This window comes from Neorhizobium sp. CSC1952 (assembly GCF_030378245.1).
GTDB lineage: Bacteria > Pseudomonadota > Alphaproteobacteria > Rhizobiales > Rhizobiaceae > Neorhizobium > Neorhizobium oryzae_A.
In genome coordinates this window covers 4,807,654-4,862,991 of record NZ_CP128416.1, presented here as the reverse complement: position 1 = coordinate 4,862,991, position 55,338 = coordinate 4,807,654, and the positions used below count along the sequence as shown (strand labels likewise).

Genomic DNA, 55,338 nt, shown 5'->3' with positions numbered 1-55,338 from the left:
TGGCCAAGAAAGCAGAAGCCGCCAAGAAGACGATCACGATCGAGCAGATCGGTTCGCCCATCCGCCGCCCGGAAGTCCAGCGCAAGACGCTGATCGGCCTGGGCCTCAACAAGATGCACCGGACCCGTACGCTGGAAGACACTCCTTCCGTTCGTGGCATGATCCGGGCTGTCCAGCATCTCGTTCGCGTCGTCGACGAGAAGTGAGACGGAGGAATTGACCATGAAATTGAATGAGATCAAGGACAACGAAGGCGCCACCAAGGAGCGCATCCGCGTCGGTCGCGGCATCGGCTCCGGCAAGGGCAAGACCGGTGGCCGCGGCGTGAAGGGTCAGAAGGCCCGTTCCGGCGTTGCCATCAAGGGCTTCGAAGGCGGCCAGATGCCGATCTATCGTCGCCTGCCGAAGCGCGGCTTCACCAACATCTTCGCGTCCGACTACGTCACCGTTTCGCTCGGCCGTATCCAGACCGCGATCGATGCCAAGAAGCTCGACCCGAAGGCCACGATCGATGCTGCCGCCCTCAAGGCTGCCGGCGTCATCCGTCGCCCGAAGGATGGCGTGCGCATCCTCGCCGACGGCGAGCTGAAGGCCAAGGTTTCGGTCGAAGTCGCCGGTGCCTCCAAGGCTGCCGTCGAGAAGATCGAGAAGGCCGGCGGTTCGGTGAAGCTGCTCGTCGTAGCCGAAGCCGCCGCGGAATAAATCGTTTGAGAATCGCCCGGTTTGAGCTTCACACCGGGCGATTTTATCTCCATATGTGAGCCTCACGATCCCGAAGCGATCTGCCGGTCGCCTGGCCGGGATCACACGGAAAACAGGGTGAGGCATCCGATTGCGCCCGCAATCTCCCCGCCCGGTTTTTTGAACCAGAATTTGAGACTGCTTTCCGGATCCGGCACTTGTCCCGCCGCCGGAGAATTGGTCAGGCGGAGAATTGCATGGCTTCTGCAGCGGAACAACTTGCCTCCAATCTGAATTTTTCCACCTTCGCCAAGGCGGAGGACCTCAAGAAGCGGCTGTGGTTCACCCTTGCAGCGCTTCTCGTTTATCGCCTCGGCACCCATATTCCGCTTCCGGGCCTCAACCCCGAAGCCTATGCCCAGGCGTTCCGCGGCCAGGCCGGCGGCATCCTCGGCCTCTTCAACATGTTCTCGGGCGGTGCAGTGGAGCGCATGGCGATCTTCGCGCTCGGCATCATGCCCTATATCTCCGCGTCGATCATCGTGCAGCTCATGACCTCGGTCGTGCCGTCGCTCGAAGCCTTGAAGAAGGAAGGCGAGCAGGGCCGCAAGATCATCAACCAGTATACGCGCTACGGCACGGTGCTGCTCGGCACGCTGCAGGCCTACGGCATCGCCGCCGGCCTCGAAAGCGGCCAGGGCCTGGTGCTCGATCCGGGCTGGTTCTTCCGCCTTTCCACCGTCGTGACGCTGCTCGGCGGCACCATGTTCCTGATGTGGCTCGGCGAGCAGATAACCTCGCGCGGCATCGGCAACGGCATCTCGCTGATCATCTTCGCGGGCATCGCGGCCGGCCTTCCGACCGCGCTCGCCGGCACGCTGGAACTCGGCCGTACCGGTGCGCTTCCGACCGCATTGATCCTGACCGTCATCGTCGTCGCGATCGGGGTCATCACGCTGATCGTCTTCGTCGAGCGCGCCCAGCGCCGCCTCCTGATCCAGTATCCGAAGCGCCAGGTCGGCAACCGCATGTTCCAGGGCGATACGTCGCACCTGCCGCTGAAGCTCAACACGTCGGGCGTCATCCCGGCGATCTTCGCCTCGTCGCTCCTGCTTCTGCCGGCGACGGCCGCGGGCTTTGCCGGTAATTCGGAGCTGCCGAACTGGGCGACCATGATCATCTCGTCGCTCGGCCACGGCCAGCCGCTGTTCATGCTGCTCTACGGCCTGCTGATCGCCTTCTTCGCCTTCTTCTATACGGCGATCGTCTTTAACCCGAAGGACACTGCCGACAATCTGAAGAAGCACGGCGGCTTCATTCCGGGCATCCGTCCGGGCGAACGCACCGCCGAGTACATCGATTATGTGCTGACTCGCATCACGGTCGTCGGCGCGATCTACCTCGTCTTCGTCTGCATCCTGCCGGAATTTCTGGTGGCCCGCACGGGCGTGCCATTAGCCCTTGGTGGTACTTCGCTTTTGATCGTTGTGAGTGTTACCCTTGATACGGTAGCACAGATCCAGGGACACCTCATCGCGCAGCAGTATGAGGGTCTGATCAAGAAGTCGAAACTGCGCGGAGGAAAGAGGGGACGATGAGATTGATTCTTTTGGGACCGCCGGGCGCGGGCAAGGGGACCCAGGCCCAGCGGATCGTGGAGAAGCACGGGATCCCGCAGCTCTCCACCGGTGACATGCTGCGCGCGGCGGTGGCCGCCGAGACGGAAGTTGGCAAGCGCGCCAAGGCCGTCATGGATGCGGGCAAGCTCGTCTCCGACGAAATCGTCAACGCGATCGTCTCCGAACGGATCGACCAGCCGGATGCGGCAAACGGTTTTATTCTCGATGGTTTTCCCCGCACGCTGGTGCAGGCGGATGCGACCGGGGAAATGCTGAAGTCGAAGGGGCTGGAGCTTTCGGTCGTCATCGAACTGAGGGTCGACGACAAGGAACTCATCCGGCGCGTGTCCGGCCGTTATTCCTGTGCCCAGTGCGGTACGGTCTATCACGACACGGACAAGAAGCCGGCGAGCGAGGGCGTCTGCGACAAGTGCGGCTCGACCCACTTCAAGCGCCGCCCGGACGACAATGCCGAGACGATGACCAAGCGTCTCGAGGTCTACTACAAGGAAACCTCGCCGCTGATCGGCTATTACCATGCCAAGGGCAAGCTGAAGGTGGTCGACGGCATGGCCGAGATGGACAAGGTCACGGCCGATATCGAAAAGATCCTGGCGGAACTCTGACGCATGTCTCCCAAAAGCGGGAACTGGTTTTGGGGTAAAGACATGCGCAAAGCAGGGTCGTCATCGATCTGTTAAAGAATCTTGGGCGGAACGGTTGCATTTCCGCGCTGATTCCGTTAAACACCGCGCCAACTCGCGACAGCTTTGAGCGATCGGCGCGGATTTCCCGATAAGGACATCCGGGACCGGTCGTTTTGGTCTGTTCCGTATGACGATTTGAACTGGCGGCCGATGCGCCGCTCTCATGGAAGAAGTACCACTTGCCGGTCGGCAACTGGAACGCAAGGAGAATAGGCGTGGCTCGTATCGCTGGCGTCAACATCCCGACTGCAAAGCGCGTCGTTATCGCGCTGACCTACATTCACGGGATCGGCCCGAAATTCGCTCAGGAGATCGTTGAGAAGGTCGGTCTTCCGGCCGACAAGCGCGTCCATCAGCTGACGGACTCGGAAATCTTGCAGATCCGCGAAACCATCGACCGTGACTATCAGGTCGAGGGCGATCTTCGTCGCGAGACCGCGATGAACATCAAGCGTCTGATGGACCTCGGCTGCTACCGCGGCCTGCGTCATCGTCGTGGCCTGCCGGTCCGCGGCCAGCGCACGCACACCAATGCCCGCACCCGCAAGGGTCCGGCCAAGGCGATCGCCGGCAAGAAGAAGTAATCTGAGGCATTAGCCAATAGGCAGTGGGCAATAGACTAATGCCTACTGCCTAAGTTCTATTGCCTCACAAGGTGGAGCCGCTGGAATTACGGCGGTGCAGAGATCAACGAAAGGGTAAATATGGCCAAGGAAGCCACCCGCGTTCGCCGCCGCGAACGCAAGAACATCACGTCGGGCGTTGCCCACGTCAATTCGACCTTCAACAACACGATGATCACCATCACGGATGCGCAGGGCAATGCGATTGCCTGGTCGTCCGCCGGTGCCAAGGGCTTCAAGGGCTCGCGCAAGTCGACCCCGTTCGCCGCTCAGATCGCTGCCGAAGACTGCGCCAAGAAGGCTCAGGAGCATGGCATGAAGTCGCTGGAAGTCGAAGTCTGCGGCCCGGGTTCCGGCCGTGAATCGGCTCTGCGCGCCCTGCAGGCTGCGGGTTTCATGATCACCTCGATCCGTGACGTGACCCCGATCCCGCACAACGGCTGCCGCCCGCGCAAGAAGCGCCGCGTCTGATCGCAGGAATTCGAGGGGCTGCCGGACTTGTTCGAAGAGTTGGGCGGCCTCTTTCAGTGAACTCGGGCACAGCCGCCTGACCCTCTTCATCGAGGATCGGCGGCTTTGCCCATATCGCCGATGAACACGTATCGACGAGGAAATGTGTTCCGCTCGGTGCTCCTCATGCTCGGTTGCCACGATTGGATGGTGGCAACGAACGGAAGGTATAAATCATGATCCAGAAGAACTGGCAGGAACTGATCAAGCCGAACAAGGTGGAATTCACCTCTTCCGGCCGTACCAAGGCAACGCTGGTTGCCGAACCCCTGGAGCGCGGCTTCGGCCTGACGCTCGGCAACGCGCTGCGTCGCGTGCTCCTGTCGTCGCTTCGTGGTGCTGCCGTTACGGCAGTCCAGATCGACGGCGTATTGCATGAATTCTCGTCCATCCCGGGCGTCCGGGAAGACGTGACCGATATCGTGCTCAACATCAAGGAAATCGCCATCAAGATGGATGGCGATGATGCCAAGCGCATGGTCGTGCGCAAGCAGGGTCCGGGCTCCGTCACCGCCGGCGACATTCAGACGGTCGGCGACATCGAGATCCTGAACCCCGACCACGTGATCTGCACCCTCGACGAGGGCGCCGAGATCCGCATGGAATTCACGGTCAACAACGGCAAGGGCTATGTGCCTGCCGAGCGTAACCGTGCCGAAGACGCGCCGATCGGCTTGATTCCGGTCGACAGCCTCTATTCGCCGGTCAAGAAAGTGTCCTACAAGGTGGAAAACACCCGCGAAGGCCAGGTTCTCGACTACGACAAGCTGACCATGACCATCGAGACCGATGGCTCGGTCACGGGTGAAGACGCCGTTGCGTTTGCAGCCCGCATCCTTCAGGACCAGCTCTCGGTCTTCGTCAACTTCGACGAGCCGCAGAAGGAAGCCGAAGAGGAAGCCGTCACCGAACTCGCGTTCAACCCGGCGCTCCTCAAGAAGGTGGACGAGCTGGAACTGTCCGTTCGCTCGGCCAACTGCCTGAAGAACGACAACATCGTCTATATCGGCGACCTCATCCAGAAGACCGAGGCGGAAATGCTGCGCACTCCGAATTTCGGTCGCAAGTCGCTGAACGAGATCAAGGAAGTTCTGGCATCCATGGGCCTCCATCTTGGCATGGAAGTTCCCGCCTGGCCGCCGGAAAACATCGAAGACCTCGCAAAGCGCTACGAAGACCAATACTAACACGTCATACTGCAGGCGAATGCCTGCAAGTGAAGGAGACCAGACATGCGCCACGGAAAAGCCGGCCGCAAGCTCAACCGCACCGCAAGCCATCGCAAGGCGATGTTCGCCAACATGGCTGCCTCGCTCATCACCCATGAGCAGATCGTAACCACCCTGCCGAAGGCGAAGGAAATCCGCCCGATCGTCGAGAAGCTCGTCACGCTCGGCAAGCGCGGCGACCTGCACGCCCGCCGTCAGGCGATCTCGCAGATCCAGGATCAGGACGCCGTCCGCAAGCTGTTCGACGCCATCGCTTCGCGTTACGCAAACCGCAACGGCGGCTACCTGCGTATCATGAAGGCCGGTTTCCGCCAGGGCGACAACGCCGCCATGGCCGTCATCGAGTTCGTCGAGCGCGATGTCGATGCGAAGGGCGCAGCCGACAAGGCCCGCGTCGCCGCTGAAGCCGAAGCTGCCGAAGCCGCTTGATCCATTCCGCATCGTCGGATTTTTGAAGCCGGGTGGAAACACCCGGCTTTTCGCGTTTCAGCGCGTCGCCTGAGCCATCTTCGGCTTGCCGCGCTTCCAGTTGAGAAAGGGGCGGCGCAACGGACGATAGGCAAGGAGCAGCACGATCAGCGCGACATGCACGAACGGCACCAGTGTGACCGATTTCACCGCCAGCACATAGTGAAAGGCCCCGCCGATGGCGATGAGGTAGATCAGCTTGTGGAGCTTGTTCCATCCCTGCTGGAGCTTGCGGATCGACCAGTTGTTGGAGGTGAGCGCAAGCGGGATGAGGAGCAGCAGGCAGGCGAAGCCGATGGTGATATAGGGCCGCTTGGCGATGTCGCCGCCGACGGCGCCGAGATCGAGCCTGAGGTCGAGCAGCGCATAGACCGAAAAATGCATCAGCACGTAATAGAAGGCGAGGAGCCCGAGCGCCCGCCGGTAGCGGATCCAGTTGATGCCGGCAAGGTCGCGCAGCGGCGTGACGGCAAGCGTCGCGATGATGAAGCGTAGCGCCCAGATGCCGAGAAGATGCTCGAATTCCTTGACCGGATTGAAGCCCAGCCCACCGGTGGCTGCGAGATAGAAATACCAGACGGCGGGCATGAGGCCGATCGCGTAGAGCGCCCAGACGCTGGCCTTGTGATAGCGGCGGGGCAGGGTGGGAATGCTTGCCATCAATAGTTCGCTCTCAGGTCCAGGCCCTCATAGAGGCTCGCCACCTGGTCCGCATAGCCGTTGAAGGGCAGGGTCGGCCGGCGGTTGGCTCCGAAGAGCCCGCCTTCGCCGATCCGCTGTTCCGTCGCCTGGCTCCAGCGCGGATGGTCGACCGCCGGATTGACGTTGGAATAGAAGCCGTATTCGCGCGCATTGGCGTTCTTCCAGGTCGTCTCCGGCTGTTTCTCGACGAGCGAGATCTTCACGATCGATTTGATGCTCTTGAAGCCGTATTTCCACGGCACGACGAGCCGGATCGGTGCGCCGTTCGGGTTCGGCAGCGTTTCTCCGTAAAGCCCGACGGCGAGGATCGTCAGCGGATGGCGCGCCTCGTCGAGCCGAAGCCCCTCGATATAGGGCCAGGGGAGCGGCTGGAAGAAGCCGCGCTGGCCGGGCATTTCCTCCGGCCGCACGACGGTCTCGAAGGAGACGTATTTGGCGCTGCCGAGCGGTTCCACCCGGTCGAGAAGCGCCGACAGCGGGAAGCCGATCCAGGGGATCACCATCGACCAGCCCTCGACGCAGCGCATCCGGTAGGTGCGGTCCTCCAGCGGCATCTTGAGGAGTTCCTCGAGACCGAATTCCTTCGGCTTGCCCACCATGCCCTCGACTTTCACCGACCACGGTGCCGGCTTGAAGTCGCCGGAATTGGCGGCGGGGTCTTCCTTGTTGACGCCGAATTCGTAGAAATTGTTGTAGGTGGTCACCGCCTCCTTCGGGGTCAGCTTCTCATCCAGCTTGTAGGCGCTGGGCGTGGTCGCCAGCGGGGCTGCGAACGCTTCGCCGGCGCCCGCAAACGCAACGCCGGCCGCCGCCGCGGCACCCATGAAGCTGCGGCGCGACATGTAGATGTCCCGCGGCGTGATTTCCGAGGCGGGGATATGCGGCGGACGATAGGCAGGCATGGCGAGATCTCCTTGTCGGCAGCAGGTGCCTTTCTTCCCTATACGTAATCCCAAACGAAAAGGTTTCACAGCGGCGCGAAGATTGCCGCGGACCACGTTTGCGTGAGAAACCGCCTGGTTTGCAGGTGGAAAATGCAGCCGGGGAACCCCATCTGTTGTTATTCAGTTTCTCGCACGGGTGCTTGCCCCTGCAGGAGGAGATTGCGGATGGCGACGCGGACCTGGGATGCCGGAATGAATGGCCGATTTTCGGATCGGGCGGAGCATCTGCGCCGCTTGCGGCGTCTCGGCACGATCGCGCGGCTGATGGATACGGCCATCAGAATTCCGGGCACCGGCATCCGCTTCGGTGCGGATTCCGTTTTCGGCCTCGTCCCGGTCGTCGGCGATGCGGGCGGCGCGCTGGTCGGCCTCTATATCGTCAACGAAGCAAGGCGCCTCGGCCTGCCGCCGGCCAAGCTCGTCCAGATGCTCGGCAATATCGCCGCCGACACGGTGCTCGGCAGCGTTCCGGTGGCGGGCGACGTGTTCGACCTCTTCTTCAAATCGCACCGCCGCAATCTGCAGCTCATCCTCGACCATTTCGGCATCCACCCGGACGAGCTTCGGCAGCGGTGAGAGGGGGTGCCGACCGTACCGCTTTGGCCTGTCGTGATAGTGACACCCTTTGCCGTTTGGGGTAGGAAGGCCGCAAAACCAGGGTTTTTTGCGCGTGCACCCGGAAAGGGTTAGACTGCGCAGGCCCGAACAAGAGATCGAGGACAACACCATGCCAGCTTACCGCTCCAGAACCACGACCCATGGCCGCAACATGGCGGGCGCGCGCGGGCTCTGGCGCGCAACCGGCATGAAGGACAGCGATTTCGGCAAGCCGATCATCGCGGTCGTCAATTCCTTCACGCAATTCGTGCCGGGCCACGTGCACCTGAAGGATCTGGGCCAGCTCGTCGCCCGCGAGATCGAGGCGGCCGGCGGCGTCGCCAAGGAATTCAACACGATCGCGGTGGATGACGGCATCGCCATGGGCCATGACGGCATGCTCTATTCGCTGCCCTCGCGCGAGATCATTGCCGACTCGGTCGAGTACATGGTCAACGCGCACTGCGCCGACGCCATGGTCTGCATCTCCAATTGCGACAAGATCACCCCCGGTATGCTGAATGCCGCCATGCGTTTGAACATCCCGGCCGTCTTCGTCTCCGGCGGCCCGATGGAAGCCGGCAAGGTGGTCCTGAAGGGCAAGACCCATGCGCTCGACCTGATCGACGCCATGGTCGCGGCCGCCGACGACAAGGTTTCCGACGAGGAAGTCAAGGTGATCGAACGTTCCGCCTGTCCGACCTGCGGCTCGTGCTCGGGCATGTTCACCGCCAATTCCATGAACTGCCTCACCGAGGCGCTTGGCCTGTCGCTGCCCGGCAACGGCTCGACGCTCGCCACGCATGCCGACCGCAAGCGTCTCTTCGTCGAGGCCGGCCATCTGATCGTCGATCTCGCCCGCCGCTATTACGAGCAGGAGGACGAAAGCGTGCTGCCGCGTTCGGTCGCCAACAAGGAAGCGTTCGAAAACGCCATGTCGCTCGATATCGCCATGGGCGGCTCCACCAATACCGTGCTCCACATCCTGGCTGCCGCCTATGAGGGCGGCGTCGATTTCACCATGGACGATATCGACCGCCTGTCGCGCAAGGTGCCGTGCCTGTCGAAGGTAGCGCCGGCCAAGAACGACGTTCACATGGAGGATGTCCACCGCGCCGGCGGCATCATGTCGATCCTCGGCGAGCTGGATAAGGGCGGGCTCTTGAACCGCGACTGCGTGACGGTTCATGCCGAAACGATCGGCGACGCGATCGACCGCTGGGACATCACCCGCACCAACAGCGAAACGGTCCGCAACTTTTACCGTGCGGCACCGGGCGGCATCCCGACCCAGGTCGCTTTCAGCCAGGAAGCCCGCTGGGACGATCTCGACACGGACCGTGTCGGCGGCGTTATCCGTTCGGTCGAACACCCCTTCTCGAAGGATGGCGGCCTTGCCGTACTGAAGGGCAATATCGCGCTCGACGGCTGCATCGTGAAGACGGCCGGCGTCGATGAATCGATCCTGAAGTTCACCGGTCCGGCCCGCGTCTTCGAAAGCCAGGACGCGGCGGTCAAGGCGATCCTCGGCAACGAGATCGTCGCGGGCGACGTCGTGGTCATCATCTACGAAGGCCCGAAGGGTGGCCCCGGCATGCAGGAAATGCTCTATCCGACGAGCTATCTGAAATCCAAGGGCCTCGGCAAGGCCTGCGCGCTCATCACCGACGGCCGCTTCTCCGGCGGCACGTCCGGCCTCTCGATCGGCCATGCCTCGCCGGAAGCGGCCAACGGCGGCACGATCGGCCTGGTGCGGGAAGGGGATACGATCGAGATCGACATCCCCAACCGCACGATCAACCTCAAGGTCTCCGATGCCGAACTCGCCGAGCGCCGCAAGGAGCAGGACGCCTTCGGCTGGAAGCCGTCGAAGCCCCGCAAGCGCAACGTCACGACGGCGCTGAAGGCCTACGCCGCCTTCGCCGCCAGCGCCGACAAGGGCGCGGTGCGGATCTTGCCGGAATAAGCCGGCGGTCTTTCGATGCCAGACGCCGTCAGGTTCTTCTGCCGGCGTTTTGTGCTATGCTGACATTTCTGTCGCCCAAGGGATGAGAAATGTCTGAGCTTCATCGCATCACTTTTGATCCGCAGATTTGTTCGGGGCGTCCGATAATTCGCGGCCTGCGTATCCGGGTGAAGGATATTCTGGAGCTCTTGGCTTCGGGTGCAAGCCAGGACGAGATCCTTGAAGATTATCCGATGCTGGAAGCCGAGGATATTGTCGCAGCATTGGAATACGCTGCGCGTCAAAGCGATCATATCGTATTGCGCGTTGCCTGATGCGTTTCCTGGTCGATGCACAATTGCCGCCTGCGCTGGCGCGGTGGCTTTCCGGGCAGGGGCATCAGGCCGAGCATGTCATGGATTGCGGCCTGCAATCGGCGTCGGACCGGGAGATATGGGATTTCGCCACGGCCTCCGTTGCGGTCATCGTCACCAAGGATGAAGACTTCGCTCAACGCAGAGCGCTGACCGATGCCGGGCCGTCCATCATCTGGATTCGTCTGCCGAATTCGCGCCGCCGCGATCTTTTGGATTGGTTCGAAAAGGCATTGCCCGACATCCTGAACGCTCTGGAGCACGGCGAGACGCTCGTCGAAGTCATCTGACCGAGCCTGCGCCCGTCTCACAGCGGCCGGTTCAGGCTCTCGTAAGCCTCGTCGAGCTGTTTCAGCCGCTCGTCGTAGGCCGCGCGGATGCAGTCGACATCCTCGCCGCAGGCCTGCCGCCTCTTCAGCCAGGCGCTCTGGTCTTCATGCATCTTGTCGCGATTGCCCATCGCCATGAGCCCTGCGAGCAGATCGAAGGTGGTGACCATCTTCACGTCGGCATCGTTGAGCGTCCGCGTATCGCAGATGACCTTTTCATCCGCGGCGAGGTCCGCCCGGTCGCAATCGAAGCTCGCCGCCGCGGCGGCGCGAGGCAAAGCCGGGATCGCCAGGCCGATCAGAAGCCCGGTCAAGATGATTGCTGTCGGATTATGCCTCATGCCTGCACTCCTTTTGTATCTGAACTGGCCCCGGATCAGGTCAATTCCCGAAGGCCCCATAGGACCAAGATGAGGCAGAGAAGCCAGACGGCAAGGATGAAGGCGAGGCCGGCGCGGCTGACGGGGCGTTCCGCCCGCCGGACCGCCTCGGCGCGGAACTCGGCCATCAGAGGTTCCGGCACGAGACGGATCGCGAGCAGGATGCCGAGCGGCACGATGACGAGATCGTCGAGATAACCGAGCACCGGAATGAAGTCGGGGATGAGATCGATCGGCGAAAGGGCATAGGCGGCCACGGCGCCGGCGACGAGCTTGGCGTGAAGCGGCACACGCCTGTCGCGGGCCGCGAGCCACAGCGCCACGACGTCGCGCTTCAGCCTCTTCGCCCAGCCTTTTGCCTTTGCCACGATGCCCATGGTCCGCTCCCGATTCCGCTCCTATATAGCACGGAGGTTTTGACGGTTTGCGCTATGGTTTCCGCGGTTCCGCCACCTTTCCTTTCTAGCGTTCCGCGCTACAAATCGTTCCGGATTTAGCAAAGAGGAATCATATGCTGAGCGTGCTGAAACGCGTGTCGACCGGTCTTCTGGCCCTTGCCCTTCTGATGCCCGCGGCGGCTGTGGCGCAGGAGAACAAGGCGGTGCCGCAGAGCCGGCAGGAGATGCAGCTCTCGTTTGCGCCGCTGGTGAAGCAGACGACCGGCGCCGTGGTGAACGTCTATGCCGAGCGCGTCGTGCAAAGGCTCAATCCCTTCGCGGGCGATCCGTTCTTCGAGCAGTTCTTCGGTCAGCGCATGCCGAACCGCACGGAGAAGCAATCATCGCTGGGCTCCGGCGTCATCCTCTCCGATGACGGCCTCGTGGTCACCAACAACCACGTCATTCAGGGAGCCGACGACATCAAGATCGCGCTGGCCGATGGGCGCGAATTCCCCTGCGACGTCGTGCTGAAGGACGAGAGGGTCGATCTCGCGGTGCTGCGCATCAAGGCCAAGGAACACTTTCCGGTCCTGCCGGTGGGCGATTCCGACCGCATCGAGGTGGGGGATCTCGTGCTGGCGATCGGCAACCCGTTCGGCGTCGGCCAGACGGTGACGAGCGGCATCGTCTCGGCGCTTGCCCGCAACCAGGTGACGTCCGGCGATTTCGGCTTCTTCATCCAGACGGACGCGTCCATCAACCCCGGCAATTCCGGCGGCGCGCTGATGAACATGAACGGCGAGCTGATCGGCATCAACACGGCGATCTTCTCGCGCGGCGGCGGCTCGAACGGCATCGGTTTTGCGATCCCCTCCAATCTCGTGAAGGTCTTCCTGGCGGCCGCCTCCGAAGGCAAGACGACATTCGAACGGCCCTATGTCGGCGCGACCTTCGATGCCGTGACCTCTGACGTGGCCGAGGCGCTGGGCCTGAAGACCGCCCGCGGCGCGCTCGTCGTGCGCGTCGTCGAGGGCGGGCCTGCCGATCGGGCGGGACTGAAGCCGGGCGAGGTGGTGACGGCGGTCAACGGCATCGCGGTGGAACACCCGGACGCATTGGGCTACCGGCTGACGACGGCCGGCCTCGGCAAGCAGGCGGCGCTGACGGTGCAGACGAACGACGGCGAACGGCAGGTCACGATCGCGCTCGACACCGCGCCGGAGACGACGCCGCGGGACGAACGCATGCTCGAGGGGCGCAATCCCTTCGCGGGCCTGCATGTCGCCAACCTTTCGCCGAAGCTCGCCACCGAGCTGCGCATGCCCGCCGAGAAGGCCGGCGTCGTGGTCACCGACGTGGCGCGCGGTTCGCCCGCTGCCCGTTACGGTTTCGAGCCGCGGGATATCGTCATCTCGCTGAACGGCACGACGGTCACCACGACCAAGGCGCTGGAAGCCATGCTGGACGACGATCCGGGCTTCTGGAGGGTCGAGATCGAACGCGACGGCCAGCGCATCAGGCAGTTCTTTCGATGAGCGATGATCTCTTTGCCCCGCAGGTCCCGGAAGAGGTCGCCAACAGGCGGCCGCTGGCCGACCGGCTGCGCCCGAAGACGCTCGCCGAAGTCACCGGCCAGGAGCATCTGACCGGCGAGGACGGGGCATTGAGACGAATGATCGCTTCGGGCTCGCTGGGCTCGATGATCTTCTGGGGACCGCCCGGGACCGGCAAGACGACGGTGGCGCGGCTCCTGTCCGGCGAGGCGGGCCTTGCCTTCGAGCAGATTTCGGCGATCTTCTCCGGCGTCGCGGACCTGAAGAAGGTCTTCGAGGCGGCCCGCCTGCGCCGTATGGACGGCCGCCAGACGCTGCTCTTCGTCGACGAGATCCACCGCTTCAACCGCGCCCAGCAGGACAGTTTCCTTCCGGTCATGGAGGACGGCACGGTCATCCTCGTCGGCGCTACGACGGAAAACCCGAGCTTCGAGCTCAATGCCGCTCTTCTGTCGCGTGCCCGGGTGCTGACCTTCCGGCCGCATGACGAACGGAGCCTGGAGGAACTGCTGCAGCGGGCCGAACAGGCCGAAGGCAAGCCGCTGCCGCTCGATGCCGATGCGCGTGCGAACCTCGTCCGCATGGCGGACGGCGACGGCCGCGCGGTGCTGACCTTGGCGGAAGAGGTCTGGCGTGCGGCGCGCGAAGGCGAGGTCTTCGATACGGCGGGCCTCACCCAGATCGTCCAGCGCCGCGCGCCTGTCTATGACAAAGCGCAGGACGGTCATTACAATCTGATCTCGGCGCTCCACAAGTCGGTGCGCGGTTCCGATCCCGATGCCGCGCTTTATTATCTCGCCCGCATGTTCGATGCCGGCGAGGACCCGCTTTATCTCGGCCGCCGGCTGGTGCGCATGGCGGTGGAGGATATCGGCCTTGCCGATCCGCAGGCGCTGGTCATCTGCAACGCCGCCAAGGACGCCTACGACTATCTCGGCTCGCCGGAGGGCGAGCTGGCGCTGGCCGAGGCCTGCGTCTATCTGGCGACCGCTCCGAAATCCAATGCGGTCTACACCGCCTTCAAGGCGGCGACGCGGGCGGCAAAGGAAAACGGCTCGCTTCTTCCGCCCAAGCACATCCTCAATGCCCCCACCAAGCTGATGAAGGGCGAGGGATATGGCGAGGGCTATCGCTACGACCACGACGAGCCGGACGCGTTTTCAGGCCAGGATTACTTTCCCGAAAAGATGGGCCGGCAGACCTTCTACGACCCGCCGGAGCGCGGTTTCGAGCGCGAAATCAGGAAACGGCTCGACTGGTGGGCCAAGCTTCGCAAGGAGCGGCATGGGCAGTGACGCCGGCCGCGGGGGCAGGGCGCTCAGGAGGCCCGCTTCTGGTCCGATATGCCGGCCGGTGCGCCGATCAGCTTGACGGAGGATTCCGCAAGCCCGTGATGGCCTTCCATGTCAACGATGAGATGCCAGTGGCCGTTTTCCGGGATCACCAGCCGGACCGGCGACCGTTTGGCGACGCCGCCGACATATTTGAAATCGAGCAGTTCGGTGAAGCGCTGGAAGTTGACGGCCGTCATCAGCCGTACGTTGTTGACCGCGTTCAACGTCACCTCGATCGTCGTCCCCGCGCGCTGCGGTTTCAGATCGTAGTGGGTAAAACGAAAATTCGGGGCGGCCATTCCTGCCTCATTGCTGCCTGCTTGAAAGTCCATCAATCTAACCACGCGTCCTTAACGAATGGTGGAACCTTGCGGTTACCCAAGTGTTAGTTCCGTGAACTTCGTATTCGGCGCCGGCACACAAACCGTGCCGCGCCCGGGTTCAACCTGGCGGCTTTCGTCCCCTGCAGCCGCCGCACAATAATAATATTTGACCTCCTAACTCGATGTCCCGCCGGCTCCTCGCGGCGGGACTTTTCTTTTGCGGCAGGAAATTTCGGGGTGCCTGTCGGTTCCGCCTGGGATCCGTCGTCCTTGGAGCATCACCAACCGATCCACCGAGGAGGAAGTCATGTCCGTCAAGATGTTCGCCGCCGCGATCGCCGCCGTTGCCGCATCGATCGTTTCTGCTGTCGCCGAAGCACAGGAGCCCAAGGCCGCAGCGCCGCAGGCCATCGCCGCCGAGCCGTCGAAGAAAGGCCGCGTCGAGGCAGGCGGCATCAGCTATTATTACGAGATCCGCGGCGAGGGCGAGCCGCTCCTGCTGCTGCACGGCGGTCTCGGCTCGATCGACATGTTTGCGCCGATCCTGCCGGCGCTGACCGAACACCGCCAGGTGATCGGCGTCGATCTCCAGGGCCATGGCCGCACGCCGCTCGGCTCGCGCCCGATCACGCTGGAGGCGATGGGCGCCGACATGGGCAAGGTCGTCTCCGAACTCGGCTATGACGAGGTCGACGTGCTGGGCTATTCCATGGGCGGCGGCGTTGCGCTGCAGATGGCCGCCCAGGCGCCGGAAAAGGTGCGGCGGCTCGTCATCGCCTCGGCGCCCTTTGCCAGAAGCGGGTTCTATCCCGAGATGATCCCGCAGCAGGAGGCGGTAAACGCCGGCCTCGCGGAGATGATGAAGGATACCCCGATGTTCCTCTCCTACAAGGCGGTGGCGCCGGATGTCTCCGAGTTCCCGCGGCTGCTCGACGCGATGGGCGACCTGATGCGCCGCGACTACGATTTTTCGGGCGCGGTCGCCAAGCTGACCATGCCGGTCATGCTGGTCTTCGGCGACAGCGACATGGTCCGCCCGGAGCATATCGTCGAATTCTACCAGAAGCTCGGCGGCGGCCTGAAGGATGCCGGCTGGATGCGCGAGAACATGCCGAAGAACCGGCTGGCGATCCTGCCCGATCTCACCCATTACGAAGCCTTTGCCTCTCCGGCTCTGGTCGCCGCGGCGCTGCCGTTCCTGGACGGCAAGAGCAATGCCCCGAGCTGGGCGGAGCAGGTGAAGAAGTGACGATCTGCCTGGAACGATGCCGGCCGAGCCGGCATCGTTCTATTTCAGTGGCTTGAGAGAATTTCCTGATTCTAAATCAGAGAAGTTTGCCTGAGAAGATCGCCACCTTGGTCTCGAAACGGCAGGTTAGTCGTCCAACCCTTTTCCGTCCAAGATGCGTGGCATGCATTTCTCGATGCGGGCTTCCCGCGTCCTGGACTGCTTGGCCGAGGAAAAATGGAGGAGGTAGGCTCTTTGCCGCCCGGGCGTCAGAGCCTCGAAGGCCGTTTTCAAGGCGGGGATTTCATTGAGCTTCGCTTGAAATTCCTCGGGCATCGCAAATTCCGAGGTCTTTCTGAACTCCATTTTCAGGCCGGCTTTTTCCACCTCGACGGCTTCCCGGATATAGGCTTTCAGGATGGGTTCCATCTGGGCAATTTCATGGGCGCCGGCAAACCGGATCTGCCGCCCTGCCTGCACATTCTCGGTCTGCTGGACGAGGATGCCGTTCGTGTCCTTCATCAGCGCGCCCTTGAAAAACAGAAGTGCGCAATACTCCTTGAATCCGTGCATCAGCACGATGTTGGCCTTGTCCAGCGTGTAGCAGGGCCAGCCCCATTTCAGCTCTTCCGTAAGCCCGCAGTCGAGAATGATCGCTCTCAATCTCTCGAATTCTTCCCGCCACTTCTCGACTTTGCTCAAGCAGTCGTCGACTTTGGGATTCATGTGAGTTGCCGTCATGCCGCACCTTTAGCGATCCCTGAGATTTTCCCGATCGAGCTGGGTGGCGAGCGCGAGCACCGTTTCGCAGGTGGGCGTCGGGACGCCCTTCAGCTTGCCGAGCGCCACCACCATGCCGGTGAGCGGAACGATCTCCAGCGGCTTGCCGGCGATGAGGTCCTGCAGCATCGAAGTCCTGACGGGGCCGAAACCGGCGGACCGGTTGAGTTCCTCTTCAACACCGCTGCCGAAGACGGCGCCGAGCGCCTCGCCGACCGCCTTGGTTTCCGCCATCACCTTGCCCACCTGCTCGGCCAGGAGGCGGTTCTCCATGATGGAGTTCATGCGGCCGCGGGTCAGCGCGCTGATGGGATTGTAGGCGGCGTTGCCCATCAGCTTGAGCCAGATCGCGTCGCGGATGCGCTGGGTGGGGATGACGTTGAGGCCGGTGCGGCCGAGAAGGTCGGCGATCGAGACGAGGTCCCGCGAGAGTTCGCCGGACGGTTCACCGAGGAAGAAGCGGCCGTCGCCGCTGAGGCGCACCGTGCCGGGCTCGATCACTTCGCCGCCCTGATAGGCGACGCAGCCGATCACCCGTTCGGGGCCGACGAGCTGCCACAGCTTGCCTTCGGGATCGAGCTCGGGGACCTGGCGTTCCGCATGGCCGCTTTCGTGATCCCGGTGGAAATACCACCACGGGATACCGTTCAGGATCATCAACACGCGGGTGCCGTCCTTCAGGAGGCTGGCGAGCCCTTCGGCCGCATCGGCGAGCTGATGGCCCTTGAGGCCGGTGATCACCAGATCCTGCTTCGGCAGTTCGGACGGGTCGCCGGTCGCGGAAAGCCGCACGTTGAGCGGCGCCTCCTCGCCTTGCCTGACGACCGTCAGCCCCTTGTCGCGGATCGCCGCCAGATGCGCGCCGCGCGCCACGGCGGACACGTTCACCTCTTCGCCAAGCCTGCTCGCGATCTTTGCGGCAAACGTGCCGCCGAGCGCGCCAGCACCATAGATGCAGATATTCCTGATCGTCATGATGTCCTCGTCTCCGCTTCTTGTGCGACGCGGTAGACTTAGGGCATCTTGGACGGTGAGGCGAACGAGTTTTTGTGATGGATCAATGCGTCCGGCGACCGGGCAGCAGCTCCGCGCGGCGCAGTTCGTCGATCGCGGCCACGGCGTCTTCGACGGACCAGCCGGCTCTCACGGCGGCGGCGATCATCTTCACTTCGGCTTCTTCTTCGAGCGCCAGGAAAAGCGGCTCAAGCGCCTCCTGCACGGTGAGTATATGTTCGTCCGGCGAAGCCACGGACGTGCGTGCGGCAGACGTGGGCATGATACGCAGTGCTCCTCTCTCTTTTGTGATCAACTTCATCCAATAGCTGTGTCCGAAAAAGGTTCCCTGCGACCTGTGGAAAATTTCCTCGCCGGATCACACCCCGTGCCGGGTCTTGTTCTTTCGCCAAGCCTCTGCCTTCTTGCCCAGCTAAAATAACGACTGATTCGGGCGGCCGGTGGGGCGGCCCGCCGGCGGGAGCCGATGCCAAGGAGATTGCGATGACGGACGGCAAGAAATTCCAGATCACCGAAATGCGGCCGAAGATCACCGTGATCGGGGTCGGCGGCGGCGGCGGCAACGCCATCAACAACATGATCTCCGAAAATCTCGAAGGCGTCGATTTCATCGCCGCGAACACGGACGCGCAGGTGCTTGCGACGTCCAAGGCATCCCGCCGCATCCAGCTCGGCGCCCATGTGACCGAAGGCCTCGGCGCCGGCTCGCTTCCCGATGTCGGGCGCGCGGCGGCGGAGGAATCGATCGACGAGATCATGGATCATCTCTCCGGCTCGCATATGTGTTTCGTCACCGCCGGCATGGGCGGCGGCACGGGGACGGGGGCGGCTCCGGTGATCGCGCAGGCCGCCCGCAATGCCGGCATCCTGACGGTCGGCGTCGTGACCAAACCCTTCACCTTCGAAGGCAACCGGCGCATGAAGACGGCCGAGGCCGGCATCGAGGAACTGCGCCGCGCCGCCGATACCGTCATCGTCATCCCGAACCAGAATCTCTTCCGTATCGCCGATGCCAAGACCACTTTCGCCGACGCCTTCATGACCGCCGACCGGGTGCTCTTTTCCGGCGTCGGCTGCATCACCGACCTGATCGTCAAGGAAGGCCTGATCAACCTCGACTTCGCCGACGTGAAATCGGTGATGAAGGGTATGGGACGGGCGATGATGGGGACCGGCGAGGCCTCCGGCGACCACCGGGCGCTGACCGCGGCGGAAGCTGCGATCGCCAATCCGCTGCTCGACGAGATTTCCATGAAGGGCGCCAAGGGCGTGCTGATCTCGATCTCCGGTGGCTCCGACATGACGCTGTTCGAGGTGGACGAAGCGGCAAGCCGTATCCGCGACGAGGTCATGGACGATGCCGACATCGTCGTCGGCGCGATCTTCGACCGCAATCTCGACGGCAAGTTCCGCGTCTCGGTCGTCGCGACCGGGCTCGACGGCGACCAGCTCGCCGCCGCCCCCGGCGCCCCGGCCGACATGCAGACCGCCTACCGCACGCTGCAATAGACGCCGGCCGGCTGCTTCGGATCGCGCGGAGGATAGACGGCCGCGATCTCCTCGATATAGCCGCCTATTCACCGCAACCGCTTCCCGGGCTTCCTGGCCCGCCTGCCGGTTCCGTTCCGCGCCCTCCGGACATTCCGCCTCCGGAGGGCGTTTCCGTCTTCCCATTGTCATCGACCGCGGATATAGCTCGCCGCCCGTTTCACCAGTGCGAGGAGCATGAGCATGGACGCGAAAAATGTCGCCGCCCATTGGGAAGGCAATGCCGAGACCTGGACGATCTATTCGCGGGCCGGCTACGACAAGTACCGGGACGCGCTGAACACGCCGGCCTTTTTGGAGATGCTGCCGCCGGTCGCGGGGCTTGACGGCCTCGACCTCGGCTGCGGGGAGGGGACGAATACCCGCGCCGTCGCAAGGCTCGGCGCCAGGATGACCGGCCTCGACATCGCGCCGACCTTCATCCGCTACGCCCGCGAGACGGAGGAGAGCGATCCGCTCGGCATTTCCTATGTGCTCGGCGACGGGCAGGGGATCGATTTTCCGGACGCAAGCTTCGATTTCGTCACCGCCTTCATGTCGATGATGGACATGGCCGACCAGCGCGAGGTGCTGAAGGGCGTCCACCGCGTGCTGAAGCCCGGCGGCTTCCTGCAGTTCTCGATCCTGCATCCCTGTTTCGTGCCGCCGACGCGGCGGAACATCCGCGACGAGCGGGGCGAGGCGGTCGCCGTCCAGGTCGCCGATTATTTCGACGAGAGCGACGGCCGCATCGAGCGCTGGGTCTTTTCGTCCATCCCGGAAGAGGAGCGGGCGAAGCTCACGCCGTTCTCGATCCCGCGCTTCCACCGCACGCTGTCGACCTGGGTGTCGATGATCGTCGAGGCGGGGCTCGTCATCGAGGACTTCGGCGAGCCGATGGCCTCGCAAGAGGTTGCTGCTGCCGAGCCGGTGGTCGCCGATACCCGCGTCGCGCCGATCTTCCTGCATATCCGCGCGGTGAAACGCTAGGTCGGAGTTCCCTGACTGCCGGACGCCGCCTCTCGTCCGCCCTGCGCGGCAACGTCTCGCCGCAAGCGGCGAAGGAGATTGGCGGCACACTGGCTCTCCTGGTGCCGCATGCGGGGAGGGGGCTGGAGCGCGGGGGCGGAGGGCATAGGTCATCGTTCACGCGATCCTTCTGATCCGTGGTTTGTCATGGTTTCGGACGGGGCGCTGAAAGCTGCCTCTTATGTTAGTTTAACAGGTGACACCTCTCAGCGCCCCGTTCGGCGGTTTTTATCCGCGACTTCGGTCCCTCTGCCTTGGCCTTCCCGGACGGTGTTCTCCTCGGGTTAAACCCGAGAATGCCGCATGGACCCCGGGCGAACCGAGTTATCGCCAACGATCCATGACGCCGCCGCCGGACTCTCCGCTTTACGCGGACGGACAGAAAAGTCCGGCGAAACCATCCGTTCGGCCACCCTGTGTGCCGCACAGGCACGCCCGGCGCGCTCTTTCGGGCATCAAGAGACGATGGGCCGGTCCGCTGCCCGTCACCTCTCCCCGTGTCGCCGGAGGGAGACCATTTTCCGCGAACCCGGAGGTTGAGGCTTTGCGTCTTCCCCTCAACACCCGCGCCGGCCCCGCCTCGCCGGAACGCCTTCCGGTGTATCCGATGCGGGACGGGGGGATTGTAGGCATGAGGCGGGAGGGCGGGGATGAGAAAGAGGTCAAGTGATTGATAGAGCTGAGGCGGGTTTGCGTTTTATCCATCAGTGCCGGGGATGTCGCCGCACCCCCCCTGCCCTGCCGGGCATCTCCCCCACAAGGGGGAGATCGGATGGGGCGGCGGTTTCCTCAGAAGAACAAGCGCGCTATTCGGCATGCCGCATATGGAAGAACCGAGCGGGATCGGCTTTCTCCCTCTTCTCCCCAGCGGGGAGAAGTGCCGAGCAAAGCGAGGCGATGAGGGGGGTGCACACGCGGCAGGCGCGGCATCGACCGATGGTGGCTTCGCCCCCCTAATCCGGTCCTGCGGGCACCTTCTCCCCGCTGGGGAGAAGGGAAGAGCGCGCTGCTTGGGATCTCCTTCACGGGCGGGGGCAATCGCATATGGAGGAACCGAGCCAGTTCGGCTTGCGCCCACTTCTCCCCAGCGGGGAGAAGTGCCGAGCAAAGCGAGGCGATGAGGGGGTGCACATGCGGCAAACGCATCGCCGGAGTTTGGCTTCGCCCCCCTCATCCGCCCTGCGGGCACCTTCTCCCCGCTGGGTAGAAGGGGAGAGCGCGCTGCTGCCTCGTCAGTTCACAGAAGCCTCAGCGATTTTGCTCATAGGCAATTGCCCTTCCCCTGGGAGGAAGAGGGCTGGCGGGCCGGAGGGGCTGACACGGCGCAGCGGTTGCCCACCGGATTTCCCGGCACCTGCTCGCGCGATCGTGACCGGCGTCGTCTGCGACCTCTTGTCCGCCGGCGGGCGGGTTAAGGAAGTGTTTATGGATTCGTGAAAGTTAGAGGAAACCCGCCTGTGGTGCGGGATCGCTGTGCGGGAAGTCCGAGGGATGGGCGGGACCAACGCCGAACCGAGTAACCTGAGTAATTGCCTGCGCTCACGCGAGACGCAGGCGCTGTACGGAGTAAAGCATGACCATGAACGTGAAGCCTTTCGCCCTGGCGGTAATCGCCGCCTTCTCGACCACGCCCGTCTGGGCAGCCGATCTGACGTCATACTCCGAACCGCCTTCCTATAACGAGCCTTCCACGCCCTCGTCCGGCTGGGGCGGCGCCTATGTGGGCGGCGATCTCGGCATGTCCTCCCGCAAGCTGAACCCCTTCGACGGCGACAAGGGCCTCGTGCTCGGCGTTCACGGCGGCTACAACATGGACCTCGATTCCGGCGTCATCGGCGCGGAAATCGAAGCTTCGCATCTGGGCAACGTGAAAAGCCGCGTGCCGGGCGGCAATATCAGGGAGCAGGGCCGCGTCGCAGCGAAAGCCAAGGCCGGCGTCGGCATCAACGACACGCTCGTCTACGGCACGGCCGGTGTCGCACTCACCGATTTCGGCGACCACCGGGGCACCAACGGCCCGGATGGCTGGAAGCCGGGCTGGGTCGTGGGCGCCGGCGTGGAGCAGAAACTCTCCGACAACCTTTCGGCCCGGTTCGAATACAACTACACCATGACCAACAACGTCCGCAGCACCTCCGGCGGCGTTTCCTCGCGGACCGACGTGCGCGACCAGACGCTCAAGGCCGGCGTGAACTATCGGTTCTGAACCGGGTTCCGGCTCCTCCAAGGACCGGCAACAGAGCCTTTCAGCTTGGGGAATTACCAGCGCCGCGTGCCCGGAAGGGTGTGCGGCGCCGTCGGTTTCGGCGGCGAATGAAAGAAATGTGCCGGGGCGCACCGCCTACCTTTCCCTTACGGCAGAGGAAGAAAAATCAGCATCTTGGCCGCAAGGCTGAATGCCGGATTTCTCAGGAGAGGGGTACGAGAGGCAAAACAAAAGGCTCGGGGAACCACCCCCGAGCCTTTTGCCGTTTCAGAAGATGCTGGCCGATGCCCCAGATCAAGAGCATCCGCTCGTCGCACCGCATGTGTCGCACTTCTCGCAGGTGCCGTTCCTCACCATCGTGAAGTTCTGGCATTCGGAGCACATGTTGCCCGTATACCCTTGCGCGATCGAGCGCATGCGGCGTTCGTTCTCCACCTTCTTGGCTTCCGCCTTGGCCGAAGCGGCGTCGGCGGCGGCCTTGTCGGAGAAGAGGGCGGTGGCGGCCTGCTGCTCTTCGGATACGACCTCTTCCGGGATCTCTTCGGCGATCTCCTCGGCCAGTTCCTTCGCCCGTTCCTCATAGTCGCGCTTGAAGGAGACGACTTCGGAGGTGGAGATGGCCGTCGTCGGCTCCAGCTTGCGGGCCGCGGAGCCCGTGAACGAGGTGACCGTGGCGGATGCGCGGGCAGGGGCGGCGGTGGCGGCGCCCTTGGCTTCCGAACCGCCGGCGGCCTGGCCGCCCGCTTGGCCGCCCTGGATCAGGGTCGGCTTGTAGCCGCGGGTCCAGCCGGTGGAGACGAGGTTGGTCTTGCCTTCCTTGATGCCCTTGCCGAGCGCCGTGTTGGAGAAGTCCGACGTGTCGACATGGGCGAGGTCGTGGCGGCCGAGATAGGAGACGGCGAGTTCGCGGAACACGTAGTCGAGGATCGACGTGGCGTTCTTGATCGCGTCGTTGCCGGTGACGATGCCGGCCGGCTCGAACTTGGTGAAGGTGAAGGCCTCCACATATTCCTCCAGCGGCACGCCGTATTGCAGGCCGAGCGAGATGGCGATGGCGAAGTTGTTCATCATCGCACGGAAGGCGGCACCTTCCTTGTGCATGTCGATGAAGATCTCGCCGAGCCGGCCGTCGCCGAACTCGCCGGTGCGCAGATAGACCTTGTGTCCGCCGACATTGGCCTTCTGGGTATAGCCCTGGCGGCGGTTCGGCAGCTTTTCGCGCTCGCGCACGACGCGCTCGACGATGCGCTCGACGATCTTTTCGGTGATCTGCACGGCCTGGGCGGCGGTCGGAGCCTGCACCAGTTCCTCGATCGCGTCGTCCGCATCGTCCTCGTCGTCGATCAGCGAGGCGTTGAGCGGCTGCGACAGCTTGGAACCGTCACGATAGAGCGCGTTCGCCTTCAGCGCGAGCTTCCAGGAGAGCATGTAGGCGGCGCCGCAATCTTCCACGGTCGCCTCGTTCGGCATGTTGATCGTCTTGGAGATCGCACCCGAGATGAAGGGCTGGGCGGCCGCCATCATGCGGATATGGCTCTCGACCGAGAGATAGCGTTTGCCGATCTTGCCGCAGGGATTGGCGCAATCGAAGACCGGCAGGTGCTCGGCCTTGAGGAAGGGGGCGCCTTCCAGCGTCATCGCGCCGCAGACATGGATGTTGGCGGCCTCGATGTCCTTCTTGGCGAAGCCGAGGTGCTCGAGCAGGTTGAAGCTCATGTCGGAAAGCTGTTCGTCGGTGACCTTCAGCGTATCCTTCAGGAAGTCGGCGCCGAGCGTCCACTGGTTGAAGACGAACTTGATGTCGAAGGCCGACTTCAGCGCGGCGTTGACCGCCGCGATCTTCTCGTCGGTGAAGCCCTTGGCCTTCAGCGTCGACGGGTTGATGCCGGGCGCCTGGTTCAGGTTGCCGTGGCCGACCGCATAGGCTTCGATCTCGGCGATCTGCGATTCGGAATAGCCGAGCGAGCGCAGCGCGTCCGGTACGGCGCGATTGATGATCTTGAAATAGCCGCCGCCGGCGAGCTTCTTGAACTTCACGAGCGCGAAATCGGGCTCGATGCCGGTCGTGTCGCAATCCATCACGAGGCCGATCGTGCCGGTCGGCGCGATGACCGAGACCTGCGCGTTGCGATAGCCGTGCTTCTCGCCGAGTTCGAGCGCCTTGTCCCAGGCGGCCTTGGCGTGTGCTGCAAGGTCCTGGTCGGGGTTGTCGGAATGGACGAGCGCGACCGGGTTGACCGAGAGCTGCTCATAACCGGTGGACTCGCCGTAAGCGGCGCGGCGATGGTTGCGGATGACGCGCAGCATGTTGTCGCGGTTCGGCGCGAAGTTCGGGAACGGCCCGAGCTCCGAGGCGATCTCCGCCGAGGTGGCGTAGGAAATGCCGGTCATGATCGCGGTGAGCGAGCCGGCGATGGCGCGGCCTTCGGCCGAATCGTAGGGGATGCCGGAGGACATCAGCAGGCCGCCGATATTGGCATAGCCGAGGCCGAGCGTGCGGTATTCGTAGGAGAGTTCGGCGATGCGGCGCGACGGGAACTGCGCCATCATGACCGAGATTTCGAGAACGACTGTCCACAGCCGCGTCGCATGCTCGTAGTCGCCGATATTGATGCGCTTGGTGGCGGCATCCTTGAAGGCGAGCAGGTTCATGGAGGCGAGGTTGCAGGCCGTATCGTCGAGGAACATGTATTCCGAGCACGGGTTCGAGCCGCGGATCGGGCCGCCGGCCGGCGACGTGTGCCAGTCGTTCATCGTCGTGTTGAAGTGGATGCCGGGATCGGCGGACGCCCAGGCGGCGTAGGAGATCTGCTCCCAGAGGTCGCGAGCCTTCAGCGTCTTCATGACGCGGCCGTCCTTGCGGGCGGTGAGGTTCCACTCGCCGTCGTTTTCCACGGCGCGCAGGAAATCGTCCTTCAGCGAGACGGAGTTGTTGGAGTTCTGGCCGGAGACGGTGAGATAGGCTTCCGAATCCCAATCCGTGTCATAGGTCTTGAACTCCATGTCCTTGTAGCCCTGGCGGGCGAACTGGATGACGCGGCCGACATAGTTTTCCGGAACCTGGTCCTTCTTGGCGGCGCGGATTTCGCGCTTCAGGGCCGGGTTCTTGGCTGGATCGAAGCAGTCTTCGCCGTCCGCCTCGCAATTGACGCAGGCCTTCATGATCGCCTTTAGGTGCCTGGCGACGATCTTCGAGCCGGTGACGAGGGCCGCGACCTTCTGCTCTTCCTTGACCTTCCAGTTGATGTATTCCTCGATATCCGGATGGTCGATGTCGACGACGACCATCTTGGCGGCGCGGCGCGTCGTGCCGCCCGACTTGATGGCGCCGGCGGCGCGGTCGCCGATCTTCAGGAAGCTCATCAGGCCCGACGAACGGCCGCCGCCGGAAAGCTTCTCGCCTTCGCCGCGCAGCATGGAGAAGTTGGAGCCGGTGCCGGAACCGTATTTGAAGAGGCGCGCCTCGCGGACCCAGAGATCCATGATGCCGCCCTCGTTGACGAGGTCGTCCTCGACCGACTGGATGAAGCAGGCATGCGGCTGCGGATGCTCATAGGCCGACTTCGACTGCGTCAGCTTTCCGGTGAACGGATCGATGTAGAAATGACCCTGGCCGGGGCCGTCGATGCCATAGGCCCAATGAAGCCCGGTGTTGAACCACTGCGGGGAATTCGGGGCGACGCGCTGGGTGGCGAGCATATAGGCCAGCTCGTCCATGAAGGCGGCGGCGTCTTCTTCCGAAGAGAAATAGCCGCCCTTCCAGCCCCAGTAGGTCCAGGTGCCGGCGAGACGGGTGAAGACCTGGCGGGCATCGGTTTCCGAGCCGTACTGCTCTTCCTTCGGCAGCGCCTTCATCGCTTCCTTGTCTGCCACGGAGCGCCACAGGAAGGAGGGGACGTTGTTTTCCTCGACCTTCTTCAGGATCTTCGGGACGCCGGCCTTGCGGAAATATTTCTGCGCGAGAACGTCGGTCGCGACCTGGGAGAACTGCGCCGGCACGTCGATGTCGGCCAGCCGGAAGACGATGGAGCCGTCCGGGTTGCGGATCTCGCTGACCGCCTTGCGGAATTCGATCCCGCCATAGGCGCCCGTGTCAGGCTTGGTGAAACGACGTTCGATGCGCATTGCCTTAGTCCCTCGTCAGTTTGGCGCCCTGTTAAGCGAGCGCAAGGTGTGCCGCTCCAGCCCACACGAGTCGACGCGCGCAGCCGGTTGAGTGTTCCGATCCCAGGTGAAGCATCCGGAGATGTCTACCCGTATGTTGTGGTGAGTGCGGCTGCAACACTACTACATATAGTATTAACAGAATCTTTCCGCCAGTCCCAGCCGCAGTTTCGGGGCGAAAATCGAGCGCGCACGGAGACCCTCATGCAGGCGGCCCTCAAGAGGCCGGACTGCAGGTCCGCTATCCGTTTCACTCGAAAAAGAACCGGCCTCGTAATCTCCGGTCCAGTCGCCGCCGCAACATAAGGAACACTGTCGGACGGCCGGAGAGATTCGTCAAGGCGTAGATTGCGACGCTTTTATAACCACAAGATATTGTGCTTTCGCCTTGTGGATAACGGGGATGAAAAATAGCGCTGGAATCTCAGTCGCTTGCAAGGACGGCTTGAAGCCCGCGCGGGGAGGCCGCCGCGATATTTTTTGCAAGTGCCGGCATCCGGACGCCTTGCTGAGCGGGATTTTGAAGATTCCGCCGTACCATATTGAGGCGTTTCAGGATTCGAAGCCTACCAGTAATGGACGAGCCCGCGCCGGTGCCGGACCGGGCGGGCTCTGGACGGCGGCGGACGGTCGCGACGAACCTCGAGAATCAGCCCTTGGTGCCCTTGGCGATCGGCTCCTGGTAGGTGAAGCCCATGTCCCAGGGGAAGTAGATCCAGGTGTCCTGGCTGACCTCGGTGACGAATGTGTCGACCGTCGGCACGCCCTTCGGCTTGGCGTAGACGCAGGCGAAATGCGCTTTCGGCAGCATGACGCGCACTTCCGACGCCGTCTTGCCGGTGTCGGTGAGGTCGTCGACGACGAGGACGCCCGCACCTTCGTCCTTGGCAAGCTCGGGCGCTATCCCCTTGAGCAGCGCCATGTCCCCCTGGTTGACGTAGTCGTGGTAGGAGGCGATGCAGACCGTCTCGATCAGGCGGATGTTGAGTTCGCGCGAGATGATCGCCGCCGGCACGAGGCCGCCGCGGGTGATGCAGACGATGGCGCGGAATTCCTGATCGAGGCCGGCAAGCCGCCAGGCAAGCGCGCGGGCATCGCGGTGGAACTGATCCCAGGAGACGGGAAAGGCTTTTTCGGGAAGGGACATGTTTTTTGCCAGTAGCGAGAGCTTCGTTGGCTCTCGCTAATAGCGGCAATTCAGTCGCAAGCGCAAGGCTGTTTCGACTCAGGCGAGCTTGTTCTCAGCGAGCGTGTCACCGTCTTCCTCGCGTCCTGAAAACCAGTTTGCGAGAAGTGCGCCCGAGATATTGTGCCAGACGCTGAAGATGGCGCTGGGTACTGCGGCCAGCGGCGAGAAGTACGCGGTCGCCAGGGCCGCGCCGAGGCCGGAATTCTGCATTCCCACCTCGATGGCGATTGCCTTGCGCTTGGAGAGCGAGAGGCCGGTCGCCTTGGCGGCGAAGAAGCCGAGCAGATAGCCGAGGCCATTGTGGAGGAGGACGACGGCGAAGATCATCAAGCCCGACTGAACGATCGAAGCCTTCGACGCGCCGACGACGGCCGCGACGATCAGCACGATGCCGATAACGCTGACCAGCGGCAGGGCCGGCACCGCGGCCTTGACGACACCGGGCAGCAGCTTCTGAAGCGCCGCACCCAGGGCAAGCGGTACGAGGACGACCTTGACGATGCTGATGAACATCGCCCAGCCGTCGACCGGCAGATACTGGCTGGCGAACAACCAGACGAGAAATGGCGTTACGATCGGCGCGACCAGCGTCGTGACGGAGGTGCAGGCGACCGAGAGCGCAACGTCGCCCTTGGACAGGTAGGTCATGACGTTGGACGACGTGCCTCCGGGGCAGCACCCGACGAGGATGACGCCGGCCGCGACTTCCGGCGGCATCGGAATGATGCGCGTGAGCAGCACGGCCAGCAGCGGCATGATGATGAACTGGCCGAGCACGCCGATCATGACGTCGAAAGGACGCCGCACCACTTCACGGAAATCATCGACGGACAGCGTCAGGCCCATGCCGAACATGATGATCGACAGCAGCGTGACGATCCAGGGACCGATCTGCTTGAACGTGTCGGGAAAGAAGAACCCGAGAACCGCAAACAGGATGACCCACGCGGCAAAGGTTTTGCCGACAAAAGACGAGATGGATGCCAGTGACTTCACGGCTTCACTCCAGAGAGAAAACGACTGGCCGGGAGGTCTAATCGGCAAGGCCGCCCTGTCAAGCCGTGAAGCTTCGTTTCCGGTTCGCCCTGGAAGGCCGGACGTTCAAAGCCGCGGGGATTCTCATGAGGGCAGAGTGCGCGATGCGCGCTCCTTGCCGGGCGGCGCGTACGGAAGCGCTCGGCACGTATTCTGTGGAGCAAGCCGGCAATGCGGCCCTCGGCAGAGCCCGGCTCACTCTCTGCCGGGGCCAGGCGAGGCCCGCTAGCGGGACAGCAGCGTCAGCGCCGTCATCGAATCGAGCAGGTTGCGGGTGACGCCGCCGAACAGCATCTCCCACCAGCGCGAATGGCCGTAGCCGCCCATGACCAGAAGATCGACGCTGTTTTCCGCAAGCCGGTTCTCGATCGCGGCCGCAGCCGACGTACCGGCGGTTTCCCGGGTGGTCAGCGTCACGTTGATCCCATGCCGGGCAAGCGTGGCGGCGATCTCGGCGCCCGCCACTTCCGGCGTCTGGCCGCCGCGATCGCCCGGATCGACGCAGAACACCTCGACGCTGTCGGCCGCCTTGAGGAAGGGCATCGAATCGAATGTGGCGCGGGCGGCCTCCCGCGAGGCGTTCCAGGCGATCAGCACGCGCTTGATCGGCTGCGGCGTCTTCATCGTATAGGGGATAAGCAGCATCGGCCGGCCGCTGTCGAAGAGAAAGGTCTCGAGATCGGCGCGATGGTCGGCATGCGCCGGATCGCTCTGGCTGGCGAGAATGAGATCGACGGCGCGGGCGGTCTCCATCACCGAGACGGAGCCGTAGCCCGCCGACGACATGAAGCTCCGGCATTCGGTCGACAGGCCTTCGCGGGCGGTCTGCTCCTTGAAGATCCGTTCGACCTCGACCGTTTCCTTCTGCGCCACTTCCTGCAGGACCTGCACGGCGGCGGGATCGGGTATTTCCATCGGCGCAATCAGCGGCACGGCGGCGAGCGTCTCGGCATGCACGCCGATCAGATGTGCGGAGAACTGTTCGGCAAGCGCGATCCCGAAATCGGTGATCTGCCTGGCATTCTGAGGCGTATCGAGAACGGCAAGAATGGTCTTGTAAGCCATGGCGATGTCTCCTCACGGGCACGGAAACCGGTTTTCCAGAACCGGTCTCCCATAATTACGTGGGTCGCATCCTGACCATGGTCAAGGAGCGTACCGGAGGCGCGCCGCCGATCGCGATCGTCAGGCGTCGGCGGCCGGGTTCGTCGCGATCTTTTCCCGGTCGATGCCGGCGATCATTGCGGCGACGGCTTCCGCCGCCGCATCGAGGATCTGCGGATCGCGGGCGCGCACGACGATTTCCGTCGAAAAACGCCGGCCGTCGTATTTCGGATAGGAGCCGATGCTGGTTTCGGGATGCGCCTTCTGGACGGCGGCAAGCAGCGTTCCGATATCGCCTTCGCCATAGGGGCAGGGGAGCGCCCGCGACAGCATCTTCGCGCCCGAGCGCAGCGTCGGCAGCACGTTGTCGACCATGGCCTGGAAGACCTGCGGCACGCCGGCCATGACATGAACATTGCCGATGATGAAGCCCGGCGCCGTCGAGACCGGGTTCGGGATGTGCCTCGCGCCCTCGGGCATGCGGGCCATGCGCTGGCGCGCTTCGGTGAACTCCATCTCACGGCGCCTGTACATGTCGCCGAGCAGCTTCATCGCGTCCGGATCGTGGATGCACGGCACGCCGAAAGCCCTGGAAACGGCATCCGCCGTAATGTCGTCATGGGTCGGGCCGATGCCGCCCGACGTGAAGACGTAGTCGTAGCGGCCGCGCAGCGCATTCAGCGCCTCGACGATCGCATCCTCCTCGTCGGCCACGATCCTGACCTCCTTGAGGTCGATGCCGGAGAGTGTCAGGAGATCGGCGAGATGGCCGATATTCTTGTCCTTGGTCCGGCCGGACAGGAGTTCGTCGCCGATGGCGAGCATGGCGGCGGTGACGATTGATGATTCCGACGATGATTCTGGCATGGGGGGCATTCCTCTGTAGGAACCACACTCCTAAGCCCAAATTTTTCGGCGCAGAAGCGATTTCATGCGGCGCCGGCCGCAAAGGGCGGCCTGTTACGGGATTTGTGACCGGCAAGCGAAATATCGTCTCCCGATGATGAACACTGCGTCGACCGGGCGAGGGCTGTCGCCGGCGGCTGAAACAGTTACATCTGGGCCCGGTTCGGCCGGAGACGGCCTCGTTCAGGTTGAAACAGGCAATTGGAGAAGATCATGGCGAAGGTTCTCGTCCTTTATTATTCCGCTTACGGCCATATCGAGAAAATGGCTTATGCCGTCGCGGAAGGGGCAAAGTCGGCGGGGGCCGAGGTGACGGTCAAGCGCGTGCCCGAACTGGTTCCGGAAGAGGTCGCCAAGGCCTCCTACTACAAGGTGGACCAGGAGGCGCCGATCGCCACCGTCGACGAACTCGCCGATTACGATGCGATCATCATCGGCGCCGGCACGCGCTTCGGCACGGTCGCCTCGCAGATGCGCAATTTCTGGGACCAGACCGGCGGCCTCTGGGCGCAGGGCAAGCTGGTCGGCAAGATCGGCTCGGTCTTCACCTCTTCCGCCACACAGCACGGCGGCCAGGAATCCACCATTCTCGGCTTCATCCCGACGCTCCTGCACCACGGCATGGCGGTCGTCGGCCTTCCCTATGCTTTCGCAGGCCAGATGGGCGTCGAAGCCATCAAGGGCGGCTCGCCTTACGGCGCGAGCACCATCACCGACGGCGACGGTTCCCGCCAGCCCTCCGAAGTGGAGCTGGAAGGCGCGAAATATCAGGGCGCCCATGTCGCGAAGCTCGCGGCCAAGCTTGCGGCCTGATCCGGTCGGGAGTGTTCACGAAAACGGCGCGGCGCGAGATCGCCGCGCCGTTTTTCTATGCGAGATAGCCGCCGTCGATGGTCAGCGCCGAGCCGGTGATGAAACTCGATTCCGGACCGGCGAGATAGGCGACGAGGCTCGCAACCTCGTGGTCTTCGCCGACGCGGCCGATCGCCATCAGCGGTCTGGTAAGCGCGCGGCCTTCCTCGCTTGAATTCATGTCGGTAGCGGTCGGACCGGGCTGGACCGCATTGACGGTGATGCCGCGCGGCCCGAGATCGCGCGCCAGCCCGCGGGTCATGGACGCGACCGCGCCCTTGGTCATGCTGTAGACGGAAGCGCCGGGAAAACCGCTGCGGTCAGCCGTGACGCTGCCGGTCGTTATGATCCTGCCGCCGGACCGCATATGCGGCAGAGCGGCCTGGATCGCGATGAACGGCGCGCGGACATTGACCGCGAACATCCGGTCGAAATCGGCGGGGTCGTAATCATCCACCAGGTTGCGGATCAGGATGCCCGCATTGTTGACCAGGATGTCGATGCGGCTGAAGGCCTTGGCAGCTTCCGCGACGGCAGCTTTCACGGCGTCCACATCAGCGCTGTCGGCCCTGATGGCGCGGGCCTTGCCGCCTTCGGTTTCGATCTCCGCGACAAGTGCAGCCGCACGCTCGCTCGAAGCCGAATAGGTGAAGGCGACGGCTGCGCCATCCTGCGCAAGGCGGCGGACAATGGCGGCGCCGATGCCGCGAGAACCGCCGGTGACGAGAGCGGCCTTGCCGGCGAGAGGCGGGATAAGGGAAGAGGGCATGCGATTTCCTTTCTTATTGGATCGATCAGTCTATAATTGAATGAGAAAAATGACGCCGGAACCTCGTTTGTCAGCGAAGGCTTCTGAGCGCCGTCCGGGCTATGCCGTGGAGGACTTCGGATGAAGCGCCGCTACGTGCGGCAACCTTGATGCCGGTGAGCGTCGCAAGAATGAAATGCGCCGCTTCCGCGGGATCGAGGTCGGCAGAGGCTTCGCCGGTCCCGATCGCCTCGGCGATCCGTTTCTCCAGAGCGGTGCGCAGGGTGCGGCCGGAGACCTCCGTCACCAGCGTCACCTCGCGTTCGGAATGGCCAAACTCGCAGACGGCGCTGATGCCCAGGCACGCCGGCGCCGGATCGGCGAGCGCGGTGCGGACCATCGTTTGAAGCAATGCCTCCACACCTTTGATGGGAGAAGGTTTTCCATTGAGAATGGCAACCTGGGCGGCAATGCTTTCTGTTACGTAACGCTGCAGGGCTTCGAGATAAAGTTTCCACTTGTCGCCGAACGTGTCGTACATGCTCTGGCGGCTGATGCCCATCGTCTTCAGGAGCACATCCGTGGACGTGCCTTCGAAGCCGTGATCGGAGAAAACCCCGATCGCCCGCTTCAACACCGTTTCCCGGTCGAATTCCTTCCGTCTTGCCATGAACTGCAAGTAGGAATTTCGGACTGATCTGTCAAGATTCCCGTCCGCAGCTTCTCGGCGGACAGCGGCCTCGCCCTTTCGTGTGACTTGGGGGGGGCATTGGTGCGGACGACGGGGATCGAACCCGTATGACCGAAGTCGAGGGATTTTAAGTCCCATTATATTACCACTATGCATTTGATAAATAACGATAAATTTCCACAGTTTCTGTGTATGTGTACGACATTGTGTACGCTTCTAGGTCAAATGAAAGCCATTCTGTTCAACACTTGCTGTCCGCGAACCGCAAATATGCCACGCTTTTTTGTGCGCAGTAGCCGCTGATCCAGGTGTAGATGCGCCCGGATGTCTCCCACTCAAATAGGAGCAGGTGCGATGATTCTCGGCTTGAGAGTCATATAACCCAAGGTCGCAATTGATACTTTACACACCTCCCAAATGGGTGTGTCATGCCCCAGACGGGGCGGAATCATGTATCTTGCAAGACTGGAAATAACGAACTTCAGGAAACTGGCGAAAGTCACGCTGGAATTCGAAGCCGGGCTCAACATCATTGTCGGAGCGAACAATGTCGGAAAATCTGCCGTTGTTGACGCCTTGCGAGCGCTCCTTGCGGGCGCGGACGATCCCTATCCACGCTTTACAACCGACGACATCCATTGTCCGAAGGGCGAAGAACGAAAAGGCGCGATCTCGTTTATATACACATTCAAGGATATGACGCCCGATGACGAGGCCGATTTTCTTCCTGCACTGAAGCTCGGAGCGGATAAGAAAATAGAGGCTTCAATCACGGTACAGTACGGAGATCCCGATAAATCGGGACGGCTGAAAACCAGAAGATGGTGCGGGGATCACGAGGAAAACGCTCTTACGGCAGATGTCCTTGAAAATCTTCGGAGCGTTTATCTTCAGCCTCTGCGGGACGCAGGTCAGGCGTTGAAGCCTGGGCGGTCAAGCCAGCTTGCCCGGTTGTTTCAATTGCTGTCGGACGACGACGGACGCAAGCAGATCAACGACGCGCTGGTCCAGCTCGATGTTGATCTCAAAAAGCATAGCCCGTTGGTGAATACCCACAAGGCGATCACGACCCGGCACGAAGAAATGATCGGGGCGCAATTGAAACAGGTGCTGGACCTTGGTCTTTCCGGAACGGATTTTCAGAAACTCGCTGCAAGGCTGTCCTTGCTTGTGGATACGTTCGAAATCGAACAGAACGGACTAGGTTTCAACAACCTTATCTTCATGGCCGTGGTCCTGAGCGAGATGGCGATGAATCCCGACGCGGCATTCCGCGGACTCATTGTTGAAGAGCCCGAGGCACATCTTCACCCTCAACTGCAATCAGTCCTCCTCAAATACCTGTCCGGCGTGAAAGCGGAAGTAGGCGAGAAGCCCGTTCAGGTATTTGTCACCAGCCACTCTCCGAACTTTGCCAGCATCGCGTCGCTGGACACGATCATGTGCCTTGTCGATACCGGCGGCACGGTGGAGGCCTTTGCGCCGCGCGCGATCAAGTTCGAGAAAGGTAAGAAGGAAAAGCTTGAGCGATATCTTGACGTGACAAGGGCCGAGCTTTTCTTCGCGAGGCGGATCATCTTTGTGGAAGGTGCCGCCGAACTGCTGATGGTCAATACGCTCGCGCAGAAGGCCGGGTATGATCTGCGGCAGCATGGCGTGAGTGTCATTAGCGTTGAGGGCCTCAATTTCGATTCATTCCTGCCCCTGTTCGGCGAGACGGCACTCAAAATCCGCGTGGCTGTCGTCACGGATGCCGACCCTGAAAAAATCGTTGTGGCGGACGGCGAACCCGTCGCCCACTACCCCGCGTTGGGCGAAGCCATCACCATTTCCGACAACACCGCTAAAATGAAAAAGCAGGAAGACAGCCTGGTGAAGGTTTTCCACGGTGTGAAAACCTTCGAGTATGATCTCGCGCTGCATGAAGAAAATCGTCCAACAATGATCGCTGCCCTGAAGGAAATTCATCCAAAAATCGGGGCTGCGCTTGAAGCTGATTTGGCCCTAAAAGCCAACGATCAGGAGAAGGCAGAAGCTTTGTTCCGGGGAATGTTCGAGCGGAGCGAGAACAACGTCCAGAAAGGAAAGTTCGGGCAGTCCCTTTCTGCCATGATTGATGACGAGAATTTGGCGATCAAGGTTCCCGATTACATACTCGATGCCATAAAGCATGTTTGCGGCGATGGAGACGCCGCGTGAGCGATTTATCGGCGCAGCAGCGTACGATTGTCGATAGGCCTCTCGGGCGGCTCTGTGTGACCGCCTGCGCCGGTAGCGGTAAGACGCGCACCGTGGTGCACCGGGTGGCGAAGATTTGCGAACTGGTGGGGGAAGTACGCGGTCGCGTCGCGCTCCTATCGTTCTCGAACGTTGCTGTTGACACGTTCCAGAAGGATTACCGCTCGCTTGCGCAGCGCAGCCTCTTGGGCAAAAGGGCGAAGCTGGTTGATATCGCCACGTTCGACAGTTTCTTCACCATAAATGTCGTGAAGCCGCACGGGCATCACGTCATGGGCTCCAAATGTCTGCCATACCTTGTCCAAGGAGGTGAGCCGTTTCTTGCAGGCTTCACGTTCAAGACAGGTAAGTTCCCGCAGAGAATGGACGCTATGTCGGCTACGGTCGAGGCGGGTAAGTGGGCTTTCTACAGCTCGTTCATGGGGAACAAAACCAAGATCGACGCAGCAGTAGCGGTTGCGCTCGTAACGAGACTTGGGAAAACGGGCGCTTACACCCATGAACTAGGTCGATACTGGGCCTATAGAGTATTGCAGGAGCAGGAACACGTTCTCCGGGCGCTGGTTCGTCGATATCCGCAGATTATCATTGATGAAGCGCAGGATATCGGCCCCGCGCACCAGGCTCTGCTTGAAATGCTGCAGACCGCAGGCTGCACAATTTCGCTGGTAGGAGACGCAAACCAGGGCATCTTCGAATTTAACGGCGCGGATGGAAAGTTCCTTACCGGCTATCACGGTGCCGCTGGCGTCGATGCTCAGGAACTGACAATCAACTACCGTTCCGTCCCTGCAATTCTGAAGGTCGCCAACTCGCTAACGGGCCGGGATGACGAGCCTGACCGGGATGTCCCTGCATCGTTGAACGGTGCGTATTTCACACCCCTGAAAAACGGCGGCGAAGCCGATCTGCGCAAGCTTTTCAACGATATGCTTGCCAAGGCCGAGGTGCCTCAGGAGAAGGCTGTAATTCTCTGTCGCGGAAATGAATGGGTGAATCAATGGCGGGGTGCCGAGCCGGATCAGGGACGCGGCCCCACAAAACATTTTGCGCAGGCGGCAATCCTTCGTGACAAGGATGGCAACTTCGACCGCGCCTTCACGGCGCTGATCCGCGGATTGCTCGACCTTCTTAAGGCCCCGCCTCCGGACCTTGCAGCCCGGCTACGTCGCCCCGGCACCGATACCAAAGCGAAAGCGCTCCGGCAGCTGCTGTGGAAATTCCTGCGCGATGACGCGACCGGTCTGCCTTCGGCTTCTCTTAATGCCGCAACGCAATGGCAGCCGTCGCTTGTAAAGCGTTCCAAGGAACTCCTTGAGAAGATCGAGGAGACCGTCGGTCTCGCTCCTGCAGACAATCTGGGCAAACGGCTGACCAAGGCATTTTTGCAAGAGGCTCCCTTGGTCACCCATGCGCCGGACGACCAAATCGCAATACCGCAGATGAGGGTCGAAACGGTCCATGGTGTTAAGGGGGAAAGCATTGATGCGGTGATGTACGTGGCGAGCAAAGAACACGTCAAAGAACTGATTGCCGGTCCGGCCACCGAAGTCGGTCGCATCGGCTATGTGGCGGTGACGCGCGCCCGCAATCTCTTTTTACTCGCCATCCCGGAAAAGGATTTAGACGATTTCCGGCCGTCGCTGATTGCTCATGGGTTTGTCGAACATCCGGCTCAACAGCCCTGATCTTGGCTGGAGAAGTCTAAACGTACGGGAAATTCATGGTTAAATTAATCGACCAATACAAGATCATCGTCTCGGAGCTTGTGCGCTTGAGCAAGCTCGAAGATCCATGGAATGATCCTGAGGCCAAAATCCACTTCCCCCGCACCATTAGCATCGGAGATGGATTGCAGATTTCGGTTAGCGAAAAGATCGATAAGGCCATCGGTGCAATAGCGCGTCTCAAGCGTTCGGAAGCCTCACAGATTAAGGCTAAATATACCGAAAATGATTGGGCGAAGGCTTTGCGTAGCGCCTTTGGAGAGCCTTTGTCTTCTCTCGATTTAGACGCGCCCATTGATGAAAATGCCAAAGCGCTGAAGGATGCCATAAATCACCATATCGGACAGTTGTCCGCACGCCAATTTCAACCGATCACCTACATTTTTGCAGGCTCATGGCTCCGTGTTCATGTAGATGAATTCGTGATCGGACCTGTGAAAATTGAGACGCGCGATGCTTGGCTAGAGCGTGAGCTTCAAGCGGGGAAGATCCCCAAGACCACCTACCGGCGCATTCTCCAAAAATGGAGTGGCGCACGTGTCAATAAGCGCAAGCCGAGCAGGCAATCCATGGAAGAAGACGACATTATCAATGCGATCGAGCGTTGGCCCCATGTGATTTCGGTTACAATGTCTGGCATGTCGAACGAGCTGATGCAGGATCGCGCAGCACGGGCAGCACGATTGTCGCTGACGGCTACCGCACTTATGTGGAATAGGCCGACGAAGGCTCTTCAAGGCTTGAATCTTGCCTCCGATGACCTTCCAGCAAGAAGTGTTGTCCTTCGATATTCCCCAAAGCTGGCAATGAGCGCTTCGTACTCCAGCAAATTGTTTCGATTCGGATATACCGTCGAGCCGGAACACTGGGCGGATATATCAAAACAGTTCACACCACTGATCCGGCAGATTTCGGAGGTTGCGACTTACATTGCGGAGGGCACATCCGCTTCCGGCCGAGCGGAAATGTTGAGGCAGCTCGACGTTGCGCTTCGCTGGTTTTATGAGGCGTGCCGAGCCAACGAGGATTTGATCGCGGTCACCCATTTTGCATCGTGTCTGGATACGCTTGCAGGAGGCAAGGGCGACAACGGCATTCTGCGTCTCTTCGAAACAATATGCGGAATGAACCGGGAGGCGCCGATCCACACGGACGGTCATAAACTCAGCACGCTAGTCCGAAAAATATACGGCGACGCACGAAGCCAGTTCCTTCATGGCAGTACCACGGGACATCTCGATGATTGGTCGGATCTGAGAATGTCGGCGGAGACTCTAACCCGGTGGGCTTTGGTCGCATGCCTGTTCAAAGCCGATGAAGACCCTACACTCCTTGACTTCCAATAATGGCGGCATCCTGAGCTTGTTGGCCAGAATCAGCTTTCGTACCAGCGATATCTCGCTAGAAAATGTTACCCTTTTTGCCTGCGGCGAAGGCTGTCATCAGATTCGCGTTCGCTAAACTTCCGCCCCCACCGAAGACAAGCGTGTAACCTTGCTTGGCCAAGCCGGTTAGCTCTTGCAGGCGTTCATCGGCATGAATAACGATATGCCCTGCACCTGAGCCTATGAAGCGGATATTCTCGAGAAGGCTATCAAATGCCATTCCCTCAACGAACTGGGCGATTTCCGCTGACACAAAGCCCAAGTCGGCGAGAAAACCGGAGGACGCCAAGCTGACTTTGAGCCTTGCAGCACCGACGATCGGCCCATTCTTGGAATTCACACTGACGAACGCATGTAGATAATCATCCGGAGCCCTAAGGGTTAAATGGCTCATCCCCAAGTGCGGATGGACCTCTTCAGTAAGCTGGTAGTGCCGGAGAGCCTGCGTAATTTTACCGTTCGCATTGCAGATAAAATCGAATTCGCTGTCGAAGATATGTTTGGCATCTTCCTTTAAAAAGGCACTCAGCGTGAAAGGCTCATCAAGCGGAATTTGGCCGCTTTTCTGCATTTGCAGAAAAGTACGCGCGTGAAAAACAAGCTCGACCAGATAGCGGGTGAGCGTGATGGCGTTTACCTCCCTCACTTCTTCGAAGCCATAAATTCGCAGCAACGGAAAATCGGCTTGTCGACATATGGCGTCTTTTAGATGGTCACTCTGGGTGTCGTGGCCGTGGCCGTCAAACTCGATAGCCACGACGGCCCGTTGAGTTTCATCGACCAGGACGAAGTCAAAGTGAGCCTGAAGTGCGTAAGTTCCCATCTTACGAGTATCAAGCTTCTCTATTTCGATAATGTCGGCGATCCGCACCTTTTCATGTAATTCGGCACTATGACGGCCTACAACAGCCCGGATTTGTCGCTGCACGCGGTCTTCACTGTTGTTACGAAATTTTCGAAGCATGGTCGATTTTAGCCTGTCCCTAGAGCGTATGCTACAGGTTGTTCCACTTTTAAGCCGCCAAATATGCCTCGTTACATCGATGTTACATAAGAAAAAGGGTCGCCGGTTTTGTCCGCGCAACCCTTTGAAACTATGGTGCTGCTAGACAGAATTGAACTGTCGACCTCGTCATTACCAACCGGAAACGGCAGTATTTCTGACTTTTCGAAATTTATCTAGTCATTTGTTATTACGTCATTTTTCTTAGTTTTATCCCCATCATTACTTGGTTTTCCATGTAACATTTGGTATAAATTCGTTACATGGAAGTTACATGAAATGCCCAATTTATTTTTAACTGACGACTTTGTTTTTGTCGCAACCTGTCCGGCTGGAAAAGACCAAGAAATCTACTGGGACCATCCTATCGGAGCCGATGGGCGTGCACGCAGCAATTCCGTTTCAGGGTTGGGGCTCCGGGTAACCGCGCTAGGGCGCAAAGCTTTCGTTCATGCCTACGTGTTGAACGGACACCGCTATCGTAAGGTCATCGGCTCTACCGTTCTTCACAACGTGGCGTCGGCACGGATAGAGGTCAATAATCGCAGACAGAAGCTCGAAAGTGGAGCGGATCCTGAAGCTGGCCGGATCAATCCGCGCCGCAAGCACTTCCTGACGGTGGACGACGTAATCGGTCAATATTGGGAAAGCCACGTCAGCGGGCTATCGAAAGTGTCGCGAGACGCCTTCGCAAGGTTTGTGGCCGAGCGTCTGCGACACCAGCCCGTTACCGTTTCCCGGCGGGGCCACAACAAGCGAAAGACCTCCTCCGATTTCGGCAAAATGTTCGGTGATCGAGCTTTTGCATCCATCAAGCCTTCGGATATTGAACAATTCCAGCGGCAGTTTGCTTCCTCTCCTTCCAGCCATAACAGCGCCCTTTCTCGCGTGTCGTCTTTATTTAACTGGGCCATCCGCATGCAACTGGTGGACATGCGCAACCCCTGCACACCTATCCGCATGCAAAAGGTCATCCGCCGCCGCCGCGATTACTCCACGGAGCAGATACGCAAGATTGCCACTTACATCTTTTATCCGGTGATGGAGGTCCCACCCGAGACGGATCACCTCAACGGATTCGCCAAGCGCAACATGGCCCTTGTTAAGGGTCGGGTGCTGACCGCCAATGACCAGATGCGGGAACTCTGCAACTACATGGGCATCCTGTTCCTGACGATGGCCCGTCCCAGCGAGCTCAACAACGCGGAATTCAGCCACTTCGATCTGGAAAAGCTCGTCTGGCACAAGCACAACACCAAGGGCATCAAGCTCTCCCGTTCGCTCTACGAATACTCCTACCGTTCGGTGCCCATCCATCCCAAGGTGGCCGAGATGGTGCAGGCCCAGCGTGCCCGCTGGCCGAAAAGCAAGCTGCTGTTTCCCTCGCATACCGATCCGACGCAACCCCGCGACAACTTCCGCAAGGGGCTGGACCGATTCAAGACTCTGCCAGGCGTGCCGGACTACTTCCAACTCTACGACCTAAAGCGGATCGCGATTTCGCTCATGCTGACCGGGCAAGGCGTCTCGCATGAGGCTATTTCCCACTATGTGGACCATAAGGGCAACCTCGAAACCACGGCTATCTACGATCTCGGCCTTGTCGATCCGATGCGTCCGGTCACGGAAAAGCTAGGCAATCTGCTTGGCCTGTGACGCTTGACGTCATTTGCTGGCTATGCGGCAATGGTGGCGCGGCGATCTCCAGCCGCAAAATCCCACCAACGAAAGCCATCCCTATGGAAGCGATACAGGCGCTTGTGCTGACCAATGCGCAGTTGCGCGACATGCTGACCGAAGCCGCCCGCCAAGGTGCTGCGCTGGCCGTCGCAGACCTGCGTACAGAACTCCACCAGACGCCAGATAACACCACCTTGCAGAAACTCCGCGCCTACATTGCGGACCCGGCCACTGCTCCTAATCCGCGCGACGAGTGGGCACATAGCGGCTTTATTCGGCAAATCGAGCCGACTCCGCGGGGCAAGCCGAAATCGTCGGCTTGGTTCATGAAGTTCCAGCGGGAAACCGGCCTGGCCGAATGTTTCAATCGCCCGAGTCCCGGCTATGGCCGTCGCCGGGAGTGGTCGTTCTACGACATCAAGCTGGCATGGGACACGTATTACCGGAGACGGTAGGTCGGGGTTGACACCATGCGGGGCGACCCAGACTTGTTTAGGTCAGGTCAACATGGCCTGACCGTGCCCGCAGGGCAAACCAGTCGCCCTGCATGGTGTCACTGACGCGCGGGGCCACATGTCGATGCGGGAGGTCCGGTTGCGCAGCAAGAAACCGAGACACGCGGCTCGGTTTCAGGGCCGGAGCATCGACATGGGGAAGCGGAGGGAAACACTGACCGGTTGGTTACCCACGCCCATCAGTCCCCCATATGCACGACTTCATCTTCCGCGAGGTAGGAGCATTCCAACCGCCCGCCCGTGAAATAGCAATCCCGCGTGTTGGCGGGGAGCGGGACGGTCTTGGGTACCTGCCCGGCCTCGGCCGGGATGCAGGTCGCAAAGACCGGGAACGGAGTTTCAAGGACGCCATCGTAGTGCCGCACGCTGCCCGTCACGCGGGGCTGGAGCGTGTGGGCGTCGGGAGCATCCCCGGCCTTGAGGATGACATCCCGCACGCGGAACCCGCACACGTCGGCTTGCTCTCCCTTCCCATCCGGACCGCCGGTGGCCACGGCCTGCGGTTCCTCCAGCGTGTCGAGCATGCGTTGCATGGCCGCGTCCGCGCGGGCCGCCTCCTCGGCGCTGGCCGGTGGCGAGGTGGTGCCGCAGATTACCACCTTGGCCGGGGTGCCGATCCGCATGGCAGGCGTGTACATGATGCTGTAGTCCCGGGTGGCGGGGAGCGGCCCGAACCATGACAGGCCGCCCGGTGCCCTGAACTCGGGGGCATCCATAACCGGAATGCGCTCCGGGTCGTCCATCGTCACGCTGACATACGCGCCGCGCCTGAGCCTGCCGACAAACTCGGCCGCAGTTCCGCTGTAACGAAAGCAGCCGGTTGCGGGGTCGAGCCTGAACGCCTGCCGTGTCGGCATCGGGTGCGCCAGTTCGGTGTCGGCCACGGCCGGGGACGCCAACAGGCAGGCTCCCATGGCGATGATCAGGATTTGGGTTTGCATGCCGTTTCCTTGGGATCGTTTGCGGAAAAGAGCGAAATCCCGTGCTCGATTACCCATCCTTGGAAACCTGGACTGTCAGTCTGTATCCGAAGTATTCCCTTCCGACCTCTCCCCATATACCGACCGAGTATTTCTCAAATTTAGAGAGGAGGCGGCAATTTCCCTGATTCGTTTGGATTTCGCTATTCTTGACGCATTCATTGACAACCGATGTCAGCGTTGGCGTTACATCACCAAAGCGCTTTCCCCAATCATCGATGAGCGCAATGCTGTTGTTGTAGATGTCCTGAAATGTTCCCGGATTCATTGTGGCCGCGAACTGGTCAGCCGCGAAGATGGTTAGCGTATAGACGACTTGACCGTTCCTAAGGGAGACTTCCACACGAGCGGATGGTGCGTAACCTGATCGCTGCCCGGCGGCCAGGCATGTCGTTCGCTTGTCGGTAGCGCTCTTGTCCCGAACCTCACATCCTGTGAAGTTTTCCTTCAAATGTACGGAAAGAGCGTCGTAGTTGAGTTTTGAGCCGTCAGCCAATGCAGAGGACGGCAGAATGGCGGCGATCGCCGCCGCGAGAAGCTTGGTTTTCATGGCAATGTTCCGTGAAGTGAGACGTCAGAGGCGCGTGAGCGTCATGGCAAGATGGCAATTCGTGAGGCGCAGACCGTTCGCCAGAACGGAATAGCCGCACACGGCGGATTTTGTGCCGGGAAGGCCGGAACCGGGGTCGAGCTTGAGGCAGTCGCCGTCGAGTTTGGCCCACTTCCAGACACCTTGTTGGCCGCCGCTGATGAAAATCAGCGTTCCGTCACTCATGAATTCGGCGGTTGAGCCGGCACCGTCATCGGCGCGGTACTTGCCTTCAATGGTGGAGCTGCCGGAGCAGGCGGTGAGGAAAAGGGCGAAAGCGGTGGTAGAAACGGCCCGGAATCGGGATGGATTTAATCTCTGCGTGATCTGCATCGGAAGAGTGAACCCTGTGCTGTAACGGGGGCGGAATCCGTGCCGTGGCAGAACGGCAGGAACCGCCGTCCGGTCATATGCCTTTGGCCTCTTCTGGGTATCAAAAATCACGACTTTTGACGGTCGCCTGCCCACTCAAGCGCGTGAGAAAAACAAAAGTAAATTCAGATGTTATAAAATATAGATTCATTTAAAAATCGTGAATCTGTCCCACTTGCAAAAGTCGTGACTTTTGACCATCTGTAAAACGGCGCAGAAGCTTCCGACTATAATTAACAATATTTATGGAATTCAAGGCTTTCCGCTATTTACGGAGGCTTTGAGCATGACTACACACGTTTCCAATCGGATTCTCGGCTATGCCCGCGTCAGCACAAAAGGGCAGGACTTGGCCTATCAACTCGCTAAACTGAAGGCAGCCGGATGCGCGCAGATATTTCATGAGAGGCGTAGCGGCAAGAGCCGGGACGGTCGCCCGGAACTTGCCAGACTTCTCCAGTCCCTCCGCTCCGGCGATATCGTGCTTGCCACCGTCACCGATAGAATTGCCAGGAACCCGCTCGATCTGCTGAACATCGTGGATACCGTGAAGAAGGCGGGTGCGGGCTTGCGCCTGATCGATGAACCGTTCATCGACACGACCTCGGAATTCTCTGACCTGATCCTGTTCATTGTCGGTTGGGCGGCCCGTTGGCAACGGCTGCGCATTCTGGAAAATACCGCCCACGGCCGTGCGGACGCGCGGCGGCGCGGGGTGAAGTTCGGGCGGAAGCCGAAGCTTGGCCCACAAGAGCGCGAGAAAATTTTCGAGTGGCGCGCCAAGGGCGAATCCTGCGCACGGATCGCCAGCGCTTTCGGGGTCAGCGAGAGCACGATTTCCCGTATGCGGCCATAAATTAAGTTCCGGCGGCGCGAGAATGGTGACGATTCCAAACACGATTTGCTGAAGAGAGGGGGCGCTCATCACGCTTTTAGTAATCGGAAACATACAGCGCTTCACGTGAGTATTTTGTGAACCAACCTCCATATTGATTGACAGAGATTGTATTGTAATTTCAAATCAATGCTAAATTGAGGGAGGGGTTTTATGAAGCTGATAAGTGCAAAAGTTCAAAATTTTCGCTCTGCGGAAGATACGGGGCAGTTTACGATTGAAAATGTGACCTGCCTTGTAGGTAAGAATGAAGCAGGAAAGAGTGCGGTACTCCAGGCACTTGCTGCGCTGAATCCCCATCCAGCTACGCCGATAGCCCTTGATAAAGAACGCGATTACCCTCGCAGATATTTGACCAGCTACGATGCACGTCATCCATCTGAGGATGCAGTCGTTATTTCAACGACATGGGAATTAGCGGCGGAGGAGATAGCTGCCGTAGAAGCGGAGTTCGGACAAGGATGTTTGGCAGAAACCAAGGTTGAGATCATCCGACGCTACGGTCGCGATCCTGAGTGGTCGATCGATATCAATTTCTCTGTCGCTCTGGAGCATTTGTACACTAGGCATAAGTTGGATGCGAGTGAGCGTGCTCAAGTAAAGAAAGCTGATACTTCCTCTGCACTTATCACGCTTCTTAAAGAACTTGGCACGTTGACTGAAAAACAGAAGGCTCTTCTCCAAGAACTTGAGAAGGCAGGAAGTGTCACGGCTGCTATTAGAAAAATTCTAGACCGATATCTTCCAAAGTTCATGTATTTTTCAAATTATGATCGCATGGATGGTGCAATTCAGATCGAGGCCGTGTCTGCGATGGTGGCGGATGGCTCCATCCAGCGCGATGACAATCGTGGCAAGAAGCTCTTTTATGAATTTTTGAATTATGCGCATGTTCCTATTGAGGAAATCACCAAAGTTACGACGTTTGAAACGTTCAACGCGAAGCTACAATCAGCGTCAAATACCATCACAGATCAGATTCTGGAGTATTGGACGCAAAATCCTGATTTAGCGGTGAACGTGGAAATTGATCCTGCTCGCCCAGGAGACCCTGCTCCATACAATACAGGCACCATTGCGCGGGCAAGAATCTATAATCAGCTTCATCGTGTAGATACTCCATTCTCGGAGAGAAGCACAGGATTCGTATGGTTCTTCTCGTTCTTGGTGAAGTTTGCTCAGGTTAAGGACGAAGCGCGACCGGTAATATTGCTCCTAGATGAACCGGGGCTAACTTTGCATGGGAAGGCTCAAGCCGACCTGCTGCGCTTTTTTGATGAAAAACTCGCACCTCATCACCAGATCATTTATTCCACCCATTCGCCGTTCATGGTGGCGCCAGATCGGCTGATGTCTACGCGTATTGTAGAAGATCAGGTGAACATTGATCCCAGGTCAGGCCGACGATCTCCAATTGGAACAAAAGTTCGAGAAGATGTGCTCGAAAGAGACCCTGATACACTATTTCCTCTTCAGGGAGCACTAGGATATGAAATTACGCAGACGCTATTCGTCGGTAAAAACACGCTTCTCGTAGAAGGCCCCAGCGATATTCTGTACCTCCAAGCTCTTTCCGAAGAGTTGAGACGGCGCAAACGTACGCATCTCGATTCGCGTTGGACGCTTTGCCCATCAGGAGGCATTGGGAACATTCGACCATTCATGTCCTTGTTTGGAGGAAATTCCGTCAATGTGGCAGTGCTGTCTGATCATGGAGCAAATGAGAAGCGTAAGATTGAGGAATTGAAACGGGCCGAGATTTTGAAAGCTGGTCATTTCTACAGCATCACGGAGTTCGTCGACCAGCCGGAAGGTGATATCGAAGATATTTTCCATCCGGAAATTTTTGTTGGAATTCTTAATGGTGCTTACGACGTGCCAAAGGGCAATTTAATAACTGTAGAATCGCTAGAAGCCGCTGACACTACGACGCCCCGATTGGTGAAGAAGGCAGAGGCTATCTTTAGAACAATGCCATCATCGGTCACGGAGTTTGATCATTTTGCGCCGGCAGCTTGGCTTATTGAAAATAGAGAGATTCTAAAGGGCGATACCGCGCCGGTTGAAGAAACCCTCGCTCGCGCTGAGAAGATATTCACCACTTACAATAAGCTTCTCTAACGGGGTGCTGAGAGTGCTGATCCGTGCCAAAGAGATGCTCAAACGGGTTACCGGTATCTCAACGCCATTATTTGGGGTTTCGTGGAATCCGCCTGCTTCCGATCGGGATGCCGTTCGCAAATTCCTGGCGTTCTTGGAAGACCGCCGCGCGCTATTCAATCCTCTTCCGGCCGAGGTCGAGGATCATGTGATTTCCTCCATTCACATGATCCGAGCCGAATGCACGACAACGGTGGGTACGCTCAGTGACAAGGCGGCTGGTGCGGTGCATATACGAGCCATTGGCGCTGCCTGCCGCCGGTTCCTCGATGAACCGTATCCGACGTTGATGACATCATGGAGCAGCGTCGTGATCCGTATTTTGAGCGGGATGAGCATCATGGCCGGTTGCGGCATGGGACGCATCCGGCGGCGTTCTTCACCGCCTTGGGAGAATTCCGGGGTTTTGTGGGGACACAAATCGCCTTGCTGTCAGCCATCTATACGATTGATATCCATGGTGACTTGGTACGTATCTTGCCCCCAGTGATGGATGAGGAGTGTTGAGCATGGATTCTTATGAAGATTTGATGGCCTTAATAAATGCCGGAAAAAAGAAAGAGGCGCTTGAACTGCTTGAGCGATTGAAGGCCGCTAATAAATTTGCGCCAACGATGATAAAGGCCAGCAAGACGGGCGCTGTATTTTATAAAGGGAACCGCCGTGTTGTGCAAAATGCGGCGGGCGAATGGGAATTGGCTCTTAAGAAACAGTAGGAAACATCAGGCAGCGTTTCCCCGTTCTCACTGCATGGAGGCTAGTTTGCCGCCGTTATCGCGGCAAATCCTTCATCAAATAAATGTTCACGATCTCCATCAGGGAATAGAAATCCTTTCGGAACATACCTCTCCGCTGATTGAAATTGAGCTGGCGGTCATCCAACACCATCTCAACGTATGTACGGATTTTATAAGGTTTAATAAGCTTAAGACCATCTAGGTTGACCGAGTAGTAGTTTTGGCCGCGATACACGCGAGACAACTCAACACTCAGGACCGAAATACCAAATGTAAGTGCGGTTAATTCGTTGCAATAGTCCCGTGCAAAGCGTCGGTCGTATCGAACGACATTCCCGGTTCGCACCGTGCGGCCATAGGTCGTAATCGGGAAAGCGGCAGCTGCCCGAATAAGTAACGCCGTTGCGATCTTAAGGGCCTTCATTGGCTTGAGCTTGCTAACCTGAAACCTGCCAAAATCTTGGACGAACTTCCCCCAGGCTTTCCGAATCTCGGTATCGGATATTTCCGGCTCATAGCCGTAAAAAGAGGCGGCTACGTTTGCCGCCTCTTTGTAAAGTCCTTTAAAGACTTCGGGATCGCCCAACGAGGATAGCTCGTGGTACAAGTCGAATAGTTGCACCATGATAGGGAATTATTTCGACAGCAAGTTTTTCGCGGAAGTCAGGTAAATATCCTCAACTTCCTTGGCCGACAGTTGAGGCCTGTATCCATATAGATCACTCGATATGGACTTCATGCCGGATACAGCAAGAGCAATCTCATCCGGTGTCGGATCGTCTTGCGATGTTAGATAGGTATCAGACAGAGGCTTTTTGCTGCGTTGTCTAGCAGTCATATCGTTCTCCAAGCGGAATGCCCAACCTGGGCAACCGCCCGTGTAAATGGGCAGGTTACTTTACGACTGAATCGTATAAAAATTCCTTGATTCCGCAAACAGGTTTGCGGACTTCATAAAGCCAAGTCGATGGCCGCTCAGCATTTTGTTGCTTAAATCCCACAATTTCGGTGGAAGTGAGACCGCTAAAGCGCAGCGAGATATGAAATGCATTTTCAGCCTCATAACCTGAGACGTCTTCGTGCTTTTGCGGCATGTTCGCATTCAAGTTCGATGCCGACATAATTCCGTCCACAGGACTGCGCCGCGACAAGCGTGGAGCCTGACCCGCAAAATGGGTCAAGCACCAAGCCACCTGCCGGACAATACGTGCGGATAAGCGGCTCCAGCACTTCGACAGGCTTTTGGGTAGGATGCAGCTTGTTGCCGGTGTAAACCCAGCCCGCGACATCGGACAACGGTCGTACCGGCATTTCCGGGCGTCCCTTCGCCAGCACGTAGGCGGATTCGTGCATGGCGCGGAATAGCCCGATTCGCGACGCATAATTCTTGCAAAAGACCATGTGCCCGACCAGACGGAAACCTGCCGCGCGCCACGCCGCCAGGAAAGCGTCGGCGGCCGTCCAGCCGTAGAAGCTGATGCACAAGCTATCCGGCTTCATCAGACGGTAGATTTCGCGGAACGCGGGCTCCAGCCAGTCCGAACGGGTGTCGTTGGCGATCGTGCGACCCAGCCGGTCGCGGTAGCCGCAGATGTACGGCGGATCGGTGAGCACGAAGTCCACGGATTCACCGGGCATACCGGCCATGACCTGCACGCAGTCGCCATGGATGACGGTATTCTCCGGCAAGGCCACCTCCGGGAAATGGAGGTGGCCGTCGCGGACGCGATAGGATGTGGACTTCATTGCCCGCGTCCTTTGCGGCTGGTGGCTTCAGTCGCCTTGGCGGTGCGGATAACCACGCGGCCATCGAGAGGCAGCAGGCTCAAGGTGATGTTGAGGCCGTTGCCATCGGCGTGCTGCCAGGCTGCTCCGATTTTGGTCCAGAAGGCGTTGTCGCCTTTGCCTTCGACCACATAGACGTGATGCGTCGGCGTGGTGTTGGTGGTGTCGTTGCTCATTTTGGGAGGCTTCCGTTGGTTGGTCCGGTCACGCCCTTCGCGACCGGTCGGGTGCCAAAAGACGCTGCGCCTTCGCCCCGCCCGCAACGGAGGGTCCGGCCGAGGCTCCCACGGGATACGGCTGGATGCCTTGCGGACGGGCGAGCGGCGTCACACCCCGACCACACCGGTGCGAAGGTCGAGACCGCCCCAACGGGCCGCTCCGGCAACAGCACCACCATGCCATGCCGACAACGGCATGGCGCTGGGACCGAAGCCGCGCCCCGGCTTCGGGCAAAGCCACGACAAACAAAGTCGGACGTAAAACGTCCGTCCGTGCAAAAGACCGGAGGTCCGTCACTCGCCAATGCATTCGGGAGTGACGGACCGCCCCCAAACCCTCGGTGGTCAAGGCGTTCACGCAAACGTCGCCACATGACCCGCTAATGACGCTGCGCTCCGCTCTCCGTCACGGACATCATTTCCGGCGCAAGATGCTGGCCATTAGCAGCCGCAGGCGTTCACTATCCGCTGAGGCAACCAAACGCCTGACCCATCTCACCCACCGTTTTCCCAACCATAGGAGAGCAGAATGCTTGCTCATCTCATCCGTGCGCCGCCGCGGCGGCCATCCTTCCGGTGCCCATCTTTCGGGTGCCGGACGCCCAACAGGGCAAACCACTTCGGCCAGCCGCCCGGCTGGCTCGTGAGGCTTGTACCGTAATACGCATTCCCGGCCTTGCCGCGAGTGACCTTCGCGGGGTGCCCTGATCCAAGGACAGGCATCGGCCATCAACACTCACCGCCCTTAACAAGGAAGCGAGCAAGATGGACGATCTGACCATGGACCTGGTGCGTTTGTGCCAACGCAATCGGGATGGCTCCCAAGGCACCCAAGCTAACCGCCGGCGCGGGCTGACCGCAATGGCCGATGATCTCGCAGACCTCGGCTATAAGCTGCCGTCTGCGGGCTCTCTCAAACCGAAACACGTCGAAGCCCTCGTGGAAAAGTGGCTCGACACGGACACCACCGACGCCAGTATCCGCAATCGCCTCACATGGCTGCGTTGGTGGGCGGAGAAGGTCAACAAGCCGAACGTCGTCAACCGCGACAACGCCGCCTATGGCGTGGCCGAACGCGGCGAAATCATCCGCAACCGCGCCCAGATCCTCGACCACACGAAACTCCAGACCATCGCATGCCCCAACATCAAGGCATCCCTGCTGCTGCAAGCCGCTTTCGGCTTGCGCCGCGAGGAGGCCATGAAATTCCAGCCGCAGGCCGCCATTCGCGGCGACCATATTGCCTTGCAGGCCAGTTGGACCAAAGGCGGCAGAGCGCGCACCATCCCCATCACAACACTGGAGCAACGACAGGTGCTCCAGCATGTCGTGAAACTCATCCCCGGTCGCGGCTCGTTGATCCCGGCGCAACTCACCTATGTCGAACATCTCAAGCGGTTCGAGTACCAGACTCTCAAGGCGGGCCTGCGCAACACGCATGGATTCCGGCACGCGTATGCCCAAAACCGCTACCGCACCCTGACCGGCCAAGCCTGCCCGCTGGCAGGCGGCAAGAAATGGGCCGACATGACCGCGAAGGAACGCGAAGCTGATCGCGCAGCCCGCCGCCAAATCTCGGCCGAACTCGGTCATGGCCGCCTGAAAATTACCGATACCTACTTGGGGAGTGCCTTCTGATGAAACGCGCCGAAGGTAACTATCTGATGGCGGCGGATTTCCGCAAACGGTACGCCGACAAACTGTTCAAGCCGTCCACCATCGCGACAGCCATAGACGAAGCCGCCTTCAACGGCCATCGCCAGTATCGCGTCGTGCAGGAACACCCGTTCGATTTATCCGATACCGATGCGGCCCAGGCGTTGGAGGAATGGCTTGACCGGGAACAATTCCATTACATCTGGAGACCGACGTTCCTTGAACAGGATGCGCTCCGGCCTTCGATTGTGACGGAGTACCCGGAGTTGGTGATTTCGTGGTAACAAGAAAAAGAACAAGCCCTCAAGTCTTGAGGGCTTGTTCTTTTTCCAGTTCTGGTTGTTAATCTGCCCCTATTGGCTGGGGCAGTCATATGACCAATAAATTTGATCCGTTCGGTGATCTCGAACGCGACTTTCTATCCACATTGAAGTGGGCGAAGTGGGGATTAAAAACCGGCAGGAACATTAAGGCCCGCTCGGCCCGTCGTCGGGTGGAGGATCTGTACGGCCCTGAGATTGCAGACGCGGTTGAAGCCGCGATCCGTTCCGGCCGCGATCCGGCCCCGATCATCGAACGCGCCAAACGCGACCTGGAAGCCCGCCAGGAACGCGAGCGGCAACTTGCCGATCCGCCGCCGCTCTATGGCTCGGCCCGCTGGCCGACTTCCGCCGACCTGCGACCATACTTGCGCGACAGGAACGCCTTTCACGATCCCCGCTCGATCCTTCTCGGCACGTTCAGCGATGAAGGGCAGACGACACCCGCCGGGTTCGTGCATTGGGACGGTGACGGCCATCTGCTGACAGTCGCCCCGACGCGTTCGGGCAAGGGCAAAACCACCATCATCCCCAATCTGCTTCGGTATCAGGGCAGTTGCGTGGTGCTCGATCCCAAGGGCGAGCTGTTCGAAGCCACGTCGCAATGGCGGAGCACACTCGGACCCGTTTACCGGATTGCGCCGCTGGACGAAGGCTCCGGCAAACCCGTCCATCGCTTCGATCCCGTCAGCCGGGTCAGAAAAGAGGCCGACGCGCGCTCCATCGCACAGCAGATGTTTCCGCGCGATCCCAAGTCACCGGCGTTTTTCGCGGATGATGCGGTCGGAATCATGACCGGCTTCATTATGTTTGTGCGTTACAAGGCTCCGCCGCATCGCCAAACCTTGGCGACGGTCTGCCAAATGGCCATGCTCAAAGGCCCCAGCCTGATCAACGTCGCGAAACAGATGGCCGGGTTCCCGCCATCCGCCGACGCGGGACGCGCCATTCTGGAAAAGGATGCCCAGCGTGGGCTCAAGGTCTTGCAGGACACGCTGACCAGCAAGCTATACGAATGGAAAGACGGCGATATCCAGCGCAGCGTCAGCGGCAGCGACATCAGTTTCGAAAGCCTGAAGGACCGGCCCGCCACGGTCTATATCGAGATCCCGTTTGATATGATGCAGACGTTCTCGGGATGGCTGCGGGTCGTCCTGAAAACCGCGCTCGACGCCATGCTGACCAACCCGCGCATCCCGGATATCCCGGTTCTCTTCGTGCTGGATGAATTCCTGAACATCGGTGCGTTTCCTGAATACCGCGATGCCATCCGCACCCACGCGGGCGCGGGCATCCGGTTGTGGTTCTTCCTTCAGGATATCCATTCCATCGAGGAGCATTACCCCGGCAATAGCTGGCGTCCGTTCCTCAACTGCGCGGTCAAACAGTTCTTCGGCATTAACGATGACGAAACGGCCAAAATGGTGGGCGGTTATCTCGGGCACAGGACCCACGCCATCCGCACGACCACGGCCAGCACAAATGTCTCGTCGCATCTCGGCGGATGGCACGACGACGCCTCGACCAACACGGGGTTCTCGATGACCGAAGGCATCCAGTTCCTCGGCCGTCCGCTGCTCACCAGCGACGAGGTGCGGGACCTGCTCGGCGGGTGGAAGGGCGACGGCTGGCGTTACGGCATTCTCGATATTGCCGGAGTGCGGCCGTTCAAAACGCAGCTCGTGGTGCATGAGAAGAGCGAGACTTGCCGGAACCGTATCGGGTTGATGTCAAAGGGGGATAGTCGTGGCCGAAACGAGCATCAACTACCGGAAACTCAGGAATAGCAGCCTGCCGACATGGCTCGGCCTGGTTATAGGCAGTTGGTTTGGACTGGCGTGGGGAAGCCTGCTCTCCGCACCGGTCGGAATCGGCTTCGGCGTTGCAGCCGGAAGCGCATTCGGCGGCTTTCTGGCCGTCCCTCTCTGGGGGACGGTCTGGGGGCTGATCGGCCTCGGCAGGCAGCGCGAAAGCGCCGTACGCCAGCACGGTATCACGCTGCTCACGGAAGACGATCCGCTCGCCCAGCGGGTCTACGTCCTCGCCGCCAGACTGGGGCTGAAAACCCGGCCATGGGTCGGAGTCATGCCGCACAACAATGCCTACGCCATAGGCGCCAACGCCAACAGCGCCCTGGTCGTGGTCGGCCAACCACTCATTGACTCCCTGACCGAAGCGGAAGTGGATGCCATCATCGGCCACGAACTGGGCCACATCGCGAATAACGACATGCGCCGCATAGGGCTGGCCCGCTCGTTTCAGAACTCGTTGGTCTGGTACCTCGGCTTTTCCAATACCTTGCAACGCTGGGGCCGCTGGCTCCTGACGTGGCTCTCGGAATTGTTCGTGCTGCGTCTGTCGCGCAAGCGCGAATACTGGGCCGACGCCATCGGCGCGACACTCACCGGCAAGGAACACATGATTGCGGCGCTGGAAAAGCTGCATGAGGGACCGGAACTCAGCGATTTCGAGCGCACCCATGCGCGCCTGATGTTCCGTGGCTTCGCCAGAGGTTCACTGCTCTCGACGCATCCAACCCTCAAGGAACGGCGGGCGGCTCTCCAGCGGGAAACGTATTTGAAGCGGATTCCAGTTATGCGAGCCGTGGAGCCGCCAGCATTGTCCGCCCCGGTGGCAACACCCAAGGCCGAGGATATTGCTTACGCAAAGCGATAGGCGTTTACTTCGTCACATCATTAACTACGGCAGTATCGCTCACGCGATTGGAGGCATCAGACCGCCCTGGCGTGTTCAGGATAGTAAACGCGGGTACATCCGATCAGGGATGTTGCTTTTCATTGGCGGTTTTACGGTACTCATCACGCAGCCAAGTCAAAGTTTTGCGCATTCGTTCCTCGTTCTTTTCGTCGAAAAGATAAACTTCAACCAGGAAATCGTGCCAGTATTCGATGGCCTCATAAAATTCAAGGTGAGCATTCTTTCGAGATATTTGTGCACTCAGCTCAATATAACTGAGGCGCTCAAAAAAATGAGCAATCATCGAAATGTAAATCCAGTCCCCAAGCCTGCGATTTTCGCTCAAAACCGGATATGTGCTTTTCTCCCGTCCCTCGAATTCCCCTTTAAGCACCGCAGCCTCGTTGCGGGCGTGAATGAAATCCTTGGAATTCCACTCATGGGAAAGCTCGATCAAACGGCTTTGTTTGAGAATAGCTTTCTGCGTTTCCGACTGCTGTTTATTATATCTTCTAATATAGTGAAGATTCCATGCGGCATATATTAAGCTTCCAGCAGCTATAAATGCGGCCGCTATGGAGAATCTGTAGTCATTGTATTCAAGAATGATCTTGCAATAATCAGAAGTATTCTGTATAGAAAAAATACAACTTAACATAGGTCGTACCTCAGGGAGCGGCCTATGGGCCGACGTTTAACATGTGTGACATTCTGCTTTCTGCCTTGTTCCTTTGGATTCCGTTCGGAGGAGCAGCCTTGTCTCTGATATACCTTACATACCAAACGCATAAAGACATAAAAGAACTCAAGAAGTAATTTTCGAAGAAAACTGCGCCTTTATGGGTGCAGTTTTTTATTGTAGTCAACAATATGTAATTCTTCATTGTGTCCTATTCTTACGTATTGACGTGCGTCCCAGAACGCTAAAGTATCCCGCGCTTCGGCATCCGCGTGCAGGTATATGTCGCGATAATTGAGCCGGACTGCCTCCGAAATTGCTTCGGCCTCAAGTTTGCGACCAATGCCGCGTCCGCGCATGTCTTCCCGAATATACATACGAGAGAGTTGGCAAACAGCCGTACTATCCGGGTAATAAGGCATTAGGCGATAGAGGGTGTCCGGCTTCCAGTACATGTTGTAGATGCCGCAAGTTCCAAGGATGTCACCGGCCTCATTCTGACATAGCCAGAAAGCTCCTCTATTCAGCGAA

General features: G+C 60.1%; 56 protein-coding genes (2 of these 56 cut by a window edge). 32 read left to right on the top strand and 24 right to left on the bottom strand.

Translation table 11 applies throughout. From position 1 onward, the window contains the following. The 8 genes from rpmD to rplQ form a co-directional block, all read left to right on the top strand. A protein-coding gene (rpmD, locus tag QTA58_RS23655) for a 50S ribosomal protein L30 (protein WP_085423151.1) crosses the window boundary here: on the top strand, positions 1-206 show its 3' portion. 1 nt of this gene lie to the left of the window's left edge; only the last 206 of its 207 coding nucleotides appear in the window; only part of the start codon is in view: it crosses the left edge, with 2 bases visible at positions 1-2; its stop codon occupies positions 204-206. A gap of 16 nt (positions 207-222) precedes the next feature. Then, positions 223-702 carry a 50S ribosomal protein L15 gene (gene rplO / locus QTA58_RS23650; RefSeq protein WP_085423152.1) on the top strand — a complete coding sequence of 160 codons (480 nt, stop codon included), beginning with the start codon at positions 223-225 and terminating at the stop codon, positions 700-702. A 236-nt stretch (positions 703-938) separates the two neighbouring features. After that, the gene (gene secY, locus QTA58_RS23645) at positions 939-2,279 is read left to right on the top strand and encodes a preprotein translocase subunit SecY (protein WP_085423153.1); all 1,341 of its coding nucleotides are present in this window, start codon (positions 939-941) and stop codon (positions 2,277-2,279) included. Further along, on the top strand, positions 2,276-2,926 hold the full coding sequence (locus QTA58_RS23640) for an adenylate kinase (protein WP_085423154.1): 651 nt from the start codon (positions 2,276-2,278) through the stop codon (positions 2,924-2,926). The genes secY and QTA58_RS23640 overlap by 4 nt, the downstream gene beginning before the upstream one ends. A 296-nt stretch (positions 2,927-3,222) precedes the next feature. Next, positions 3,223-3,591, top strand: a complete 369-nt coding sequence (rpsM, locus tag QTA58_RS23635; RefSeq protein ID WP_085423155.1) for a 30S ribosomal protein S13 — start codon at positions 3,223-3,225, stop codon at positions 3,589-3,591. Positions 3,592-3,711: 120 nt separating this feature from the next. After that, on the top strand, positions 3,712-4,101 hold the full coding sequence (gene rpsK, locus QTA58_RS23630; protein WP_007766864.1) for a 30S ribosomal protein S11: 390 nt from the start codon (positions 3,712-3,714) through the stop codon (positions 4,099-4,101). 215 nt (positions 4,102-4,316) lie between these two features. Continuing rightward, positions 4,317-5,327, top strand: coding sequence for a DNA-directed RNA polymerase subunit alpha (locus QTA58_RS23625; RefSeq protein ID WP_085423156.1), 1,011 nt, complete (start codon positions 4,317-4,319; stop codon positions 5,325-5,327). Positions 5,328-5,372: 45 nt separating this feature from the next. After that, positions 5,373-5,798: a 50S ribosomal protein L17 gene (gene rplQ / locus QTA58_RS23620; protein ID WP_085423157.1), complete on the top strand. Its 426-nt coding sequence runs from the start codon at positions 5,373-5,375 to the stop codon at positions 5,796-5,798. A gap of 57 nt (positions 5,799-5,855) precedes the next feature. Here the strand turns inward: rplQ and msrQ are convergent, their stop codons facing one another. Together msrQ and msrP are read right to left on the bottom strand one after the other, a co-directional pair. Continuing rightward, the gene (gene msrQ, locus QTA58_RS23615) at positions 5,856-6,497 is read right to left on the bottom strand and encodes a protein-methionine-sulfoxide reductase heme-binding subunit MsrQ (RefSeq protein ID WP_289671137.1); all 642 of its coding nucleotides are present in this window, start codon (positions 6,495-6,497) and stop codon (positions 5,856-5,858) included. Further along, positions 6,497-7,441, bottom strand: a complete 945-nt coding sequence (gene msrP / locus QTA58_RS23610; protein ID WP_289671136.1) for a protein-methionine-sulfoxide reductase catalytic subunit MsrP — start codon at positions 7,439-7,441, stop codon at positions 6,497-6,499. The genes msrQ and msrP overlap by 1 nt, the downstream gene beginning before the upstream one ends. Before the next feature lie 207 nt (positions 7,442-7,648). On the opposite strand from msrP, the gene QTA58_RS23605 reads away from it, so the two are divergent. The 4 genes from QTA58_RS23605 (at position 7,649) to QTA58_RS23590 (ending at position 10,689) form a co-directional block, all read left to right on the top strand. Beyond that, positions 7,649-8,059, top strand: coding sequence for a DUF4112 domain-containing protein (locus tag QTA58_RS23605; RefSeq protein ID WP_289671135.1), 411 nt, complete (start codon positions 7,649-7,651; stop codon positions 8,057-8,059). Positions 8,060-8,210: 151 nt separating this feature from the next. Then, positions 8,211-10,046 (top strand): dihydroxy-acid dehydratase, encoded by a 1,836-nt coding sequence (gene ilvD / locus QTA58_RS23600; protein WP_289671134.1) that lies wholly within the window; start codon positions 8,211-8,213, stop codon positions 10,044-10,046. A gap of 89 nt (positions 10,047-10,135) precedes the next feature. After that, positions 10,136-10,360, top strand: coding sequence for a DUF433 domain-containing protein (locus tag QTA58_RS23595; RefSeq protein WP_289671133.1), 225 nt, complete (start codon positions 10,136-10,138; stop codon positions 10,358-10,360). After that, positions 10,360-10,689 carry a DUF5615 family PIN-like protein gene (locus tag QTA58_RS23590; RefSeq protein WP_289671132.1) on the top strand — a complete coding sequence of 110 codons (330 nt, stop codon included), beginning with the start codon at positions 10,360-10,362 and terminating at the stop codon, positions 10,687-10,689. The genes QTA58_RS23595 and QTA58_RS23590 overlap by 1 nt, the downstream gene beginning before the upstream one ends. 17 nt (positions 10,690-10,706) lie before the next feature. Here the strand turns inward: QTA58_RS23590 and QTA58_RS23585 are convergent, their stop codons facing one another. Both QTA58_RS23585 and QTA58_RS23580 read right to left on the bottom strand, forming a co-directional pair. Further along, positions 10,707-11,069: a hypothetical protein gene (locus QTA58_RS23585; protein WP_289671131.1), complete on the bottom strand. Its 363-nt coding sequence runs from the start codon at positions 11,067-11,069 to the stop codon at positions 10,707-10,709. A 35-nt stretch (positions 11,070-11,104) separates the two neighbouring features. Next, positions 11,105-11,485: a YkvA family protein gene (locus QTA58_RS23580; protein WP_289671130.1), complete on the bottom strand. Its 381-nt coding sequence runs from the start codon at positions 11,483-11,485 to the stop codon at positions 11,105-11,107. A gap of 134 nt (positions 11,486-11,619) precedes the next feature. Here QTA58_RS23580 and QTA58_RS23575 point away from each other — a divergent pair, with 134 nt between their 5' ends. Both QTA58_RS23575 and QTA58_RS23570 read left to right on the top strand, forming a co-directional pair. Then, the gene (locus QTA58_RS23575; RefSeq protein WP_085423166.1) at positions 11,620-13,023 is read left to right on the top strand and encodes a DegQ family serine endoprotease; all 1,404 of its coding nucleotides are present in this window, start codon (positions 11,620-11,622) and stop codon (positions 13,021-13,023) included. Continuing rightward, positions 13,020-14,336 (top strand): replication-associated recombination protein A, encoded by a 1,317-nt coding sequence (locus QTA58_RS23570; RefSeq protein ID WP_289671129.1) that lies wholly within the window; start codon positions 13,020-13,022, stop codon positions 14,334-14,336. The genes QTA58_RS23575 and QTA58_RS23570 overlap by 4 nt, the downstream gene beginning before the upstream one ends. A 23-nt stretch (positions 14,337-14,359) precedes the next feature. Here QTA58_RS23570 and QTA58_RS23565 read toward each other — a convergent pair whose 3' ends face one another. Beyond that, entirely contained in the window at positions 14,360-14,674 is a 315-nt protein-coding gene (locus QTA58_RS23565) for a DUF1883 domain-containing protein (RefSeq protein WP_085423168.1), read from the bottom strand. A 331-nt stretch (positions 14,675-15,005) separates the two neighbouring features. Here QTA58_RS23565 and QTA58_RS23560 point away from each other — a divergent pair, with 331 nt between their 5' ends. Continuing rightward, complete coding sequence (locus QTA58_RS23560; protein WP_289671128.1) at positions 15,006-15,947, top strand: alpha/beta hydrolase; 942 nt, start codon at positions 15,006-15,008, stop codon at positions 15,945-15,947. 126 nt (positions 15,948-16,073) lie between these two features. On the opposite strand, the gene QTA58_RS23555 is transcribed toward QTA58_RS23560, so the two are convergent. From QTA58_RS23555 to QTA58_RS23545, 3 genes are all read right to left on the bottom strand, one after another. Further along, positions 16,074-16,652, bottom strand: a complete 579-nt coding sequence (locus QTA58_RS23555) for a YdeI/OmpD-associated family protein (protein ID WP_289671127.1) — start codon at positions 16,650-16,652, stop codon at positions 16,074-16,076. A gap of 24 nt (positions 16,653-16,676) precedes the next feature. Next, positions 16,677-17,681 carry a 2-dehydropantoate 2-reductase gene (locus QTA58_RS23550; RefSeq protein ID WP_289671126.1) on the bottom strand — a complete coding sequence of 335 codons (1,005 nt, stop codon included), beginning with the start codon at positions 17,679-17,681 and terminating at the stop codon, positions 16,677-16,679. Positions 17,682-17,763: 82 nt separating this feature from the next. Beyond that, on the bottom strand, positions 17,764-17,982 hold the full coding sequence (locus tag QTA58_RS23545) for a hypothetical protein (RefSeq protein WP_085423453.1): 219 nt from the start codon (positions 17,980-17,982) through the stop codon (positions 17,764-17,766). Between the two features lie 221 nt (positions 17,983-18,203). Here QTA58_RS23545 and ftsZ point away from each other — a divergent pair, with 221 nt between their 5' ends. From ftsZ to QTA58_RS23530, 3 genes are all read left to right on the top strand, one after another. Further along, positions 18,204-19,229, top strand: coding sequence for a cell division protein FtsZ (gene ftsZ / locus QTA58_RS23540; RefSeq protein ID WP_085423171.1), 1,026 nt, complete (start codon positions 18,204-18,206; stop codon positions 19,227-19,229). 222 nt (positions 19,230-19,451) lie between these two features. After that, positions 19,452-20,237, top strand: a complete 786-nt coding sequence (locus QTA58_RS23535) for a class I SAM-dependent methyltransferase (protein WP_289671125.1) — start codon at positions 19,452-19,454, stop codon at positions 20,235-20,237. A 1,612-nt stretch (positions 20,238-21,849) separates the two neighbouring features. Further along, entirely contained in the window at positions 21,850-22,482 is a 633-nt protein-coding gene (locus QTA58_RS23530) for an outer membrane protein (RefSeq protein ID WP_289671124.1), read from the top strand. A gap of 294 nt (positions 22,483-22,776) precedes the next feature. Here QTA58_RS23530 and QTA58_RS23525 read toward each other — a convergent pair whose 3' ends face one another. From QTA58_RS23525 to QTA58_RS23505, 5 genes are all read right to left on the bottom strand, one after another. Further along, entirely contained in the window at positions 22,777-26,607 is a 3,831-nt protein-coding gene (locus tag QTA58_RS23525; RefSeq protein ID WP_289671123.1) for a vitamin B12-dependent ribonucleotide reductase, read from the bottom strand. Positions 26,608-27,295: 688 nt separating this feature from the next. Then, positions 27,296-27,793, bottom strand: a complete 498-nt coding sequence (gene gpt, locus QTA58_RS23520) for a xanthine phosphoribosyltransferase (protein ID WP_085423176.1) — start codon at positions 27,791-27,793, stop codon at positions 27,296-27,298. A 78-nt stretch (positions 27,794-27,871) separates the two neighbouring features. Continuing rightward, on the bottom strand, positions 27,872-28,831 hold the full coding sequence (locus tag QTA58_RS23515; RefSeq protein WP_289671122.1) for a bile acid:sodium symporter family protein: 960 nt from the start codon (positions 28,829-28,831) through the stop codon (positions 27,872-27,874). A gap of 264 nt (positions 28,832-29,095) precedes the next feature. After that, positions 29,096-29,935 carry a universal stress protein gene (locus QTA58_RS23510; protein ID WP_085423178.1) on the bottom strand — a complete coding sequence of 280 codons (840 nt, stop codon included), beginning with the start codon at positions 29,933-29,935 and terminating at the stop codon, positions 29,096-29,098. 120 nt (positions 29,936-30,055) lie between these two features. Next, positions 30,056-30,841: a competence/damage-inducible protein A gene (locus QTA58_RS23505; RefSeq protein WP_289671121.1), complete on the bottom strand. Its 786-nt coding sequence runs from the start codon at positions 30,839-30,841 to the stop codon at positions 30,056-30,058. 252 nt (positions 30,842-31,093) lie between these two features. On the opposite strand from QTA58_RS23505, the gene wrbA reads away from it, so the two are divergent. After that, entirely contained in the window at positions 31,094-31,693 is a 600-nt protein-coding gene (gene wrbA / locus QTA58_RS23500; protein WP_085423179.1) for an NAD(P)H:quinone oxidoreductase type IV, read from the top strand. Between the two features lie 55 nt (positions 31,694-31,748). Here wrbA and QTA58_RS23495 read toward each other — a convergent pair whose 3' ends face one another. Together QTA58_RS23495 and QTA58_RS23490 are read right to left on the bottom strand one after the other, a co-directional pair. Continuing rightward, on the bottom strand, positions 31,749-32,501 hold the full coding sequence (locus QTA58_RS23495) for a 3-oxoacyl-ACP reductase family protein (RefSeq protein ID WP_289671118.1): 753 nt from the start codon (positions 32,499-32,501) through the stop codon (positions 31,749-31,751). Between the two features lie 70 nt (positions 32,502-32,571). After that, positions 32,572-33,150, bottom strand: coding sequence for a TetR/AcrR family transcriptional regulator (locus QTA58_RS23490; protein WP_085423455.1), 579 nt, complete (start codon positions 33,148-33,150; stop codon positions 32,572-32,574). A 471-nt stretch (positions 33,151-33,621) separates the two neighbouring features. On the opposite strand from QTA58_RS23490, the gene QTA58_RS23485 reads away from it, so the two are divergent. The 3 genes from QTA58_RS23485 to QTA58_RS23475 are packed head-to-tail and all read left to right on the top strand — an operon-like array spanning position 33,622 to position 38,482. After that, positions 33,622-35,370: an ATP-dependent endonuclease gene (locus QTA58_RS23485; protein WP_289671115.1), complete on the top strand. Its 1,749-nt coding sequence runs from the start codon at positions 33,622-33,624 to the stop codon at positions 35,368-35,370. Then, positions 35,367-37,097 (top strand): ATP-dependent helicase, encoded by a 1,731-nt coding sequence (locus tag QTA58_RS23480; RefSeq protein ID WP_289671113.1) that lies wholly within the window; start codon positions 35,367-35,369, stop codon positions 37,095-37,097. The genes QTA58_RS23485 and QTA58_RS23480 overlap by 4 nt, the downstream gene beginning before the upstream one ends. A 35-nt stretch (positions 37,098-37,132) precedes the next feature. Then, positions 37,133-38,482 carry a hypothetical protein gene (locus QTA58_RS23475; RefSeq protein WP_289671111.1) on the top strand — a complete coding sequence of 450 codons (1,350 nt, stop codon included), beginning with the start codon at positions 37,133-37,135 and terminating at the stop codon, positions 38,480-38,482. Between the two features lie 55 nt (positions 38,483-38,537). On the opposite strand, the gene QTA58_RS23470 is transcribed toward QTA58_RS23475, so the two are convergent. Further along, the gene (locus QTA58_RS23470) at positions 38,538-39,485 is read right to left on the bottom strand and encodes a DUF2726 domain-containing protein (RefSeq protein WP_289671109.1); all 948 of its coding nucleotides are present in this window, start codon (positions 39,483-39,485) and stop codon (positions 38,538-38,540) included. A gap of 318 nt (positions 39,486-39,803) precedes the next feature. Between QTA58_RS23470 and QTA58_RS23465 the strand changes: the two genes are divergently transcribed. Further along, the gene (locus QTA58_RS23465) at positions 39,804-41,180 is read left to right on the top strand and encodes an integrase family protein (RefSeq protein ID WP_289671107.1); all 1,377 of its coding nucleotides are present in this window, start codon (positions 39,804-39,806) and stop codon (positions 41,178-41,180) included. Beyond that, positions 41,177-41,659: a hypothetical protein gene (locus tag QTA58_RS23460; RefSeq protein WP_289671105.1), complete on the top strand. Its 483-nt coding sequence runs from the start codon at positions 41,177-41,179 to the stop codon at positions 41,657-41,659. Before QTA58_RS23465 ends, QTA58_RS23460 begins: the two co-directional genes overlap by 4 nt. A gap of 239 nt (positions 41,660-41,898) precedes the next feature. Here QTA58_RS23460 and QTA58_RS23455 read toward each other — a convergent pair whose 3' ends face one another. The 3 genes from QTA58_RS23455 to QTA58_RS23445 are packed head-to-tail and all read right to left on the bottom strand — an operon-like array spanning position 41,899 to position 43,621. Beyond that, positions 41,899-42,660, bottom strand: coding sequence for a hypothetical protein (locus QTA58_RS23455; protein ID WP_289671103.1), 762 nt, complete (start codon positions 42,658-42,660; stop codon positions 41,899-41,901). A 49-nt stretch (positions 42,661-42,709) separates the two neighbouring features. Then, a complete protein-coding gene (locus QTA58_RS23450; RefSeq protein ID WP_289671101.1) occupies positions 42,710-43,249 on the bottom strand; it encodes a hypothetical protein in 540 nt (179 codons plus the stop codon). Between the two features lie 24 nt (positions 43,250-43,273). Then, entirely contained in the window at positions 43,274-43,621 is a 348-nt protein-coding gene (locus QTA58_RS23445; RefSeq protein ID WP_289671100.1) for a hypothetical protein, read from the bottom strand. A gap of 325 nt (positions 43,622-43,946) precedes the next feature. Here QTA58_RS23445 and QTA58_RS23440 point away from each other — a divergent pair, with 325 nt between their 5' ends. The 4 genes from QTA58_RS23440 (at position 43,947) to QTA58_RS23425 (ending at position 47,431) form a co-directional block, all read left to right on the top strand. Next, positions 43,947-44,516 carry a recombinase family protein gene (locus QTA58_RS23440; protein ID WP_289671098.1) on the top strand — a complete coding sequence of 190 codons (570 nt, stop codon included), beginning with the start codon at positions 43,947-43,949 and terminating at the stop codon, positions 44,514-44,516. A gap of 192 nt (positions 44,517-44,708) precedes the next feature. Continuing rightward, entirely contained in the window at positions 44,709-46,676 is a 1,968-nt protein-coding gene (locus QTA58_RS23435; protein WP_289671096.1) for an AAA family ATPase, read from the top strand. Positions 46,677-46,689: 13 nt separating this feature from the next. Beyond that, positions 46,690-47,205: a DUF6650 family protein gene (locus tag QTA58_RS23430; protein ID WP_289671094.1), complete on the top strand. Its 516-nt coding sequence runs from the start codon at positions 46,690-46,692 to the stop codon at positions 47,203-47,205. Positions 47,206-47,224: 19 nt separating this feature from the next. Beyond that, positions 47,225-47,431, top strand: coding sequence for a hypothetical protein (locus tag QTA58_RS23425; RefSeq protein WP_289671092.1), 207 nt, complete (start codon positions 47,225-47,227; stop codon positions 47,429-47,431). A gap of 55 nt (positions 47,432-47,486) precedes the next feature. Here the strand turns inward: QTA58_RS23425 and QTA58_RS23420 are convergent, their stop codons facing one another. The 3 genes from QTA58_RS23420 to QTA58_RS23410 form a co-directional block, all read right to left on the bottom strand. Beyond that, on the bottom strand, positions 47,487-48,038 hold the full coding sequence (locus tag QTA58_RS23420) for a hypothetical protein (RefSeq protein ID WP_289671090.1): 552 nt from the start codon (positions 48,036-48,038) through the stop codon (positions 47,487-47,489). A 473-nt stretch (positions 48,039-48,511) separates the two neighbouring features. After that, positions 48,512-49,198, bottom strand: a complete 687-nt coding sequence (locus tag QTA58_RS23415) for a DNA methyltransferase (protein WP_289671088.1) — start codon at positions 49,196-49,198, stop codon at positions 48,512-48,514. Then, positions 49,195-49,413, bottom strand: a complete 219-nt coding sequence (locus QTA58_RS23410; RefSeq protein ID WP_289671087.1) for a hypothetical protein — start codon at positions 49,411-49,413, stop codon at positions 49,195-49,197. Before QTA58_RS23410 ends, QTA58_RS23415 begins: the two co-directional genes overlap by 4 nt. A gap of 807 nt (positions 49,414-50,220) precedes the next feature. Here QTA58_RS23410 and QTA58_RS23405 point away from each other — a divergent pair. The 4 genes from QTA58_RS23405 to QTA58_RS23390 all read left to right on the top strand — a co-directional run bounded on the left by QTA58_RS23405 (position 50,221) and on the right by QTA58_RS23390 (position 54,107). Then, the gene (locus QTA58_RS23405) at positions 50,221-51,093 is read left to right on the top strand and encodes a phage integrase N-terminal domain-containing protein (RefSeq protein WP_289671086.1); all 873 of its coding nucleotides are present in this window, start codon (positions 50,221-50,223) and stop codon (positions 51,091-51,093) included. Next, positions 51,093-51,395 carry a hypothetical protein gene (locus QTA58_RS23400; protein ID WP_289671085.1) on the top strand — a complete coding sequence of 101 codons (303 nt, stop codon included), beginning with the start codon at positions 51,093-51,095 and terminating at the stop codon, positions 51,393-51,395. Before QTA58_RS23405 ends, QTA58_RS23400 begins: the two co-directional genes overlap by 1 nt. An 89-nt stretch (positions 51,396-51,484) precedes the next feature. Next, positions 51,485-53,218, top strand: a complete 1,734-nt coding sequence (locus tag QTA58_RS23395; protein WP_289671084.1) for a type IV secretory system conjugative DNA transfer family protein — start codon at positions 51,485-51,487, stop codon at positions 53,216-53,218. After that, positions 53,178-54,107, top strand: coding sequence for a zinc metalloprotease HtpX (locus QTA58_RS23390; protein ID WP_289671083.1), 930 nt, complete (start codon positions 53,178-53,180; stop codon positions 54,105-54,107). The genes QTA58_RS23395 and QTA58_RS23390 overlap by 41 nt, the downstream gene beginning before the upstream one ends. Positions 54,108-54,210: 103 nt before the next feature. Here the strand turns inward: QTA58_RS23390 and QTA58_RS23385 are convergent, their stop codons facing one another. Together QTA58_RS23385 and QTA58_RS23380 are read right to left on the bottom strand one after the other, a co-directional pair. Next, positions 54,211-54,585: a hypothetical protein gene (locus QTA58_RS23385; protein WP_289671082.1), complete on the bottom strand. Its 375-nt coding sequence runs from the start codon at positions 54,583-54,585 to the stop codon at positions 54,211-54,213. 380 nt (positions 54,586-54,965) lie between these two features. Next, positions 54,966-55,338, bottom strand: the 3' portion of a protein-coding gene (locus tag QTA58_RS23380; RefSeq protein ID WP_289671081.1) for a GNAT family N-acetyltransferase. 173 nt of this gene lie beyond the right edge of the window; 373 of the gene's 546 nt are visible here — the last part of the coding sequence; the start codon falls outside the window, past its right edge; its stop codon occupies positions 54,966-54,968.

Coding starts and splice junctions, on each gene's coding strand:
- rplO (WP_085423152.1), top strand. CDS start 223: ATGAAATTGAATGAGATCAAGGACAACGAAGGCGCCACCAAGGAGCGC.
- secY (WP_085423153.1), top strand. CDS start 939: ATGGCTTCTGCAGCGGAACAACTTGCCTCCAATCTGAATTTTTCCACC.
- QTA58_RS23640 (WP_085423154.1), top strand. CDS start 2,276: ATGAGATTGATTCTTTTGGGACCGCCGGGCGCGGGCAAGGGGACCCAG.
- rpsK (WP_007766864.1), top strand. CDS start 3,712: ATGGCCAAGGAAGCCACCCGCGTTCGCCGCCGCGAACGCAAGAACATC.
- QTA58_RS23625 (WP_085423156.1), top strand. CDS start 4,317: ATGATCCAGAAGAACTGGCAGGAACTGATCAAGCCGAACAAGGTGGAA.
- rplQ (WP_085423157.1), top strand. CDS start 5,373: ATGCGCCACGGAAAAGCCGGCCGCAAGCTCAACCGCACCGCAAGCCAT.
- msrQ (WP_289671137.1), bottom strand. CDS start 6,497: ATGGCAAGCATTCCCACCCTGCCCCGCCGCTATCACAAGGCCAGCGTC.
- msrP (WP_289671136.1), bottom strand. CDS start 7,441: ATGCCTGCCTATCGTCCGCCGCATATCCCCGCCTCGGAAATCACGCCG.
- QTA58_RS23605 (WP_289671135.1), top strand. CDS start 7,649: ATGGCGACGCGGACCTGGGATGCCGGAATGAATGGCCGATTTTCGGAT.
- ilvD (WP_289671134.1), top strand. CDS start 8,211: ATGCCAGCTTACCGCTCCAGAACCACGACCCATGGCCGCAACATGGCG.
- QTA58_RS23595 (WP_289671133.1), top strand. CDS start 10,136: ATGTCTGAGCTTCATCGCATCACTTTTGATCCGCAGATTTGTTCGGGG.
- QTA58_RS23590 (WP_289671132.1), top strand. CDS start 10,360: ATGCGTTTCCTGGTCGATGCACAATTGCCGCCTGCGCTGGCGCGGTGG.
- QTA58_RS23585 (WP_289671131.1), bottom strand. CDS start 11,069: ATGAGGCATAATCCGACAGCAATCATCTTGACCGGGCTTCTGATCGGC.
- QTA58_RS23580 (WP_289671130.1), bottom strand. CDS start 11,485: ATGGGCATCGTGGCAAAGGCAAAAGGCTGGGCGAAGAGGCTGAAGCGC.
- QTA58_RS23575 (WP_085423166.1), top strand. CDS start 11,620: ATGCTGAGCGTGCTGAAACGCGTGTCGACCGGTCTTCTGGCCCTTGCC.
- QTA58_RS23570 (WP_289671129.1), top strand. CDS start 13,020: ATGAGCGATGATCTCTTTGCCCCGCAGGTCCCGGAAGAGGTCGCCAAC.
- QTA58_RS23565 (WP_085423168.1), bottom strand. CDS start 14,674: ATGGCCGCCCCGAATTTTCGTTTTACCCACTACGATCTGAAACCGCAG.
- QTA58_RS23560 (WP_289671128.1), top strand. CDS start 15,006: ATGTCCGTCAAGATGTTCGCCGCCGCGATCGCCGCCGTTGCCGCATCG.
- QTA58_RS23555 (WP_289671127.1), bottom strand. CDS start 16,652: ATGAATCCCAAAGTCGACGACTGCTTGAGCAAAGTCGAGAAGTGGCGG.
- QTA58_RS23550 (WP_289671126.1), bottom strand. CDS start 17,681: ATGACGATCAGGAATATCTGCATCTATGGTGCTGGCGCGCTCGGCGGC.
- QTA58_RS23545 (WP_085423453.1), bottom strand. CDS start 17,982: ATGCCCACGTCTGCCGCACGCACGTCCGTGGCTTCGCCGGACGAACAT.
- ftsZ (WP_085423171.1), top strand. CDS start 18,204: ATGACGGACGGCAAGAAATTCCAGATCACCGAAATGCGGCCGAAGATC.
- QTA58_RS23535 (WP_289671125.1), top strand. CDS start 19,452: ATGGACGCGAAAAATGTCGCCGCCCATTGGGAAGGCAATGCCGAGACC.
- QTA58_RS23530 (WP_289671124.1), top strand. CDS start 21,850: ATGACCATGAACGTGAAGCCTTTCGCCCTGGCGGTAATCGCCGCCTTC.
- QTA58_RS23525 (WP_289671123.1), bottom strand. CDS start 26,607: ATGCGCATCGAACGTCGTTTCACCAAGCCTGACACGGGCGCCTATGGC.
- gpt (WP_085423176.1), bottom strand. CDS start 27,793: ATGTCCCTTCCCGAAAAAGCCTTTCCCGTCTCCTGGGATCAGTTCCAC.
- QTA58_RS23510 (WP_085423178.1), bottom strand. CDS start 29,935: ATGGCTTACAAGACCATTCTTGCCGTTCTCGATACGCCTCAGAATGCC.
- QTA58_RS23505 (WP_289671121.1), bottom strand. CDS start 30,841: ATGCCAGAATCATCGTCGGAATCATCAATCGTCACCGCCGCCATGCTC.
- wrbA (WP_085423179.1), top strand. CDS start 31,094: ATGGCGAAGGTTCTCGTCCTTTATTATTCCGCTTACGGCCATATCGAG.
- QTA58_RS23495 (WP_289671118.1), bottom strand. CDS start 32,501: ATGCCCTCTTCCCTTATCCCGCCTCTCGCCGGCAAGGCCGCTCTCGTC.
- QTA58_RS23490 (WP_085423455.1), bottom strand. CDS start 33,150: ATGGCAAGACGGAAGGAATTCGACCGGGAAACGGTGTTGAAGCGGGCG.
- QTA58_RS23485 (WP_289671115.1), top strand. CDS start 33,622: ATGTATCTTGCAAGACTGGAAATAACGAACTTCAGGAAACTGGCGAAA.
- QTA58_RS23475 (WP_289671111.1), top strand. CDS start 37,133: ATGGTTAAATTAATCGACCAATACAAGATCATCGTCTCGGAGCTTGTG.
- QTA58_RS23470 (WP_289671109.1), bottom strand. CDS start 39,485: ATGCTTCGAAAATTTCGTAACAACAGTGAAGACCGCGTGCAGCGACAA.
- QTA58_RS23465 (WP_289671107.1), top strand. CDS start 39,804: ATGCCCAATTTATTTTTAACTGACGACTTTGTTTTTGTCGCAACCTGT.
- QTA58_RS23455 (WP_289671103.1), bottom strand. CDS start 42,660: ATGCAAACCCAAATCCTGATCATCGCCATGGGAGCCTGCCTGTTGGCG.
- QTA58_RS23450 (WP_289671101.1), bottom strand. CDS start 43,249: ATGAAAACCAAGCTTCTCGCGGCGGCGATCGCCGCCATTCTGCCGTCC.
- QTA58_RS23445 (WP_289671100.1), bottom strand. CDS start 43,621: ATGCAGATCACGCAGAGATTAAATCCATCCCGATTCCGGGCCGTTTCT.
- QTA58_RS23440 (WP_289671098.1), top strand. CDS start 43,947: ATGACTACACACGTTTCCAATCGGATTCTCGGCTATGCCCGCGTCAGC.
- QTA58_RS23435 (WP_289671096.1), top strand. CDS start 44,709: ATGAAGCTGATAAGTGCAAAAGTTCAAAATTTTCGCTCTGCGGAAGAT.
- QTA58_RS23425 (WP_289671092.1), top strand. CDS start 47,225: ATGGATTCTTATGAAGATTTGATGGCCTTAATAAATGCCGGAAAAAAG.
- QTA58_RS23415 (WP_289671088.1), bottom strand. CDS start 49,198: ATGAAGTCCACATCCTATCGCGTCCGCGACGGCCACCTCCATTTCCCG.
- QTA58_RS23410 (WP_289671087.1), bottom strand. CDS start 49,413: ATGAGCAACGACACCACCAACACCACGCCGACGCATCACGTCTATGTG.
- QTA58_RS23405 (WP_289671086.1), top strand. CDS start 50,221: ATGGACGATCTGACCATGGACCTGGTGCGTTTGTGCCAACGCAATCGG.
- QTA58_RS23400 (WP_289671085.1), top strand. CDS start 51,093: ATGAAACGCGCCGAAGGTAACTATCTGATGGCGGCGGATTTCCGCAAA.
- QTA58_RS23395 (WP_289671084.1), top strand. CDS start 51,485: ATGACCAATAAATTTGATCCGTTCGGTGATCTCGAACGCGACTTTCTA.